Origin of the sequence: Rheinheimera soli, assembly GCF_021290985.1 — a bacterium.
Taxonomy (GTDB): domain Bacteria; phylum Pseudomonadota; class Gammaproteobacteria; order Enterobacterales; family Alteromonadaceae; genus Pararheinheimera; species Pararheinheimera soli.
Genome location: NZ_JAJOYU010000036.1, coordinates 1 through 42,501 on the forward strand (window position 1 = coordinate 1; position 42,501 = coordinate 42,501).

At 46.7% G+C, this 42,501-nt stretch carries 33 protein-coding genes; 14 read left to right on the forward strand and 19 right to left on the reverse strand.

The window, feature by feature from the left end; translation table 11 throughout:
* Positions 1-16: 16 nt before the first annotated feature.
* Positions 17-1,201 carry a Leu/Phe/Val dehydrogenase gene (locus LSG37_RS18370; protein WP_269836661.1) on the reverse strand — a complete coding sequence of 395 codons (1,185 nt, stop codon included), beginning with the start codon at positions 1,199-1,201 and terminating at the stop codon, positions 17-19.
* A gap of 70 nt (positions 1,202-1,271) precedes the next feature.
* Between LSG37_RS18370 and LSG37_RS18375 the strand changes: the two genes are divergently transcribed.
* The gene (locus tag LSG37_RS18375; protein WP_233081295.1) at positions 1,272-1,697 is read left to right on the forward strand and encodes a DUF4826 family protein; all 426 of its coding nucleotides are present in this window, start codon (positions 1,272-1,274) and stop codon (positions 1,695-1,697) included.
* Between the two features lie 123 nt (positions 1,698-1,820).
* On the opposite strand, the gene LSG37_RS18380 is transcribed toward LSG37_RS18375, so the two are convergent.
* The 5 genes from LSG37_RS18380 to LSG37_RS18400 form a co-directional block, all read right to left on the reverse strand.
* Positions 1,821-2,975 (reverse strand): ribosomal protein uL16 3-hydroxylase, encoded by a 1,155-nt coding sequence (locus LSG37_RS18380; RefSeq protein ID WP_233081296.1) that lies wholly within the window; start codon positions 2,973-2,975, stop codon positions 1,821-1,823.
* A 68-nt stretch (positions 2,976-3,043) separates the two neighbouring features.
* On the reverse strand, positions 3,044-4,414 hold the full coding sequence (gene purB / locus LSG37_RS18385) for an adenylosuccinate lyase (RefSeq protein WP_233081297.1): 1,371 nt from the start codon (positions 4,412-4,414) through the stop codon (positions 3,044-3,046).
* A gap of 9 nt (positions 4,415-4,423) precedes the next feature.
* On the reverse strand, positions 4,424-5,062 hold the full coding sequence (gene hflD, locus LSG37_RS18390) for a high frequency lysogenization protein HflD (RefSeq protein WP_233081299.1): 639 nt from the start codon (positions 5,060-5,062) through the stop codon (positions 4,424-4,426).
* 3 nt (positions 5,063-5,065) lie between these two features.
* Positions 5,066-6,166, reverse strand: a complete 1,101-nt coding sequence (gene mnmA, locus LSG37_RS18395) for a tRNA 2-thiouridine(34) synthase MnmA (protein WP_233081301.1) — start codon at positions 6,164-6,166, stop codon at positions 5,066-5,068.
* A 100-nt stretch (positions 6,167-6,266) separates the two neighbouring features.
* On the reverse strand, positions 6,267-6,734 hold the full coding sequence (locus LSG37_RS18400; RefSeq protein ID WP_233081303.1) for an NUDIX domain-containing protein: 468 nt from the start codon (positions 6,732-6,734) through the stop codon (positions 6,267-6,269).
* Between the two features lie 365 nt (positions 6,735-7,099).
* Between LSG37_RS18400 and LSG37_RS18405 the strand changes: the two genes are divergently transcribed.
* Positions 7,100-9,322 carry an NADP-dependent isocitrate dehydrogenase gene (locus LSG37_RS18405; protein WP_233081304.1) on the forward strand — a complete coding sequence of 741 codons (2,223 nt, stop codon included), beginning with the start codon at positions 7,100-7,102 and terminating at the stop codon, positions 9,320-9,322.
* A gap of 394 nt (positions 9,323-9,716) precedes the next feature.
* Here LSG37_RS18405 and cspD read toward each other — a convergent pair whose 3' ends face one another.
* The gene (gene cspD / locus LSG37_RS18410) at positions 9,717-9,938 is read right to left on the reverse strand and encodes a cold shock domain-containing protein CspD (protein ID WP_046518730.1); all 222 of its coding nucleotides are present in this window, start codon (positions 9,936-9,938) and stop codon (positions 9,717-9,719) included.
* A 254-nt stretch (positions 9,939-10,192) separates the two neighbouring features.
* Between cspD and clpS the strand changes: the two genes are divergently transcribed.
* Positions 10,193-10,513 carry an ATP-dependent Clp protease adapter ClpS gene (clpS, locus tag LSG37_RS18415; protein WP_233081306.1) on the forward strand — a complete coding sequence of 107 codons (321 nt, stop codon included), beginning with the start codon at positions 10,193-10,195 and terminating at the stop codon, positions 10,511-10,513.
* Between the two features lie 48 nt (positions 10,514-10,561).
* Positions 10,562-12,817 (forward strand): ATP-dependent Clp protease ATP-binding subunit ClpA, encoded by a 2,256-nt coding sequence (gene clpA / locus LSG37_RS18420; protein WP_233081307.1) that lies wholly within the window; start codon positions 10,562-10,564, stop codon positions 12,815-12,817.
* Positions 12,818-12,914: 97 nt separating this feature from the next.
* On the opposite strand, the gene infA is transcribed toward clpA, so the two are convergent.
* The 4 genes from infA to trxB form a co-directional block, all read right to left on the reverse strand.
* Positions 12,915-13,133 (reverse strand): translation initiation factor IF-1, encoded by a 219-nt coding sequence (infA, locus tag LSG37_RS18425; protein WP_008610216.1) that lies wholly within the window; start codon positions 13,131-13,133, stop codon positions 12,915-12,917.
* A 95-nt stretch (positions 13,134-13,228) separates the two neighbouring features.
* Complete coding sequence (locus LSG37_RS18430; RefSeq protein ID WP_233081309.1) at positions 13,229-13,942, reverse strand: arginyltransferase; 714 nt, start codon at positions 13,940-13,942, stop codon at positions 13,229-13,231.
* Between the two features lies 1 nt (position 13,943).
* A complete protein-coding gene (gene aat, locus LSG37_RS18435) occupies positions 13,944-14,657 on the reverse strand; it encodes a leucyl/phenylalanyl-tRNA--protein transferase (protein ID WP_233081311.1) in 714 nt (237 codons plus the stop codon).
* A gap of 27 nt (positions 14,658-14,684) precedes the next feature.
* The gene (gene trxB / locus LSG37_RS18440) at positions 14,685-15,641 is read right to left on the reverse strand and encodes a thioredoxin-disulfide reductase (protein ID WP_233081313.1); all 957 of its coding nucleotides are present in this window, start codon (positions 15,639-15,641) and stop codon (positions 14,685-14,687) included.
* A gap of 289 nt (positions 15,642-15,930) precedes the next feature.
* Between trxB and LSG37_RS18445 the strand changes: the two genes are divergently transcribed.
* Positions 15,931-19,140 (forward strand): ATP-binding protein, encoded by a 3,210-nt coding sequence (locus tag LSG37_RS18445; protein ID WP_233081315.1) that lies wholly within the window; start codon positions 15,931-15,933, stop codon positions 19,138-19,140.
* On the opposite strand, the gene trhA is transcribed toward LSG37_RS18445, so the two are convergent.
* The gene (gene trhA / locus LSG37_RS18450; protein WP_233081317.1) at positions 19,137-19,790 is read right to left on the reverse strand and encodes a PAQR family membrane homeostasis protein TrhA; all 654 of its coding nucleotides are present in this window, start codon (positions 19,788-19,790) and stop codon (positions 19,137-19,139) included. The two genes, LSG37_RS18445 and trhA, sit on opposite strands and share 4 nt — an antisense overlap.
* A 137-nt stretch (positions 19,791-19,927) precedes the next feature.
* Between trhA and LSG37_RS18455 the strand changes: the two genes are divergently transcribed.
* The 7 genes from LSG37_RS18455 (at position 19,928) to LSG37_RS18485 (ending at position 27,911) form a co-directional block, all read left to right on the forward strand.
* On the forward strand, positions 19,928-21,205 hold the full coding sequence (locus tag LSG37_RS18455; RefSeq protein ID WP_233081319.1) for a glycosyltransferase: 1,278 nt from the start codon (positions 19,928-19,930) through the stop codon (positions 21,203-21,205).
* Positions 21,198-21,962, forward strand: coding sequence for a Nif3-like dinuclear metal center hexameric protein (locus LSG37_RS18460; RefSeq protein WP_233081321.1), 765 nt, complete (start codon positions 21,198-21,200; stop codon positions 21,960-21,962). The genes LSG37_RS18455 and LSG37_RS18460 overlap by 8 nt, the downstream gene beginning before the upstream one ends.
* 26 nt (positions 21,963-21,988) lie before the next feature.
* Positions 21,989-22,762 (forward strand): methyltransferase domain-containing protein, encoded by a 774-nt coding sequence (locus LSG37_RS18465; RefSeq protein ID WP_233081323.1) that lies wholly within the window; start codon positions 21,989-21,991, stop codon positions 22,760-22,762.
* A gap of 714 nt (positions 22,763-23,476) precedes the next feature.
* Entirely contained in the window at positions 23,477-23,860 is a 384-nt protein-coding gene (gene pyp, locus LSG37_RS18470; RefSeq protein WP_233081325.1) for a photoactive yellow protein, read from the forward strand.
* 82 nt (positions 23,861-23,942) lie between these two features.
* Positions 23,943-25,076: an AMP-binding protein gene (locus LSG37_RS18475; protein WP_233081326.1), complete on the forward strand. Its 1,134-nt coding sequence runs from the start codon at positions 23,943-23,945 to the stop codon at positions 25,074-25,076.
* A 20-nt stretch (positions 25,077-25,096) separates the two neighbouring features.
* A complete protein-coding gene (locus LSG37_RS18480; RefSeq protein ID WP_233081327.1) occupies positions 25,097-26,668 on the forward strand; it encodes an HAL/PAL/TAL family ammonia-lyase in 1,572 nt (523 codons plus the stop codon).
* Between the two features lie 460 nt (positions 26,669-27,128).
* Positions 27,129-27,911: a Crp/Fnr family transcriptional regulator gene (locus LSG37_RS18485; protein WP_233081328.1), complete on the forward strand. Its 783-nt coding sequence runs from the start codon at positions 27,129-27,131 to the stop codon at positions 27,909-27,911.
* Positions 27,912-28,025: 114 nt separating this feature from the next.
* On the opposite strand, the gene tamB is transcribed toward LSG37_RS18485, so the two are convergent.
* The 4 genes from tamB to LSG37_RS18505 all read right to left on the reverse strand — a co-directional run bounded on the left by tamB (position 28,026) and on the right by LSG37_RS18505 (position 35,738).
* Positions 28,026-31,787 carry an autotransporter assembly complex protein TamB gene (tamB, locus tag LSG37_RS18490; RefSeq protein WP_233081329.1) on the reverse strand — a complete coding sequence of 1,254 codons (3,762 nt, stop codon included), beginning with the start codon at positions 31,785-31,787 and terminating at the stop codon, positions 28,026-28,028.
* The gene (gene tamA / locus LSG37_RS18495) at positions 31,784-33,493 is read right to left on the reverse strand and encodes an autotransporter assembly complex protein TamA (protein ID WP_233081330.1); all 1,710 of its coding nucleotides are present in this window, start codon (positions 33,491-33,493) and stop codon (positions 31,784-31,786) included. Before tamA ends, tamB begins: the two co-directional genes overlap by 4 nt.
* A gap of 113 nt (positions 33,494-33,606) precedes the next feature.
* Positions 33,607-34,776 carry an ABC transporter permease gene (locus LSG37_RS18500; RefSeq protein WP_233081331.1) on the reverse strand — a complete coding sequence of 390 codons (1,170 nt, stop codon included), beginning with the start codon at positions 34,774-34,776 and terminating at the stop codon, positions 33,607-33,609.
* The gene (locus LSG37_RS18505) at positions 34,773-35,738 is read right to left on the reverse strand and encodes an ABC transporter ATP-binding protein (protein WP_233081332.1); all 966 of its coding nucleotides are present in this window, start codon (positions 35,736-35,738) and stop codon (positions 34,773-34,775) included. The genes LSG37_RS18500 and LSG37_RS18505 overlap by 4 nt, the downstream gene beginning before the upstream one ends.
* 184 nt (positions 35,739-35,922) lie before the next feature.
* Here LSG37_RS18505 and LSG37_RS18510 point away from each other — a divergent pair, with 184 nt between their 5' ends.
* A complete protein-coding gene (locus LSG37_RS18510) occupies positions 35,923-36,657 on the forward strand; it encodes an alpha/beta fold hydrolase (RefSeq protein ID WP_233081333.1) in 735 nt (244 codons plus the stop codon).
* Here the strand turns inward: LSG37_RS18510 and LSG37_RS18515 are convergent.
* The 3 genes from LSG37_RS18515 to LSG37_RS18525 all read right to left on the reverse strand — a co-directional run bounded on the left by LSG37_RS18515 (position 36,646) and on the right by LSG37_RS18525 (position 39,164).
* Complete coding sequence (locus LSG37_RS18515; protein ID WP_233081335.1) at positions 36,646-38,007, reverse strand: sensor histidine kinase; 1,362 nt, start codon at positions 38,005-38,007, stop codon at positions 36,646-36,648. The two genes, LSG37_RS18510 and LSG37_RS18515, sit on opposite strands and share 12 nt — an antisense overlap.
* The gene (locus tag LSG37_RS18520) at positions 37,988-38,662 is read right to left on the reverse strand and encodes a response regulator transcription factor (RefSeq protein WP_233081337.1); all 675 of its coding nucleotides are present in this window, start codon (positions 38,660-38,662) and stop codon (positions 37,988-37,990) included. Before LSG37_RS18520 ends, LSG37_RS18515 begins: the two co-directional genes overlap by 20 nt.
* Before the next feature lie 268 nt (positions 38,663-38,930).
* Positions 38,931-39,164, reverse strand: a complete 234-nt coding sequence (locus LSG37_RS18525) for a hypothetical protein (protein WP_233081339.1) — start codon at positions 39,162-39,164, stop codon at positions 38,931-38,933.
* 297 nt (positions 39,165-39,461) lie between these two features.
* On the opposite strand from LSG37_RS18525, the gene LSG37_RS18530 reads away from it, so the two are divergent.
* Positions 39,462-42,440, forward strand: coding sequence for an ExeM/NucH family extracellular endonuclease (locus LSG37_RS18530; RefSeq protein ID WP_233081341.1), 2,979 nt, complete (start codon positions 39,462-39,464; stop codon positions 42,438-42,440).
* Positions 42,441-42,501: the final 61 nt, after the last annotated feature.

Genomic DNA, 42,501 nt, shown 5'->3' on the forward strand with positions numbered 1-42,501 from the left:
TTTTATGGGCATACAGTTAACGGGCGTTACGGATAATTTCCTGCGCCATTAAATCTGCCACTTCGTTGGTTGGTTTTTGCTGAGTATCAGCGCGTTCGAAGATATTGATCAGCGTATGGTAAATCTGGTTCACCTTAGCTGTAGATTCTTCGGCGTTGTAACCCACTTCACGCATCTCCATCGCTACGTTGATAATGCCACCGGCATTGATCACGTAATCCGGCGCGTACAGAATACCTTTCTGGCGTAACAGTTCACCATGACGGCTTTCTTTCAACTGGTTGTTGGCACAGCCTGCAATGATTTTGCATTTCAGTTGAGGGATGCTGATGTCGTTAATTGTGGCACCTAAAGCACAAGGAGCGTAGATATCAGCGTCAACAGCATAGATTTCATCTAAGCCTACAGCTGTAGCGTTAAACTGCGCTACGGCGCGGCTGACAGCGTCCTGGTTGATATCAGTTACGATCAGTTTGGCACCTTCTTTATGCAGGTATTCACACAGATAAAAACCAACACTGCCTAAACCCTGAACGGCAACAGTCAGCCCATTCAGATTATCAGTACCAAACTTATGCTTGGCCGCAGCTTTAATACCACGGTAAGTTCCTAGAGCCGTAAAAGGACCTGGGTTGCCGCTTAAACCTTCTAAACCAGCCACATAAGGTGTTTCTTTATTGACGATCATTATGTCGCCAGTGGTGATATTCACATCTTCTGCGCTGACATAACGGCCGCTCAACGAATGAACGAACTTGCCAAATTTGCGGAACAAGGCTTCAGATTTGATTTTTTTTGCGTCGCCAATAATAACAGCCTTACCACCACCTAATGGCAAACCTGCCATGGCATTTTTGTACGTCATGCCGCGGGATAAACGTAATACGTCAACTAAGGCATCTTCATCAGCCACATAGTCCCACATGCGGCAGCCACCTGTAGCAGGGCCTAAGGCTGTGCTGTGGATCGCAATAATGGCTTTTAAACCTGTGGTTTCATCACTGCAGAATACGACTTGCTCATGGTTATCAAATTCAGGATGGTTAAATACAGCCACGACTTGTTCTCCGTTGATATAACTCACTGCACCTTGCAGGGCAGGGTAAGGGCTTTTTTGCGCCGCGGAATGTACCACTTCAGCGACACTTTCGCCATCTATCTGTAAAAACATAGTCTGGTAAGACCAGGTGATTGTCGACAATTTGTGTCAACTCTTGATTGTCGGCATTGAGTCACATAAAGTAACGCCACTTCAGGAGAGGAATAACGCAATGACAGATCAGTTAACCCCGGAACAACATGAGCAGGCGCACAATGAGTGGGTGCGTGCTCAGTTCCAAAAAGCAAACCAGTACCTGGCAGAAAAAGGCATATTGCCAGACACTGTTGCAGTGTCAGAATCTCGTTATTTAACACCATTAATGGCTGTGTGGAAGATTACTGCACAGGATCGTAAACAATATTGGGTTGTTAGTGGTGATTTACCTACAGATCACTTGCCTTTGTCTGCGGCAAAAGATGCCAGAGAAGCTGTACGTGCTTTTTCATTAAACTGGCAAATGAAGGCAGAGCAAGTGATGAACTCTGGTGCCATAGACAAAACCAAGGTAGATTTTGCCAATCTATTAGTGAACAGAGCGCACAGTTTGTATGATTTGTTTGATAAAGAAGAGCTATGGAATTCGTCAAACGAATAGGGTGTCGAGTATATAAATCTTTACAAAGCATCAGATGATGCATCTAAGCGAGTAAATCTATTCGCCACACTCAGATAAAGAAACCGCCATTGGCGGTTTCTTTATCTGATGAATAAGCGAAGCTTATTCAGTAAAGTACCAGTAGCCTTTATTAATCAGCAGTGTTATCAGCTGTAAACGGCCATTATCTGCAGAAAAATGCTGGCAATCTTCCTGACTCAGGCCAACCTGATCCGTCAGTTTTTTTACCGTTTCAAGCTCAACAGCAGGCACTAAAAAGCGGTCGCCGTTGATAAAGAGCTGGATATCTTCGGCTGGATTAGCCTGATAATACAAAGTGCGCAGGCCGCCTAATTTAGCCAGTACTGATCCTTCTTCCAGATACTCACTAATTTCATCGGCTTCATAATGTGGATCAGGTTCTGTTGCATCCAATTCATGTTTGGCATGGCTGATATAACTGCCAAACCACTGAGCAGCAAAGTTTTTATCGTCCACCAACTGGCGTAACAAGTCCTGCACCTGGCTTAGATCCTGTTCGCTGATAGCACCGACGGAATCTGGTATTTGACGCTCTGGGTCGGTGAAACGACGACCCGTAATGTCTTGGTCAATCAGATGATCAGCCAAGCCTGTCAGTAGATCTTTTTGGGCTGGCGCACGGAAACCAACAGAATAATTCAGTGACGGGTCCAAAGAGATGCCATCATGTGGACAACCCGGCGGAATATATAAAATATCACCAGGCTCAGTGATCACATCAATGCAGTCGTTAAAAGGCGTGACCTGCAATAAACGAGGGTGAGGGCAGTGCTGTTTTAAGCTGCTATCTGGCATGCCGACACGCCAGTGACGTTTGCCTTGGCCCTGAATAATAAATACATCGTATTGGTCCAGATGCGGGCCTACGCCACCACCAGCTGTGGAGAAGCTCACCATCAAATCATCAATACGCCAGTTCGGAATAAAGCGGAATGGCTCTATCAAGGCAGCAGAGTGCGGATGCCAGTGATCGACGGCCTGCACTAGCAAAGTCCAACCTTCTTCGCCTAAATGGCTGAAATCCTCAAAAGGACCTGTCTCCATATCCCATACTGCATTTTTATTACTGACAATACGGGATTCAATTTCTTCTTCACCGGCAAGGCCTGCCAGTTCGTCAGGGCTGATAGGGTCGATAAAGTTTCTAAAGCCTGCTTTGATCAGTAAAGGCTTTTTCTGCCAGTAGTCCGTTAAAAACTGCTGGGGAGTTAATTCATTTAAAAATAATTGGTACATAGTTCTGGTTCACCATAAAAACAGGGCGATAAAATCGCCCTGTATAAAAACTCTAACTGAAGCTTAGTTTAGTCCAGTAAATCGACCAACTCGATAGCTGCACCTAAGTAGTTATCCGGGCGCAGCGCTTTTAACTCGGTTTTGACTTCCGCAGGCAGTTCTAATTTATCGATAAATACCGCTAAGTCTGCTGGCGTAATACGTTTGCCGCGAGTCAGTTCTTTCAGCTTTTCATACGGCTGTTCAATGCCATATTTACGCATCACTGTTTGTACTGGCTCTGCCAGTAATTCCCAGTTCTGATCCAGTTCGTTCATCAGGTTAGCTTCGTTCACTTCCAGTTTGCTGATGCCTTTGAGGCTCGCATGATAAGCAATGACAGTGTACGCAAAACCTACACCTAAGTTACGCAGCACAGTAGAGTCTGTTAAGTCACGCTGCCAGCGTGATACTGGTAACTTGGAGGATAAATGCTGGAATATGGCGTTAGCCAGACCCAGGTTACCTTCAGAGTTTTCAAAATCGATTGGGTTCACTTTATGCGGCATAGTCGACGAGCCAATTTCACCGGCAATAGTGCGCTGCTTAAAGTGACCTAAGGCAATGTAACCCCAAACGTCACGGTCGAAGTCGAGCAGGATAGTGTTGAAACGCGCGATGGCGTCAAACAGCTCGGCAATATAGTCATGTGGTTCAATCTGCGTGGTGTACGGGTTCCAGCTTAAACCTAAGCTTGTCACGAACTCTTCTGCAAATTGATGCCAGTTCAGGTTAGGGTAAGCGGATAAATGCGCATTGTAGTTACCCACTGCACCGTTGATTTTACCCAGCAGTTCCACCTTGGCAATTTGTTCACGCTGACGCTTTAAACGCATATACACGTTCGCCATCTCTTTACCTAAGGTAGTTGGAGAGGCGGGTTGACCATGAGTACGGGCCATCATAGGAATAGCTTTGTACTTTTGGGCTAAGGTTTTGATTTCGTTTAATAACTGATCGCACAAAGGCAACAACACTTCGTCACGGGCAGCACCTAACATCAAACCATGCGACAGGTTATTGATATCTTCTGAAGTACAGGCAAAGTGAATAAATTCACTAACTGCAGCCAATTCGGCATGATCAGCTACTTTTTCTTTTAATAAGTATTCAACAGCTTTGACGTCGTGGTTGGTGGTGCGCTCAATGTCTTTCACACGCTGCGCATCAGCAAGGCTGAAATTGTCGACAATTCCGTTTAACAATGCATTAGCGCTGTCGGATAAAGCAGGAACTTCAGTGATAGCTGCTGTGGCTGCTAATTTTTGCAACCAACGCACTTCCACAGTCACCCGGAATTTGATTAAACCATATTCACTAAAAAACTCACGCAGCTCGCTGGCTTTTGAGCCATAGCGGCCATCTACAGGGGAGATGGCGGTTAATGCTGATAATTCCATTAGGTGCTCCTATGAATGGGTTGGGGCAATAGTGTGTAAAACGGATTTGGCTTCATTAAGCAAGGCTTTGCGTTTGAAAATAAAATGCAGACGACTGCCACCGGACTGGCGCCATAAAACCACGGCACGAATAGCTGCTAATAACAAAGCACGAACTTTATGCTGTACCAGTTGCTGCTTTAGCAGTTCTGGCTGACCAGCGACCTGAATTCGGGTGCCTAAAGAGCTGATGCATTCGACATAAATGTCGGCCAGATTGGCAATGATGTTTTCATCGGTAATAGCAAAATGCTGCAGTTGCTGCTCTAAACGGGATAAACGTTTACCCAGATTATCCAGATTGTCACGGTTTTTTGTCAGCTTACGCTCCAGCGCAATGACGGACACCACATACCGGGTCAGTTCCACATCTTTGCGTTGATTGTCACCTAGCTGCTCCACCAGACACTGATAACCAGCGCGCAGGTTCGCCACATCTTTGCCATAAATATCCAAAGGTTCAGCCGGGGATAAATTGGCGATACTGGCTAAACACAGCTGTAAATCAGTCAATGCCACATCGTTAGTGCGGGTGACTTGCTGTAAAAGCTTTAGTGCCTGGCACATACCGGCCAGAGCTAAGGTTTGAGTCTGAATACTGTGTTGCATAAGTTACTGTATGGCCGAATTAATAATGCCACCACCCAAACAAATCTCGTCGCTGTAAAACACAGCAGACTGACCCGGGGTAACGGCTTTTTGAGGCTGATCAAATACCACAACCACAGTGCCGTCGGGCATTGGGGTCAGGGTGCATGGAATATCGGTCTGACGATAACGGGTTTTGACAGTGCAGCGAAGCACCTGCTGCGGGCCAGTGCGATCGACCCAGTGCAATTGGTTTGCCACTAAACCTTTGGAGAACATGCTCGGATGGTCATGGCCCTGAGCGACAATAAGACGGTTATTGATCAAATCTTTTGACACCACATACCAAGGCTGATCATCACCATCTTTTAAGCCGCCAATACGTAAACCTTTGCGCTGACCTAAAGTGTGATACATCAGGCCATCGTGCTGGCCGATTTTATCGCCGTCTACTGTGTAAATATCACCAGGCTGAGCCGGCAGATATTTTTGCAGGAAATCTTTAAATTTACGCTCACCGATAAAACAGATGCCAGTGCTGTCTTTTTTATCGTGCGTAATTAAACCTTGCTCTTCAGCAATAGCCCGCACCAGAGGTTTTTCCAGATGACCGACAGGGAACAGGGTTTGCGCCACATGTTCTTCGCCTATGGTGTAGAGGAAATAGCTTTGGTCTTTATTGGTATCCAGACCCCGCAATAACTGCCAATGGCCTTCAACTTCGCGGCGCTGTACATAATGGCCTGTGGCTATGTAGTCCGCACCTAAAGCTTCGGCGGCAAATTCAAGGAAAGCTTTAAACTTAATTTCCTTGTTGCACATAATATCCGGGTTCGGCGTGCGGCCAGCTTTGTATTCTTCAAGGAAATATTCAAACACATTGTCCCAGTATTCAGCGGCAAAATTAACTTTATGCAGCTTGATACCCAGCTTGTCACAGACCGCCTGAGCATCTCTTAAGTCATCAGCAGCAGCGCAGTATTCGCTGTCGTCATCTTCTTCCCAGTTCTTCATAAACAGGCCTTCGACCTGATACCCTTGCTGTATCAGCAGGTAGGCGGACACTGAGGAATCAACACCACCGGACATACCGACAATGACTTTTTTGCTGCTGTTATCTGACATTACACCGCACTTTTTACTGGCTGGATGGGAACGGGCGCGGATTATAGCACCAAATTCTTTGCCAAAAAATGTTAATAAGCCGGAATATGCGACAGTGTTTCTAATCTGACTGAGTGACTACGTTTTTAATCTGATTGAGCGGTAGTAGCTGCTTTTGTTCAAACTGCGTAATGGCATCCAGCACCAGTTGACTGCGCACGGGCAGGGCATGAGTATTGAGCTCGGCCAGACTTAACCAGTGCAGCGCCAGAATATCCTCATCTTGCGGCTGATAAACAACGGGTAATTCGGTGGGGGTAAAGACAAAATTCACCCGCACATAAAAATGCCCATTGGCGGCTTTGAGCTGAGAGATGCCAAGCCAGGCATCAGGTTCTAAGCTCAACCCGGTTTCTTCCTGTAATTCTCTTTTTACAGCACTGATTAAGTCTTCATTTTCTTCGACATGACCCGCTGGCTGATTTAACACCAGGCGGCCAGAGCTTTTATCTTTTTCTTCCACCAATAAATAACGGCCCTGAAAATACAACACGGCTGCCACAGTTAAATGCAATAAAGGACGGGACATAGAAACTCCGGATAAAAGAAAAGTGGCGTAAATAACAGAAACACTGATCTTTATGCCATATATGAACAAAAAAACCGATCTTTTGTTGTAATTGACGCAAAACGCCCATAAATCGTTAAAGTTGCCACAGTGGTCGGGCCGCAGGCTAGTGCTTTTTCGCCTGACAATTAGGTAGGATAAAGCGCGACAGGGCTTGAGCCTCTACTACTTCTGTCGTAAAGCGCTGTCCCTGACTAGGTTCTTGCGAATAGCGCTGTTATACTCGCACACCGCGAGTAACTGTAACGTTTTAAACAGCATAGGCACTTCGACATAGAGGTTTGCCTATCAAACGACTCAATTTTGCTGTAAATCCAGGAAACGATATGACCACCTCAAAAATTATCTACACTATTACGGACGAAGCCCCGGCACTGGCCACTTATTCTTTTTTACCTGTAGTGGAGGCTTTTGCCAAAACTGCCGATATCGAAATTGAAACTCAGGATATTTCTCTGGCTGGCCGTATTGTTGCCTTGTTCCCTGAATTTCTGACTGAAGCACAGCGTCAACCTGATGCCTTAACAGGTTTAGGCGAACTGGCGAATACGCCTGAAGCCAACATCATCAAGTTGCCCAATATCAGTGCTTCTATTCCACAGTTAGTGGCTGCAATTAAAGAACTGCAAGCCAAAGGCTACAAACTGCCTGATTACTCAGAAGATCCAAAAACTGCCGAAGAAAAAGAAGCCCGCAGCCGTTACGACAAAGTGAAAGGCAGCGCGGTAAACCCTGTGCTGCGTGAAGGTAACTCTGACCGTCGTGCTCCTGCTTCTGTTAAACAATATGCCCGTAAAAACCCGCATTCTATGGGCGCATGGAGCAAAGAGTCGAAATCTCATGTGGCTCATATGAGTTCTGGTGATTTCTACGGCAGCGAGAAGTCAGTCACTATTGCTGAAGCAGGCCAAGTGCGTATTGAGCATGTAGCAGCTGATGGCAGCGTAACTGTACTGAAAGAAAAAACTGCGGTGAAAGCTGGTGAAATCATTGATGCTTCTTCCATGAGCAAAAAAGCACTGCGTGATTTTATCGCTGCAGAAATTGCGGATGCAAAAGCCAAAGATGTGCTGCTGTCAGTGCATTTAAAAGCCACCATGATGAAAGTGTCTGACCCTATTATGTTTGGTCATGTGGTGACAGTGTTCTTCAAAGACGTCTTTGAAAAACACGCCGCTACCTTTGCTGAATTAGGTGTAGATGCCAACAACGGTTTAGGTGATGTCTACGCAAAAATCGCCAAGCTGCCAGCCGATAAAAAAGCTGAAATTGAAGCCGATATCAAAGCTGTGTATGCCAAACAACCAGCTCTGGCGATGGTGAACTCAGATAAAGGCATTACGAACCTGCATGTACCAAGCGATGTGATTATCGACGCTTCTATGCCTGCAGCTATCCGCTCTTCTGGCCAGATGTGGGGCCCGGACGGCAAATTAAAAGACACCAAAGCTATTATTCCTGACCGTTGCTACGCCGGTGTGTATCAGGAAACTATCAATTTCTGCCGCGAACACGGTGCTTTTGACCCTCGTACTATGGGCTCAGTGCCAAACGTTGGTTTAATGGCGCAAAAAGCGGAAGAATATGGCTCACACGATAAGACCTTCGAAATCAAAGCTGCGGGTCAGGTGCGTGTCGTTGATGCTGCTGGTACTGTGCTGATTCAACACAATGTTGAGCAAGGCGATATCTGGCGTATGTGTCAGGCCAAAGATGCTCCAATCCAGGATTGGGTGAAACTGGCGGTCAATCGTGCCCGTTTAAGCAAAACGCCTGCTGTATTCTGGTTAGATAAAAACCGTGCTCACGATGCTCAGCTGATTGCTAAAGTAGAACGTTACTTAAAAGATCACGACACCACAGGTTTAGATATTCAGATCATGTCGCCGGAAGACGCCACCCGTCATACCTTAAAGCGCATCAAAGAAGGTCTGGATACTATTTCTGTCACAGGTAACGTATTACGTGACTATTTAACTGATTTATTCCCAATTCTGGAATTAGGCACCAGCGCGAAGATGCTGTCTATTGTGCCTCTGATGAATGGTGGTGGTTTGTTTGAAACGGGTGCTGGTGGTTCTGCGCCTAAGCATGTTGAACAGTTTGTTGAAGAAAACCACTTACGTTGGGATTCGTTAGGTGAATTCCTGGCGCTGGCTGCATCTCTGGAGCATTTAAGTCAGGTCACTGGCAATGCCAAAGCTCAGGTACTGGCTGATGCGTTGGATCAAGCCACAGCCAAGTTCCTGGATAACGATAAATCACCAACCCGTAAACTGGGTCAGCTGGACAACCGTGGCAGCCATTTCTATCTGGCCTTCTACTGGGCTGAAGCTCTGGCAGCACAGAGCAAAGACGCAGCTTTAGCTGCTCAATTTGCTCCACTGGCTAAAGCTTTAGCAGAAAACGAAGCCAAAATTGTGCAGGAATTAAATTCTGTACAAGGCAAAGCAGTGGATATCGGTGGTTACTACAAACCAGACGATGCCTTAGCATCAAAAGCAATGCGCCCAAGCGATACCTTTAACCAGGCCTTAGCTGCACTGTAATTTCGGACAATCATCCTGTGTAAATAAAGGCGCTTTGTGCGCCTTTTTACGTAGATATTCCTCAAAGTAATTGATGTTGCAGCTAGGCGGCAAACGCGCGAGACCCCAGGAGCATAGTTGTCCTATGTGACTGGGGCGAGGAGTGCGGCCAACAACGCTGCAGCTTCAAGTACGAAGGGGAAAAAAACATCGGGAATGTTTTTTAACATTGGAGCGAAGCGACGATGGCCCTCTAGGGTGAGCGCCAGGGATGGCAGCGAATAAAAAAACATCGGGAATGTTTTTTAACAACGCGAAGCGTTGGCCCGAACGGGTGAGCGCCAGGGATGGCAGCGAATAAAGAAAAATGCCGGCTTATGCCGGCATTTCATATAGATATGTGAGCTTCAGGTGGTTATTCAGGTTTGTGACCTTCTGGCAGTGCGATATTTACTGCATGTAAACCTTTTGGGCCCTCAGACAGGTCAAACACCACATCCTGGCCGGCCTTCAGCGTACGGTAGCCATCCATGTTAATGGTCGAATAATGGGCGAAAATGTCTTCGTCACGACCATCTTCACGAATAAACCCAAATCCTTTGGCATTATTGAACCATTTCACTTTACCGGTAGCCATACTACTTCCTTCTCTAAGTTAGCTAAATTCTGTATTCTAAGACGGTGCAACAGGGAGCTGCGGGCAGACTCCACCATTTACTGTAGATAATTTGTGCAACTAGTCAAGTTTTTTACCCACTTGTAAACAGAGGTTGCAGGTACTATCTATAAGGTAGGGATACAAAGTGGCCGCAAAGCCTGTAGTGGCTTTAGGTCCGGCAAAAAAATACATCAATGCAATTTTGATGCTTTGAACAGGCGTGGCTATAGTTTATGAGCGGTTATAAAGAAAACAACGTAATAGATCATGGAGTGGTAGAGAAAACCCGGCAACAGGTGAAACCTCCCTCTATGTATAAAGTGATACTTCACAACGATGATTACACTCCTATGGATTTTGTCATTGATGTGTTAACCCGGTTTTTTAATATGCAATATGAAAAAGCCAGTGAAATTATGTTGCAGGTGCATTACGAGGGGATGGCGGTTTGTGGAGTGTTCACGGCCGAGGTAGCGGAGACCAAAGTTCAGCAAGTGTCCATTTACGCGAAAGAGCACGAGCATCCATTGTTATGCACTATGGAGCGGGCTTAACGCCAAACAACTGCTGTTGTAACTCAGGTGGATTAGGAGTGATGTTGTATGTTGAACAAAGATCTTGAGTTAACCTTAAATCTGGCGTTTCGGTTTGCGCGGGAAAAGCGTCATGAGTACATGACGGTGGAACATTTATTATTGGCTTTATTGGATAACCCGGCAGCTGGTGAGGCATTAAAGTCTTGCGGTGCCAATATAGACCGCCTGCGGCTCGATCTGTCGCATTTTATCGATTCAACCACCCCTTTGTTGCCAGAAGATGACACAGACCGTGATACGCAGCCTACGCTCGGATTTCAGCGTGTACTGCAAAGAGCGGTGTTTCATGTGCAGTCTTCAGGTAAATCGGAAGTCACAGGGGCCAACGTTTTAGTCGCTATTTTCAGTGAGCAGGAATCTCAAGCCGTTTATTTGCTGAAAAAAATCGACATCAGCCGCCTTGATATCGTTAATTACATTTCTCATGGCGTGATTAAAACCGAAAAAATCGAGCAGCAGGACGAGCAGCAAGATGAAAACGGTGATGTGCAGATTGAAGAAAACAAATACTTGGAAAGCTTCACAGCGAACCTGAATATTCTGGCGAAAAATGGCCAGATTGATCCATTGGTTGGCCGCGATATGGAGTTGGAGCGTACGATTCAGGTGTTATGCCGCCGCAAGAAAAATAACCCGCTACTGGTCGGTGAAGCAGGGGTGGGTAAAACCGCTATTGCGGAAGGCCTGGCTTATCGCATCGTCAATAATCAGGTGCCTGAAGTCATTGCCAATGCCACTATTTATTCACTGGATATGGGCTCCTTGCTGGCCGGTACTAAATACCGTGGCGATTTTGAAAAGCGCTTAAAGTCTTTGCTGAAAGAAATCGAAAACGAAAAAGATGCAGTGCTGTTTATTGATGAAATTCATACGGTTATTGGCGCAGGTGCTGCGTCCGGTGGTGTGATGGATGCATCCAATCTGATTAAACCGCTGTTATCCAGTGGTCGTTTACGTTGCATAGGTTCAACCACCTATCAGGAATTCAAAAACATCTTTGAAAAAGACACAGCGCTGGTGCGCCGTTTCCAGAAAATTGATGTGGTTGAACCTAGCGTGGATGACACCACCCAAATTCTGCAAGGCTTAAAAGAGCGTTACGAAGCGCACCATGGTGTGCGTTATACCCAAAAAGCGCTGCGTGCTGCCGCTGAGTTGTCGGCCAAGTACATCAATGAACGGCATTTACCGGATAAAGCCATAGATGTGATTGACGAAGCCGGTGCCAGTCAGCGGTTATTGCCTGTCTCCAAACGTAAAAAAGTGATTAATGTGCCGGAAATTGAGCACATTATTGCCAAGATGGCGCGTATTCCTGAAAAGTCAGTGTCAGCGTCCGATAAAGATACGCTGGCAAACTTAGACCGTAACCTGAAAATGGTGGTCTTTGGTCAGGACGAACCTATTGAAGTCTTAACTTCGGCCATTCGTTTATCCCGCTCTGGTTTGGGCAACGAAGAAAAGCCTATTGGTAACTTCTTATTTGCAGGCCCAACAGGGGTTGGTAAAACAGAAGTGACTAAGCAGTTGGCCAAAATTATGGGCGTAGAGCTGCTGCGCTTTGATATGTCCGAATATATGGAACGCCACGCGGTCAGCCGCCTTATTGGTGCGCCTCCTGGTTATGTTGGTTTTGATCAGGGCGGTTTGCTGACCGATGCGGTATTAAAACATCCGTACTCAGTGGTGCTTTTGGATGAAATCGAAAAAGCACACTCTGACATCTACAATATTTTGTTGCAGGTGATGGACCATGGCACGTTAACCGACAATAGCGGCCGTAAAGTGGATTTCCGTAATGTGATTTTAGTGATGACCACCAACGCTGGTGTGCAGGAGACGGTGCGTAAAACCATAGGCTTTAAACAGCAGGATCACAGCCATGATGCGTTAGCCGAAATTAACCGGACTTTTAGCCCTGAGTTCAGAAACCGTCTGGATGGTATCATCTGGTTTAAACATTTATCCCGCGACATTATTCTGCAAATTGTTGATAAGTTTGTTTGCGACTTGCAGGTGCAGCTGGATAAAAAACAAGTCTCGATGGAGTTAAGTGGTGCAGCCCGTCAATGGCTGGCCGACAAAGGCTACGATCAGGCAATGGGAGCTCGTCCTATGGCTCGGGTGATCCAGGAACAGCTGAAAAAACCTTTGGCCAACGAAATTTTGTTTGGACGACTGGCGCACGGCGGTGATGTGCGGATTGACTTGAAAGGCGACGAGCTGGAGTTTGATTATAACGAAGAAGAAGCTTTAGTGTGATCACAGCTTAGCTAAGCAACTTAATACGAAAAAACCCGGCTTGGCCGGGTTTTTCTTTAAAGCAGATAGCGTTAGCGCTATCTGGTTCCGGCAAATCTTAACGTTGACGGAACACGATGCGACCTTTGGTCAGATCGTAAGGAGTTAATTCAACAGTGACTTTGTCACCTGTCAGAATGCGAATGTAGTTTTTACGCATTTTGCCTGAAATATGGGCAATAACTACGTGGCCGTTTTCTAACTCGACCTTAAACATGGTATTTGGCAGGGTATCTAAGATAGTCCCTTGCATTTCAATTACATCTTCTTTCGCCATTCAGCGTGCCAGCCTCTTATTTAAATTCATTAGTTCAAAAAACTGCCGCAGATTTTGCCGAAAAAGGGCAGATAAGTAAAGCAAGATAGACAGATTTAGCGAAATGAGAGCCATTCTCCGGCTATAAAGCGTTGTTGTGGTAAAAATTTTGCCTTGTAACTCATTTTTTGACAGTGTTGGATGTAATAACCCAGATAGACAAAATGGACGTTTTCTGTTTTGGCTTGTTCAATCAGCGCCAGAATCGCCAGGGTGCCAAAAGCCAAAGCATGGCCAGTCTGATAAAAAGTGTAGACAGCGGAAAAGGCATCGGCAGTGGTGTCGACTACGGTCACAGCCACTAGATCTTCGCCTATGTATTGTTCTAAAAACTGTATTTTCAACCAGTCAGCTTGCCATAAATACGACATTTGCTCTGGACTTGTCGGCGACATCGAGCTGTCGGCATGTTTAGTGTCTATATAGGATTGGTACAAGGCATAGTATTTTTCTGTGCAATCTTCTGTATTGCTGTGTTGTACCAACTGGTATCGCCAGCTCGTGCGTTTGGCTTTATTCCAAAGCCTTCGTTGATTGCTGTTCAATTGAAATGCTGTTGCTTCGAGTCGCACCGACTGACATTGCTGGCAGCCTTCACAGTAGGTGGTATAAATCTGCTCACCGCTGCGTCTGAAATTCAGCGTCAGTAGCTGCTGGTAAAACTGCGCATCCAGAGGCTCGTCCGGCAGAGTAAAAAGCAGACGCTCCTGCCGGTCGGGCAGGTAATTGCATGGCTGTTGCTGACTGACCCCAAGTTTTAAGCCTGACATCCTAAAGCTCCAACAAAATATCCTGCACACGCCAACTATCAACGGGGCAGAGCAAGCTTTTATGATTGGCTAACAAGGTCAGATAGGTTCTGCGCGACAAAGGCTCTGCTCCTAACTGCTGTAAAAAAGGATTCATCATCTGACAATCAATATAGCCTGTTGCAAAGGATGACAGATGCTGTTGCAAGGCCGCCAGCGCAATTTTTGCGGTATTGGGCAAAGTGTTAAACATCGACTCGCCACAAAACAGCTGACCAACCATCACACCATAACAACCACCGACCAGTTCGCCTTCAGACCAGACTTCAACACTGTGAGCATGACCTTGTTGATGCAACGCAATATAGGCCTGTTGAATGTCGGGGACTATCCAGGTGCCTTGTTGCGAAGCGCGGGGTGCACTGCAGGCTCGAATCACCTGCGGAAACGCTTTGTTGATACTGATTTGAAAGCTGGAATGGTGTAATAGCTTACGCAAAGAGCGGTTAGGTTTTAATACGCCGGGTTTAAAAATGGCGCGCTCTGACGGACTCCACCACAGCAGTGGGTCGCCTGGGCTAAACCAGGGGAAAATGCCGCTTTGATAGGCTTTTAGCAAACGCTCTGGCGATAAATCGCCACCCATCGCCAATAAACCATCCGGTTCAGTCAGAGCCTGACTGACCGGAGGAAATTCAAGTGATGCTTTTGATAATTCGGGTAAATAAATCACCACTATTTACCCTTTAAAAGTTCAGGAAACTTATTTAGCCAAAGCGTCTAAATAACGCTCAGCATCTAAAGCGGCCATACAGCCTGTGCCAGCCGAGGTAATAGCCTGACGGTAGATATGATCCGACACATCACCGGCTGCAAATACACCTTCAATACTGGTTTGAGTGGCGTTGCCTTCAGTGCCACTATGCACTTTCAGGTAACCGCCGTTCATTTCCAGCTGACCGGCAAAAATGTCGGTATTTGGTTTATGACCAATAGCGATAAATACACCAGCTACAGCCACATCTTCAGTCGGCTGACCGTTGGTTGATTTTAAGCGCATGCCGTTGACACCCATATCGTCACCCAGAATTTCTTCCAGTTCACGGTGGGTGTGCAGAATAATGTTGCCCGCAGCGACTTTGGCCATTAAGCGGTCAACCAGAATTTTTTCCGCTTTAAAGGTGTCGCGACGGTGTACTAAATGCACCTCTGAGGCGATATTAGCTAAATACAGCGCTTCTTCTACCGCCGTATTACCACCACCTACCACTGCAACTTTTTGATTGCGGTAAAAGAAACCATCACAAGTGGCGCAGGCAGACACGCCACGGCCGTTGTAGGTTTCTTCTGAAGGTAAGCCTAAGTATTTGGCTGAAGCGCCTGTAGCGATAATCAGAGCATCACAGCTGTACTGGCCGTTGTCACCAGTCAGAATAAATGGACGCTGCTGGAAATCTACAGTGTGGATATGATCAAACAAAATTTCAGTGTTGAAGGTTTCAGCATGAGCTTTCATGCGGTCCATCAGCGCAGGGCCTGTTAAACCATGCGGGTCACCCGGCCAGTTTTCTACTTCAGTGGTGGTGGTTAATTGGCCGCCTGCCTGCATACCGGTCAGCAGCACCGGATTTAAATTGGCGCGCGCAGCATAAACAGCCGCAGTGTAGCCCGCTGGGCCTGAACCTAAAATCAATAAACGGCTGTGTTTAATAGTGGACATGCATTACTCCGGCATTTTTCAATGATGTATTCAGTTGAATCGTTAATGGGGCCGATTTTATGGCATTGCAATAGCGAGATAAAGCACAACCGCATTTTTTCCAATTCAGGCTCTGGCAAGGATCCCGTGCTATGGTATTGTTTGTTTACACCTAATTTGCTGCTGGTCCTCCGCAGAGGTTTAAATTGCACTATCTTCTGTGCCGCTTTTTTTACTCAAGAGGTCTGAATTGATGATATTCAGGCAGGTCCATTATGTTCTGTATTTGTGGCTATTGAGCTGCAGCTTTGTGCTGTCCGCTGAAGCTCACTTTACCCGTATTAGTGTGGATGATGGTTTGCCCAATGCCAGCATTTACAAAATAGTGCAGGATGATGATGGCTATATCTGGCTTGGGTCGACCAATACTGGTTTATTACGTTACAACGGCTACGAACTGGAAGCTTTTGATGTGTTGCCAGCCTCCGTCAGCGAAAATATGCTAGTGCCTGATATAGATGCGTTGTTGATTGACCAGAACGATCAACTCTGGGTGGGCAGTTGGGGGATGGGGCTAAGCAAGGTGAATATCCGCACCGGGGAGATCACACATTATTCTGATCAAGCAGACAGTGGCTTGCCTCTTGCCAGCAACTACATTCAAAGTTTATTGATGGACCATTCCGGAGCCTTATGGATAGGCACGAACAAGGGCCTGCAGCGCTTATTACCTGATGGAAAATTACTAACTATAGGTGCCGAAGACAGTGCTCAACCCTTGATCCATCAGCGGATCTGGGCGCTGGAACAAAGCGAAGATGGCACAGTCTGGATTGCGACCAGCAATGGTTTACATCAATGGACAGCAGAAGATGGCCTCAGTGTTGCCTATCAGGCTTTTGGTCCACACAACGTCAACAATGAAATGCGCACCTTGTTTGCTTATGGCGACAAGTTGTGGGTAGGCGGGCGCAGTGCTTTGTTTCAGTTTGATCCTGCGTCGTCGGAGTTTCGTGTCGTGCCTTTTTATAACGATGCCAATGCGCCGATTATCAATGTGTTGGTCAGTGATCAACAAGGGAATATGTTGGTCGGTACTTTTGATGGTGTCTATAAACTATCTTTGGCTTCAGGTCGGTTTGAACCTTTTGGTGATCAGGCTAAATTATTACCTGGTGTTAATGTGCGTTCTTTGTTGGTCGACCGCAGTGGTTTGTTATGGGTCGGCAGCAGAGAGAGAGGCTTGTTCTACGGCCGGCACCAGCCGTCTGCTTTTACTGATTTGACAGAATGGGGCGAACAGGCCGCTGCTTTGGCTACTGAGCAATTCACTGCGGTCAAAGTGGAAGATGATTTTTTATGGTTAGGTACAGCGGATCAGTTTTATCAGCTTAACCGACGCACAGGCGCTGCTGCCTCTTTTGCAACTTCAGCCCGGGTCAATGCAATCACCAGAACCAGTCAGGGAGAATTATACCTAGGCCTGGACAACGGCTTGTGGCAGTTTGATGAGACAAAGCAGCAACTGGTGCAGCTCGATCCCGGGCTAAGGCCCAACAGCTCTCAATTGCAAAATGTGCGGGATCTCATTAGCTTGCCTGATGGCAGTGTATGGCTGGGCTTATGGCAAAATGGGTTGATGCGATGGGATCCAGCTGGAGAGCATCAGCACTGGCTGCAGGACATGGCCCAACAGAAAGTGGGTGATGCTGTGCAGGTGGTACAACAAATCCAGGGGCAAATCTGGTTGGGTACCCGCTATTCGGGTGTATTTGTGCTGGATCCTGGCACAGGACAATTACAGTCACTGACCCAACTGTTACCTGCTGATCAGGCTGCAGATATTCAGTGTCTTGCACTAGGTCCGGAGAATACGGTGTTGATTTGCAGCAGAAGTGGCTTGTTAAGTTTGGATCTGCAAAATCGCATAGTCTCGGTGCTGGTAGAAGCGGTAAAACTTCCGAGCACTGAATTATTGGGGGCTTACACTGATAAACAAAACAATATCTGGCTGTTTTCGGCTTATGGTTTAACCCTAAAACCTTACCAGCAAGAGCGCTTAACGACCTTCACAGAACAAGACGGCCTTAATAGTAAAGAAATGATTTTCAAAGCGTTTTCGGTATCCAAACGCGATAACTTGTATCTGGGCACCGCAGGGGGCCTGGCGATAATGAACGCTGGACGACTCTGGTTGAATCATCACAAAGCCAACACCCGTATTTCAGCCATTTGGATTGATCAAAAAAAGCTTAAAACCGGCATTATGCAAGGGCCATGGTCTCATATCGAATTAAAACCCGGTGAGAGTATTAGTCTGGAGCTGGCCAGCCTCGATTTCCACGACCCCAAACGCAACCAGTTTATTTATCAACTCGAAGGGGTAGATAACAGCTGGCAACACAATACCGGTTATACCAAAGTGAATTACAGTCAGTTGGAGCCAGGCAGCTACCAGTTTAAGGTGTTGGGTTCAAACCAGCATGGCTTATTTGCTGATAAGGCTCAGGTACTGAGTATCGAAGTGCTGCCTTTATGGTGGCAGCGAGGTTGGGTCGTGACAGCTATTGCTCTGGTCTTGTTGCTGTTGCTGTTGGGTGGCCACGCTTACCGGCTGCGGCATATGCGCCAAATTAACAAGCTGCTGCAGCATTCAGTGCAGGAAAAAGCCAATAACCAGACGGTACTGGAGGCGATGGTCGAAGAACGGACCAAAGCGCTGCAGGACAGTACAGCAACTTTGTCTCTGCGCTCACGACAGCTGGAGCTGAGTTTGTCGCAACTGGCCGAAAATAACAGAGAGCTCAAACGGCTGAATAACCTAAAAGATGAGTTTATCTCTACGGTCAGCCATGAACTACGCACACCTTTAACTTCTATTCGTGGTGCGGTCGGATTAATCGCCAGTAAGGCTGTGGACCAGAATTCAGAGCATTACCAGCACTTGCTGCACACTGCTTTGGGCAACAGTGAACGATTATCGCAGCTGATTAACGACTTACTGGATTTGCAAAAGTTTGAGTCTGGTAACTTTAGTTTGTCTTTTGCAACGCTTGACATGAAACAGCTTGTGCTTCAGGCGCTGGATAGTATTGCGCCTTATGCTGCCAAGTATCAGGTGAGTTTTCAGGTGCAGCTGGAAGACTGTCGGCTGGTTGCTGATCAAACCAGATTAAGGCAAGTGGTGGATAATTTATTGTCTAATGCCATTAAGTTTTCCAGTTCAGGCCAGACCGTCATGGTGCAGTTAAGCCAAAACGCCGGTTTTATACGTTTTGCTGTGCAGGATCAAGGCTCTGGTATTCCGGATAATTTCCGCAGCCGTATTTTTGAAAAATTCTCTCAGGCAGATGGCTCCAGCAGCCGCAAAGCTGAAGGCACAGGGTTAGGCTTGAACATTTGCAAAACTATTATTGCGGCTCATCATGGCACTATTGGTTTTGACAGTGAACCAGGCCAAGGTGCGTTGTTTTGGTTCGAATTACCGCTGACGCAAGAGCAGCAGTCAGAGTCGGTTTAAGCCGCCACTGACGGTGGCAACACATAAAAGTACACAGCCAGAAAATGGCAAACACTGCCGGAGAGTACAAATAAGTGCCAGATCAAATGATGCATAAACAAAGTTTTTTGCACATAAAACAGCACGCCACCTGAGTAAAACAAGCCACCCGCCAACAACCACCACATGCCTGCTGCTGGTACATAGGTCAGCATAGGATCGATAGCTACTATCACTATCCAGCCCATCATCAGATACATAGCCAGAGATAATTTCTGATATTTAGCACCGGTAAAGAGTTTTAACAGTACGCCAGCCAGCGCAATACTCCAGACGAGGGCAAATAACCACCAGCCCCAATTGTCTCTTAAACTGACCAGCGTAAAAGGGGTGTAGGTGCCGGCAATTAAAATAAAAATAGCCGAATGATCCAGTTTTCTGAGCCACAGCTTATGCTGCAGATTGCCAATGGCATGATACAACGTAGAGCTGCCGTACAATAAAATTAAACTCAGGCCAAAGACCCAACTGCTTAATTGACGCCAGAAATCAGTATCAGCACTGAGCTGGAGCATCAGATACAAGCCAATGATGCTGGCTAACACCCCCAGACCATGGCTGATGGCATGGCTTAATTCTTCTGATGCACTGTAACTGGTCGCTGCTTTCATCTTCTGTATGGCGTTCTAAGTGGTTGAAAACGCCATGTTAACACTGGCTGGATAAAAGCAACCAGCCTGATTCGTTATTTTCGGCAGATAGGGGTAAACTAACGACCTTTGTTTTTTACACTGAACAGTAGTCTTTTATGTCTGTGCTTCTTGTGGTCGGTTACGTCTGGCCTGAACCTAATTCTTCTGCTGCCGGCAGTCGAATGTTGTCTTTGCTGGCGATGTTCCGCGAGCAGAATTGGACTGTTATTTTTGCAAGTCCGGCCGAAAAAAGCCCACACCGTTTTGATTTAAGTCAGTGGCAAATTGCCGAACAGCAGATCCAGTTAAACGACAGCAGCTTTGATGAGCAATTAAAACAGTGGCAGCCCGATATAGTGATGTTCGACCGTTTTATGCTTGAAGAGCAGTTTGGCTGGCGTGTTGAACAGCAATGCCCTGATGCGCTGCGGTTATTAGATACTGAAGATCTGCACTTCTTACGTTTAGCCCGTCAGCAGGCGTTTAAAGCGGGCAGGGCTGTGACACTGGATGATTTACACAGTGAGCAGGCGCAGCGTGAAATAGCTGCTATTTACCGCTCTGATCTGACGTTGATTATTTCAGAAGCCGAAATGCAGCTGCTGACAGAACACTTTAAGGTACCGGAAGATCTGCTGTGTTACAGCCCGTTTTGGCTTGAAACTCAAACCGAAGCTGAACTCCTTGCTGATTTACCGCTGTTTGAGCAGCGCCAGCATTTTGTCTCCATTGGTAATTTTCGGCATGAACCCAACTGGCAGGCTGTGCTTTGGCTCAAGCAGCAGATCTGGCCTTTGATCCGTAAGCAACTGCCCAAGGCTGAACTGCATATTTATGGCGCTTATCCGCCGCCTAAAGCCACGCAGTTGCATCAGCCTAAAGAGGGGTTTCTGGTCAAAGGCTGGGCTGAAAGTGCAGCTGAAGTGGTTAAAAATGGCCGGGTGTTAGTGGCCCCTTTGGCTTTTGGTGCTGGTCTTAAAGGCAAATTTATTGATGCCATGGTGCAGGGCACACCCAATGTCACCACGGCCATAGGCGCTGAAGGCATGGTGCATCAGGGGGAGTGGGCCGGACTTATTGGTGAAACTGCTGAACAAATCGCAGAAGCCGCTGTGCTTTTGTATCAGGACCAGGCTTTATGGCAGCAAAAGCAGCAACAAGGCTTTCGTATTCTGGCGGAGCGTTTTGCACAAGAGCACCATCAGCCCCGAGTCTGGCAGCAATTGATGGATGTGCAGCAGCAATTGGCACAGCACCGATTAACGAATTTCACTGGGGCTATGCTCAGACATCATCAGCATCGCAGCACACAATTTATGGCGCAGTGGATTGAAGCAAAAGCTAAATTGGCAGAGCTGAAACACAGCCTTGCACAGGAGACAACAGATGAGTGAAATCAGCCGTCAGGCTTTAGTTCAACTCTTGGATCAGGAACTACAAAGTAACCTGATCAAAGACTATTGCCCCAATGGTTTACAGGTGGAAGGGAAAAGCCAGATTAAAAAAATAGTGGCTGGTGTGACGGCTTCTCAGGCTTTGCTGGATGCGGCTGTAGCAGCTGGTGCTGATGCCATTCTGGTGCACCATGGTTATTTTTGGAAAAACGAAGACTATGTGATCACTGGTATCAAAAAACGCCGTTTACAAAGCCTGTTAAAACACGATATCAGCCTGATTGCTTACCATCTGCCGCTGGATGTGCACCCGCTGCTTGGTAACAATGCTCAACTGGCATTAAAGCTGGGCTTAACCCAGTGGCAGGCTGTGCCGGGTGTCAGCCCGGCAGGCGTTTTGATGCGTGGCACTTTAGCTAAGGCGATGACCAGCCAGCAGATAGCGGACAGGCTACATTATGAGCTCAATCGCGCTCCGCTGCTGCATGCAGTGTTGGATAAGCCTGTGACACAACTGGCCTGGTGTACGGGCGGTGGTCAGTCTTATATAGATCAGGCTTATGCTGCAGGCGCAGAAGTTTTTATCAGCGGTGAAGTGTCGGAACAAACTATTCATAGCTCACGCGAACTGGGGATCGACTTTATTGCCGCAGGTCATCATGCCACTGAGCGGTATGGCATCAAAGCTTTGGCTGAATTTGTGCAGCAGAAAACCGGTGTGGTCTGTGAATTTATTGATATCGACAATCCTGCGTAAGGGTTTTACCAAGTGAGTAATAAATAGTGACTAAAAAGCAGCAGGACCGCAATTTTGATGGTATAGCGGGCAAGTTTCAGAAAAATATTTACCAGACCACCAAAGGCCGTGTGCGCCAGGCTGTGCTGTTACGTGACTTTGCTGAATGTGCTGATTTACAAAAGCCCAGCCGAATTCTGGATGTAGGTGCAGGGCAGGGCCAACTGGCGCTGGCTTTAGCAGAGCAAGGCCATCAGGTTACGTTAACTGACTTGTCGCAGGATATGCTGGATATGGCGTTACAGGATGCCAAAGAGCGAGGAATAGAAGCGCAGATCCAATGCCATGCTCTGGCCCTGCAGCAGTTGTCTGAGCAAGAATGGCAGCCGTTTCCTGTGGTGTTATGTCATGCGGTGTTGGAATGGCTGCATGAACCGGCAGAGGCCATCAAGCAACTGCGTGCTTTAGTGCAAAAGGGTGGGCTGGTGTCGCTGATGTTTTACAACAAAGATGCCAAACGCCTGAGCAATATTATTTATGGCAATTTTAACTATGTGCTGCGTGATTTGGCCTTTAAGAAAAAAGTCAGTTTAAGCCCGCAAAATCCGTTGCAACCTGACGACGTCTATCGCTGGTGCAAAGAGGCTGGTTTTGCGATTGAAGGTAAAACCGGAGTGCGTTGTTTCCATGATTATCTGCGTGACCGCTCTGAGCAGGAAACTGAATTTGATAAGTTGCTGCAGGTGGAACTGCAATACAACAGACAAGAACCTTATGCCTCTATAGGGCGTTATCAGCACCTGTTACTCCGGGCTCTGTAACGATCGGAGCTCTGCCTTTGATCGTCAATTTATGGCTTAAAGACTGAAGGGTTTTGCAGCGGCGAATCCAGCTGAAATTAAATGTGAAAAAACAGTTGCAGTGCTGAATAAAGCTGTTATGATTAATTTCGTAATGCGAACGGTTATCATTTGCAAAATATGCAATCAAGTGGGAAGTCTGCACCCTGCCAGGAAGGCAGCTTGATTTCGTAGGCGGATAAACGCTCTGTTACATGTTGTGACCCTATGACAACAACTGTTCTGCTGTTGTTGTCAGACTCCGAAGTCTTTGCCCATCCAAAGACCACGTTCTGGCCCGGCCTTATCAGCCGGGCATTTTTTTCTATTTTGCATCTGCCACCAGAGGTTATTTCAAACAAGTTGCCGCCCTTCAGTCCGGTTTAGTCTTGATAAAAATTGTCCGTTTAGCGTGTAAGGTATCCATCCGAATTCAAATAGGTCTTGCCACTGGAACCACTGTTTTTCAAACAAGAAAGGTCGGGGACCCGGAAAACCTTGCTTTGCCCGATGATCGATATTCTCTGTGTTACGTATTATTCACTGAGTTTAAAAGCAATGTGGACAAGATAAACCTGTTTGTGAGGGGAAGGTTTTACTGATACCTTGGCAAGAGACATAGGTCATTTTGTCGTTTTCATATGCTCTTCATCATTTTTTACGCCGATTTCGGCACAGGTAGCTGAGGAAATAACTATGACGTTGGAAACAGTAAGATTTGGCGGCGACGATATCGAAAACTCGCTCGCTAAAATGGATGATAAAGCTCTTGATAAACTGGCATTTGGTGCCATTCAGCTCGATGGTACCGGCAAAATCATTCATTACAACGCTGCAGAAGGAACGATCACAGGTCGTGATCCTAAAAGTGTGATTGGTAAAAACTTTTTCACTGATGTAGCCCCTTGTACCCAGAGTAAGGAATTTCAGGGGCGTTTTAAAGAGGGGGTTCAGAAAGGTGACCTGAATACTATGTTTGAATATGTGTTCGATTATCAAATGAAGCCGACTAAAGTGAAAGTACATATGAAAAAAGCGATGACAGGCGATAGTTTTTGGATTTTTGTGAAACGCTTGTAAGCTTTAGTTTCGGTCCCTCACAGTGCTGGCCTTTGCCAGCATTTTTATTCGAATTCACCCCCTGAAGGTTAAGGATGTTGAAATGCCCCAGCAACTGACGGTGTCAGATTGCAAACTAGTGCTGCAATCATTATTGAGTGCTGAGTTAAGTGCGTATAGGGGGATAGCTATTCCTTGCTGGCAAGAGCCAACTGATGTTGACTCACTGGAGCTTTTACATCTGGCCAGTTGCGTCAACGAATTTTTCTGTTTACACGAGACAGGCTCAGAAGATCGTTTATTAATGACAAAGAGCCTGGATGACTGGGCAGCCCTGGTTGCTAATGCGACATGCGAAACCTCAGGGCTTATGTTCAGAACCTCTGGAAGCACAGGCAACCCGACGTCGCATCATCATAAATGGGAGCATATAAAAGCCGAAGTGGATTCATTGTCTTTCGTTTTGCTTTCATCCAAGCCCATAAAGCGGGTGGTTAGTTGGTTACCATTACATCATTTGTATGGGTTTATGTTGGGAATGGCGTTCCCTGCTATGGCAACTATTCCACAGTTGGCTGTGACTGATGCTGTGCTGCCAAAACTATCAAGTGGCGACTTACTAGTCACAGTGCCACCACGTTGGGAGTATTTAGCAAGGTCACGCCGGGCATGGGAGCCTGCTATTTATGGAGTCAGCTCCACAGGTGAACTATCAGAGCACACAAGCTCAAGTTTGCTAAGCCAGGGATTATCAGGTCTGTTAGATATTTATGGCAGCACCGAAACTGGTGGTATAGCCGCACGTTGGCTGCCAAAAACCTCGTATCAATTATTAAAGCATTGGCAATCTGGCTGCGATGCTCAGCATATTCAACGTGAGAATGATGGGGCTGAGCTGCCGCTGCTGGACAATGCAGAGTGGTACAACGAACGTCACTTCGTACTCAAAGGGCGCCTTGATGAGTTGATCTCCATAGGTGGCGTCAATGTCAGTGTCACCTATGTAGGGCAGAAGTTGCGTGCCTTGGAAAGTGTCGCTGATTGCACTGTTCGGGTAGCTAAACAAGGAGCTCAGCTTCGTTTAAAAGCCTTTGTGATCCCCAGAACCAGTGAAGATGAGACTGCAACAGAGATAAACAATGCTATTAAACTTTGGCCCGCGGCCGAGCGTCCTGTCCAAATCACTTATGGTACTGCTTTACCCACGAATGAGATGGGTAAGCTCACCGACTGGTAAAATCCTGAAGGAAACTTTTTATGCGCTCTGAGCAGCTAACGCTTGAAGATGTTGAAGCCATCGCGCTTGGACGCCAAACCTTGGCGGTGACCGAAAAACAAATGCATGCTGTAGAAAACGCGCATAAATTCCTCTGCCGTGCTATTTCGGACAGAAAACGAATTTATGGTGTGACTACGGGTTATGGTCCTTTAGCGACCACAGAGGTAGACCCAAGACAATCAGCTCTTTTACAGCAAAATTTAGTTCACCATTTGTGCAGCGGTGTGGGGGAGCCTCTTACTCATCCTCAGGTTCGTGCCATGATGGTTGCTCGTTTAATAAGTTTATTGTCAGGGCACTCAGGTGCTAATCCTTTGCTGATTAAACGAATGCAAGAGTGGCTGAATGCAGATATGGTTCCTTTTATTCCATGTCGAGGTACTGTGGGAGCAAGCGGAGATTTAACCCCGCTGGCACATTTGGCAAGAGCCATGAGTGGAGGGGGAAAAGTAAGCATAAAAGGTGGACTCTGGATAGAAAGTAGGGATGCACATCAGCAACTGGGTTGGCAGCCACTGGTGTTAAAAGGAAAGGATGCTATCTCCCTTGTGAATGGAACTTCAGCAACTGTGGGCATAGCAGCATTAAACGCAACAGCTGCAGAGCGGGCGTTAAAACTTAGTACTTTACTGGTTCTGTTATACGCAGAGTTACTCAATGGGCACAGAGAAGCATTTCACCCTGCTATTGGACAGTTACGGCCTCATCCAGGTCAACAAAAGCTACACAGTTGGTTATGGAGTTTGTCAGCCAGCAGTGATGCTTTAGTCCCATGGTGTGCAGAGTCCAGGAACCTTAATCTGATGGGAGAAGATATCCAGCAAAACCAACCGCTGTTGCAAGATGCGTATACCTTACGTTGCGCTCCACAGGCACTGGGGGCTGCTCTTGATGTGATTAGCCAGCATGCGACAACAGTAAAGATTGAACTGAGTGCTGTGACTGACAATCCGCTGCTGTTTGCTGAAGATGAGCTTATTTTGCATGGGGGCAATTTTTTTGGTCAGCATTTAGCTTTTGCCAGCGATCATTTAAACAATGCACTGATCCAAATGGCGCTATACAGCGAACGCCGTATAGCAAGGATCACTGATCCTTTAAGAAATAAAGGGCTTCCGGCGTTTATGCAGCCTCTTGATACAGGGTTGCATAGTGGTTTTATGGGAGCGCAAGTCTGTGCTACGTCACTGGTCGCTGAGCTACGCAGTCAAGCGATGCCAGCCTCAATTCAATCCATCCCAACCAACGCTGATAATCAGGATATAGTGCCCCTTGGTACTATTGCCGCCAGAAGAGCAAGTACCAGTTTGACTCAGCTTTATCAAATATTGGCCATTGAAGCCCTGGTGTTGGTGCAAGGGGCTGAGCTAAAAAATACCCATTCGTTTAGCCATTCGTTTAGCCATTCGTCACAAGTAGTGTGTGCATGGTTAAGGCAGTATGCATTGCCACTCAAAGAGGACCGCGCTTTGTCAGAGGATATAACCAGAGTCGCAGAGGCCCTTATTGATCCAGACAAGGTGAAGTCGTTGATTGAGCTTTTAGCCTGAGTTTACCCAACTTTGAAACTCTATGTCTGAAGCTCTGCCCTGGAGTTACATCTGTTTTATAAAGTTCTGAATTTAAAAGTAAAAAATGGTTTGATACATAAGCTTGATACCGCTAAGAAAACAAACACAGGGTGAAAAATTAAAAACCAACATCCTGCCATGAACTGTGTTATGGTGGCTCCAGTCTGCCATTTCTAAGCCCGACTCCCACCCGGGGCTTCCTCCATAGACATTGACTGATTTCAGTAAGTTAAAAAACCTGAAATGTTTTTAACTCATTCCCTCTCCAATTCAACCTTTAGACGTTGTGACGTACAGGCTCAGGATCCTTAGCTGCTATTTTTTTGCGCGGCAAGTTTCTTATGTGTGTTACCGCACAGAACTCATATGAATTACACCAGCATGATCTGGCCGTTTTTGCCTTGTTACGCATATTATTCCATTTTATTTGAGGGCTTTAATGTCTACAAAAACCACACCGCAGCCGCAGCAAAATCATTTGCTGGCGGCACTGTCGCCTGAAGTTCAGGCTCGTTTATTTCCACACCTTGAGTTGGTGTCTTTGCAGCTGAATTCAGTGATGTATGAGTCTGGTCGCCCTATGCGTCATGTCTATTTTCCAACAGACGCTATTGTCTCATTGCAGTACATTATGGAAAACGGGGCTGCGACCGCCATTCTGGTGGTAGGAAACGAAGGCTTGTTAGGTATTTCGTTGTTTATGGGCGGGGCGAGTACGCCAAACCGTTCACTGGTGCAAAGTGCTGGTCATGCGTATCGTCTGCCACGGCCTCAGGTCAAGGATGAATTTAACCGGCACGGTCAGTTATTGCAGTTGATGTTGCGTTATACCCAAGCCTTGATCACTCAGGTGGCTCAGACTGCGGTGTGCAACAGGCACCATTCTATTGATCAGCAGCTGTGTCGCTGGCTGCTGCTTTCGATGGATCGTTTAACCCACAATAACTTATCTATGACACAGGAGTTTATGGCCAATATGCTGGGTGTTCGCAGAGAGGGGGTGACTCACGCTGCAATAAAGTTGCAACAACAGGGAGCTATAAGTTATTCGCGTGGCCATATTCAGGTGTTGGAGAGAGATAAACTCGAAGCGCTGAGTTGTGAGTGTTACGAAGTCGTCAAAAAAGAAACAGAACTCTTGTTGCCTTATTTGCCGCAGCGGCAGGTCATCACCAATGTAGCTGCTATTCCAGTGGTGGTTTTGCCAACAACAAAAGCCTGAAGCATAAAGCAGTGGCAGAACACTGCTCCATTAAAACAAAGCCGTTATAAGAAAGCGGCCCCTCTGAATTGTTTCAGAAGGGCCGGAAACTATCCCGGACTCTGCTTAAAAATCCTAATCAAACTCAAACTTGTAAAGCACATCTACGGCACTGTCTATGCCTTGTACTGCTTCCAGGTAGAAGTTTTTCATCAGCTCGTAACGTAAGGTAAATTCGCCCAAAGAGTTAAAAATACCTACACCGTATTTCAGTTGTAGTTTGGGGGATAAATAACCGCTGACTGTCACTTGTGAGTCGTCCCCCGTGCCTGCAGTATCAAGAGTAAATTGTTCAAAACCTAATGCCTGACCTAACTGGCTGACCATGCCGTTGCTGTTGGCAATGCCAAGGCCAATTAAACCGCTGGTCAGTGGGTTACTTTTGCTGTCACCGCTGCCTGACAGATCCCGTCCCATCAACAAGTAAGACAAAGCGTTGGCCTGAGGTTTGGATGGTTCGGAAAAAATCACCACTGAGGCTTGATCGGCAGGGCCGTTGACTCTGATCCCGGCTATCACGTCATCTTCAGTAGAAGAGGGGTTACGAATGGCTTCGATATTTAAAAACGGTTGATCAACAGGGCCGTTAAAGATCAGTTTGCCTTTGCGGATCAGCAAATCCTGACCGTAAGAACGGAAAGTACCGTCCAGAATATTCACTTCGCCACGTAAGCGTTGTTGTTGCTCATTCTGACTAAACAGCAACTGGCCTTTTAACCGGCTTTTTAACCCAAAAGCCTGCAACCTTACTTCATCGCCTAAAATCAAACGCATTTCAGTGACTAATTTAACTGAACTGGTGACAGCTCCGCGGCGCACTTCCAGTTCTTTATTCAGCAAAATTTCGTCATCTGAGATTTGCACAGCGTTTTGTGGTAAATCATCTATGGCCAGTTCAGCACGCGGAATTTGCACTGTGCCTTGCACTGCCACCACCTGATTTTGCGCCAGTACTGTAATTTCAGGATTGATATACACCACGCCTTGCGACAAGTTCAGTGGTAATTCCTGACCACTTAAAGCCAGTCTGGCCTGATAATTTTTTAAATCAAACCAGTCGGCATAACCTGATAATTGGGCTTTGCCTTCGCCGCTTTGAATATCGGCGGTTAATATGGCTTTTTGCTGTAAAAAATCCAGTTGCATACTGCCTTGTTCAATATCCAGTGGCGCATTGGCGCCGTGCAGTTTGACCTCAGTGACAGCGAGCTGACCGGATAACAAAGGTCTGTTCAGCGTACCGCTGGCACGAACCTGACCGTTTAAGGTGGCGACAAATTCGCTTTGTTCAGGCAATAAAGTACGTAAAAAGCTTAAATCCAGCCGACTCAGGGTGAGCTCTGCTTCAAGTTTTTTATCCTCTGCGCTTAAATCCGGCAATGAAGCAGAGCCTTTCAGAGAGCGGTCTTCACTAAACTGCATTTGCCAGTCGCTGGACAGCTTTTTTGGAGTCAACTGCACTGTTGCATTCCAGCTTTGCCATGGCAGTTGCAACGGATTCACATCCGTTTGTCGCCAGCGGCCTGCTGTGCCTGTGAGCTTCACTGATGCATTTAAGCCTTGTTTTTTACCCCAGTTCAGTTGCAGATCTGCGGCCGCTTCACCTGTCAGTTGTTGGGATTCACCAATAAAAGGCTCTAACAGCGCCAATTGAAACTGTTGCAGCTTCACAGATAAGTCGCCCTGACTGCTGCTGATGGTGCTGGGTTTTTCCAGACACAGCTGACCAGGTTCAGAAGTCCAGCAATGCGCTGGTAAAGCCAGTTGTTGTTTGGGCCAATCCAGTGCTATCGGCAGAGTGTCGGCTAAAGCCCAGTGACCTACAGGGGTTTGCAGCTGAGCTTGCTGTACACTGATCTGCCATTGCTGTTTAGGTTTAGCTGTGGCAGTTGCCTGCAGCTGGGCTTTGTAGTCAACAGCATCCAGTTGCAGTACCAGATCGCTGTTGTTTTTATTGCCTGTCATTAAAAGTTGGGCAGAATTTAGCTTTTGACCAGACAGCATGCCTTTACCCAGCGTCAGTTCGAGTTGATGATCCAGATTATTGCTGTTGATTTGTGCATTCAGGCTCATGTTCTGCAAACGCAGTAGTTTTTTATAGCGCAGCTTTTGTGCCTGTAATTTGATATCTACAGCAGGGTAGTGTTGTGGCCCTGTGACTTTTGCTTCAGCGCTCAGGCTGCCCTGAGCGCCAGCAACAGAACTGGCCAGATCTGGTGCTGTGACCAAGAGCTGCATCTGCCATTGATCTGTGACTTCACCTTCGGCTTTGATGCTGTTGTTACCATGTTGCAGTATCAGGGTTTTGCTGCTTAATTTTTCTACATTTAAGGCTTTGCCTTTGGCACTCAGTTGGCCAGACAAAGACAATGGCTGCTGACGCACCTGGCCCTGAATAGCTAAAGCGGGTAATTCCAGTTGCCATTGCTGCTGGTGGTAACTGGCTTTGACTTGAAGATCACCACTTAAGTGGCCTGGGTACTCTTTTAGCAAGGGGTCCAGTTGCAGTTTGTCCAGCGCCAGAGTGGCATCCACTGCTAACTCTTTGGTTAAATCCAGAGTTCCTGCACTGCGGACAGAGCCCAAAGAGGAAGTAAGGGTTAAGGTTGACCAACTGAATAGCGGCGCCTGCCATAAGGCTGTCAGTTGCAGCTGGCTGTCGGGTAGTTGCGGTAATTGCTGCTGGCTTTTTACTGAAAGCTTCAGATCCGCCAATGAGCCTTGTGCATCCACTGTCACAGCCTGTAGTTTGTATAAGGCTTCACCTTGCAGTGGCCATTGTAAACTGCTGGCGTTCAGTTGCAGTGACAGCGGTAATCCTGCGGTCAGCGGGGCAATCTCTATCTGTGCTGTGGCTTGCTGAGTGCCTGTTAACTCCAGCTTGAGTTGTAAGTCCTCAAGTGAACCTGCAATGCTGCTGTTAAGCACCAGTGAGCCACTGTCTGCTTTAATAAAACCCTGCACTGCAAAAGGAGTGGAGTTGGTCAGGCTAAGTTGTGCTTCGGCATTGAGCTGATGGCCTTGTAAATCAGGCAGGCTGGTTTCCAGTCGGGTCAGTTGAAGTGCAGTTAATTCAAATTGATCCGGGTTGGCTTGCAGTGAAAAACTAAGCTGTTCTGCTGAGATTTGCTGAGCACCTGTGATTTCAGGCTGGAGTAAGGTGAGTTTTTTTACACTAAGCCATAAGGGCAATTCAATGCGCTGTAACTCTGGCAGCTGATAATGCCACCAGGCTTCTGCACTGGCTGTTGTGCTTTGTTGTGGAGTACTTTCAGGTAATTGAAGTTGTAATTGCTCCAGCAGCGTCTCGCCCAACTGTATCTGCTGACCACCGAGTTTCAGCTCTGTGCTTAAATTATTCAGGCTCAGTTGCAGCTCGCCTTGTTGCAAGGTCAGATCACTGATGTTCAGCTGGTTAATACTGACTTTGGGTAATTCCAGCAGGGTATTTTCCGATTGAGCTGCAGTTTCAGCGGCTGTACTGAGTACAAGATGCACACCTTGCACTGTGGCTGTATCTATACAAATCTCAAAACGGCCTAAACAATACCAGCCTACTTTTGCTGTCAGGGTGTTGACCCTAAGCTCAATACCCTTTTGTGCAAAGTGCAGATCCGTCAGCGTAAAACCTTCGGCCAAAGTACCGCTGATCTGGCCCAGTTGTACCGGGCTCTGTTCTGGTACCAGTTTGAGCAGGAGTTGCAAAGGTTTGTTGGTGTAAAATAACGCAACAAGACATAACAACAGCCCTAAACCTAAGGCTAAAAAGAATTTTTTAACACTAAAATCTGAACTGATGTTTTTTACATCAGCTCCTGTATTGTTCTCCACGCTCATAACTCTGGCCCCAAACTAAAATGCAACTGCAAGGCCTGGTCGGAGGGCACATCCAGTCCCCAGGCAACATCAATACGAATAGGGCCAACAGGGGAGGCCCAACGCACACCCAAACCTACACCACGATAAATCTCAGCTTTGTCATTCCAGGCGCTGCCTGCGTCAAAAAATGCGGCCGCCCACCAATTGCCTGACACCCTGTATTGGTATTCCAATGCTGCTGTTGCCAGATAACGGGCACCCAACAGCTTGCCATCTGCGTCGACAGGTGAAATGGATTCGTAGGAATAACCACGAATGCTGTTATCACCACCGGCAAAAAAACGTAATGAAGGCGGCAGTTCGGTGATGGCTTCTCTGAATATGGCTCCTGCATCAAAACGCACCAGATAACGATGGTCTTCAGAAAAGGATCCTATCCAGCCGACCCGGCTGCGTATGCGCACAAAACTGCTGTCTGAGCCCCAGGCCGGGTCAGAAATTTCTGTACCAACTAAGTAACGGCTGGCTTCTGATGGCATGCTGCCACCACTGTCCCAGCTGCGGCTAAAACTGACACCAGGCATAATCAGATTCGCGCTGCCTGAGTCCAGCCCTTGTTCATAGTCTTCGTACAGCCAGCGCAAGGATACTGTTCTGTACCAGTCGTCTGCCAGCAACCAGTGCCGCTCCAGAGCTGTGTTGTATTCCTGACTGCGTGTATCTTCTATATCTTTATTTTTTATACCAAAGTTCAGTTTGTAGAAGTCGTTACTGACGTTTTTCTTTGGCCATTTATAACCCGCCTCAACGGTTTGTTCAGGACCAGACAGCGCCATTCTGCTGTTAAAACTATGGCCTCTGTCATTTAACCAGGGCCTGTTCCAGTTCAGCTTAACGCGTGGACCTAAATCTGTGGAGTAACCCACACCAGTTTCCACTGTATTACGAACTTGTGGTTCCACTTTAATAGTGACAGCCAGTTGTTGTTCAGCGTTTTCTGGTTCATCTACAGTGACATCTATGCTGCGAAACCAGTTGCTTTCTGCCAGTCGTTGATTCAGTTCACCCAACTGGCTCGACAGATAAGGTTCACCGGGTTTAAAAGGTAGTAAAGAGCGAAGGCGTTCATCACGAATTTGGCTGCCTTCAAAAGCGACTTCCCCAAAGTGATAACGCGGACCTGAATCAAATTGAATATGAATAAAACCCTGTAACAAGCGGGGAGCCACTGAGAGTTCCTGTTTAACAAATTTCGCCTGAAAATAGCCACGGCGAAGCGCCAAAGAGTTCAGCTGATTTTTGATTTCTTCATAGCGGCCATGATGCACTCTGTGGTTCACTTTAGGGCCAACCTGTTTTACCAGTTTGGCAAATTCAGGGTCTGTCGAGGCTTCACCTAAAATTTCCACTTTGACAGATTTCAGTCGCAAAGCTTCGCCAGGCTTAATGGTTAACCGCAATTTTTGTTTTTTATCTTTACCAACCAGGCTGGGCTCAATATTCATGCGGTAATAACCTACAGCCCGGCCTGCAAGTTTGACATCTTCAATCACTTTGTTTTGAAAACGCCTGGAACCCAGGTTGTTTTTAGCCGGTAGGCGGTCCAGATAAAGTTCAATGTTCTCAGCAAGGGGGCCTGAAACGCCCTTGAGTTCTATTTGGGGATGCGCTGCGGCGGCAGAGGCGGCAAGCAGCGCCAGAATGGCCAGAGTCCTGTACAACAAAATGCGAACTATCCTTTGTGTTAATACCGGACCAGCAAGGTCCGGTTTTGCTCTAAGAGTATAACAGTCACAGAGAGTTCAGTACGTTTTCAAACGCTTAACAGACCAGTTATTTAATCTTTAACCCGCGCAAATAAAAAGGTTTTTAGCAGCTGGGACCATTCGGGTTCTTTGCCATACATCCGGATCCCCAGTTCAAAAACCCTGCTGGCTGCATTTTTTAACCAGAATAAACAAGCAATCAGCAAGACCAGAGATAAAACCCATTCCCACCAGGGCACAGAAACAGAGGCCATACGCATCGGCATAGCGGCAAAAGAGGTTAGCGGAAATAAACTCAATATATGCATCAATGTACCCTCTGCATTATCCATAGCACTGAACACTATGCCCAAAGGTACGGTAGGCAAAAACATGATAATTGAACGGCTGGAGTGGTTTGGGTCGTCAATAGTGGCGGCAAAACCTGCCATAAAGCTGTTGATCAATAACAAACCTAAACTGACAAAAAGTAAAGCACTGGTCAGTTCTAAGGCTGTAATAGGCAAAACAAACATTCCTTTGCCCTTGACCAGCGAAACCGCCTGCAGCATCAGGTATAAAAACAAACCTGTGGTCACCATACTTTTTAAACAAAACAATGAAATACCCAGAATTTTTCCGTCAATCCATTCTTTGGTGCTGATCAGTGTCAGCAGTTGTTCTGTCACTCGTTGCTGTTTTTCTGTGGTAATGGCGGTAAACATAAAACCAAAACCTGAAAACACCCCGATCCCCAGCAATATCAGCAAACCACCACTGACCATTTGCTGCTCTTTGTTTTGTTTAGCAGAGTCTTTTTTCAGAAAAACCAGCTGAGTTTCAGGCAGATTATTCACAATCTCTTTTTGTTCAGCACTCAACGGGAGCTGGCTGATGCGTTGTTTCTGCAGCCAGTTTTTTAGTTCTGGCGTTATTTTATCCTGCCAGCTGGCACTGGACTCTGCTGTCATAACCAGCTTATTGTCCTGTACCTGAACCACTAAATCCCAGATATCACCTATACCTGCAAGCGCCGTTTCTGCTGAATCGGCCGGAATTTGGCTGATGGTAAAGCCACTGATTTTAGGGGCAGAAGCGCTGCTGACCAAGGCAACTTTATAATCATTGTCCAGCCAGGTTTTTACCAGTGGCCAGGCACTCATCAGTACCAAAGACAGCAGCATCAGGCCAATACTGATGATCTCCTGTTTCCATTTGAAATAACGTTGAAACTCAAAAACGGCTATGGTCCATAAATTCATGCTGCATCTCCTTCTGCATTGTTTATCGGGTTAGCTGGTTTTTGCTGATTGTGTTGCTGCACAGCGGTGAGATACAACTGATGCAAACTCGGTTGAATGCGACTGAAATCAGCCAGTTCGGCCACACTGGTCAGTTGCTGCAGCAACTGACTGACGTTATAGCCTTTGGTTAAGGTCAACTGAATTTTGTCTGAGTCGCAGGTTTTGAATTCAGCCACTGCGCTTAATTGCTCCAGCGCTTGTGAGTTGATTTGTTGCTCAAAGCTGACTTCAAACCACTGTTTAGGATCCAATTGCTGGCTGACTTGCGCCAGGCTGCCCTGAGCTACCAGCTCACCTTTATTCAGCAGTAACATCTGATCGGCCAGTCGCTCAACCAACGCCATCTGATGGGCACTTAAAATAACAGTAGTGCCGCTTTGTTTTAATTCAGTCAGGATGGACAGCACATGTTCCTGATTGACCGGATCCAGACCAGAAAAAGGTTCGTCCAGAATCAACAGATCTGGCGTGTGCAACACACAACTAATCAGCTGCACTTTTTGCTGATTGCCTTTGGATAGTTTATTTAAGTTGTCATCCATTTTTTCCAGCAAATCGAGGCGGGTGCACCATAAAATCAATGCTGCTTCAATATCAGCCGCAGCCATACCCCGCAATTTTCCAATATAAGTCAGATTTTGTCGTACCGTTTTATCCTGATACAAGCCTCTGTCTTCCGGCAAATAACCGTAGCAACGCTGGGGTAATGCATTGAGTTCTTCTCCTTTATATTCAATACGGATCGTGCCTGCATCGGGCCGGGTTAATCCCACCAGCATACGGATCAGTGATGATTTCCCTGCGCCGTTCGGGCCAAGCAGAGCGAAAATCTGGCCTGAATGAACGTCAAAACTAATGCCGTTGACGGCTTTGACTGTGCTGTAGCTTTTTTCTATCTGATCTGCAGAAATCCTGAGCATGATGTGTCCTTACAGGCTGATAAAAGGGATGATTGATCCCAAGCATATCAATGCTTCAGCTTTAACAACACTAGAAAAATGTGACAAATTATTAACCTGATATCCTCGGTTACACTAGTGTCAGCGCTTTGTCATCTGTTTTGGTTAGAATGAGTTTTCGACGTGTCGAAGCAGGAATGGATTAATGATCATCAAAAGCCAAATGACCATAGTAGTGCTGCCAGGCCTGGATGGTACCGGCACTTTGTATCAACAATTGGCACAACAACTGGCACCGGACTTTGCTCTTCAGGTGATTGCATATCCTTTGGATCAGCTGTGGGGTTATAGTGAGTTATTGGACTATATCCGGCCCCAATTGCCGCAAAGCCCTTATCTGCTGCTGGCGGAATCATTCTCCGGCCCTTTAGGCATAATGCTGGCAGCAGAAAAACCGCTGCACTTAAAAGCTTTGGTCTTGTGCTGTACTTTTGGCCGGAATCCGTTACCTGCGATTAAAGGTCTGGCAAGTGCTGTGGATAAACTGCCATGGAATGAGCTGGTGCATCACTGGACTGCATTATGGTTGCAAGGGCGTTATGCCAGTCCGCAGTTATCTGCTTTGATGGGAAATGCTCTGACTATAGTGCCTGAGCAAGTGATTAAGCACAGGGCTAAGCAAAGCTTGCAGGTGGATGTACTGGCCGAGTTTGCTACTTTGACTTTACCCTTAATGTATTTGCAAGCGCGGCATGACCGGCTTATCTGGACTTTTAATGCCAAAACCTTAAAGCAACTGCAGCCTGATATGCAGCTTGTCAGATTGGATGCCCCGCATTTTTTACTTCAGGCCATACCAGAGCAGGCGGCATGGCAACTGAAGCAGTATATTGAGCGGTATGTTCCCTCTGAGTTGCAAGGGCAGGCGTTAATTGCCTGATACTGAACTGGTGTCTAATGAAAAACAGGCTCCGGGCGAGCTGTTTGCTGCTTTTAGCTGCCAGCCGTGCGTTGTGGCAATTTCATAACAAATCGCCAGTCCAAGGCCAGCTCCCTGATGACGTCTGTGTGGACCACGCCAGAACTTGGTGAAAAGCCAGGGTAAATGTTCAGTAGCTATGCCTGTGCCATAATCCCTGACTGTAATGCCAGAGTGGGTGGTTGTCACCTCTATCACTGAATGCGCTGGTGCATGGTGAATGGCGTTTTCCAGTAAGTTTTTCAGCAATACAAAGCAGGTACTTCGATCCGCGTGTAATAACTCAGCTTCTGAGTGCCCTGATACAGAAATTTGTACCTGATGACTGACAGCCAATCTGCTTAAATAGGCCACAACCTCTTCTGCCACATCGCTTAAATACAAAGACTGGTACTGATAATTCTGACTTTCTCTGGATTCAGCCCAATGCAGTAACTGGTGAATTAACCGTGCCATCTGGTCAATATCCCTAAGCAACACTTCCCGTTTAGGAAAATACTCAGCCATTTCAATTTCACCCCTGAGCAGTGCCAGCGGGGTTTTTAGTTCGTGTGCTGTGGTAGCCAGCAATTCCTGCTGCACTTTAAAGCCTTTCTCCAGCCGGTCCAGAGTCTGATTAAAAGCATTAATCAGTGGTAATACTTCCTCAGGCAGCTTATGGGTGTTGAGTCGTTGAGTCAGACTATGAGGTTCAATTTGTGCCGCTGTAGCTGAGGCATTTTTTAACGGCCTGAGCATGTAACCTATCGTTAGCCAGACCACCAAACTAATCAACAACAAGCACAACAGAGAAACCAGTACGGCTACGACAGATAAAGGCTTTAGATTGGTCAACTGAAATATACTCATCAGCCGGTCGCTGATCACTACTTGCAGATAATAACCAGGATAGTCAAACAAAGGTGCGTTGTTCACATGATATAACATGCCTTGCGCCTGCACGGCATAGATGCGTTTTTCATCGGAAAACTGCTGATCCACCTGCTGTAGAAATTCTCTGGTTTGAGGCGCAGACTGGACCAGGGCATGGCCTGATTGATCCACAATCTGATAGAAAAGCTCAGTGCTTAAGGTTTGGTATAACCAACTGTATTTTTCATCATGGAACAGCTGAGCGGGTTTACCTTGTGCGTCAGTTACAATTTCTTTTGTTAAATAATGAATCTGTCTGTCGAGAATATGATTCAGCATGGCATTGGGGTTGATCACAAAAACATAAAAGAAGATGCAGGCAAAGGTCAGCACTAAAGCTGCTACAAAAGTGCTAATTAAACGAAACGTCAGATAACGTTTACGCTTGACTGAGAGCATAGCCCAATCCTCTGATGTTATTGATTAATAAAGGAGAACCTATAGCACTGAGTTTTTTTCTTATCCGGTGTACTGCAACGTCCAGTGCATTTGGGGTGACAGCTTCAGTGAGTCCCCAGGCGGTTTGCTCCAGCTTTTGTCTGCGTACTGTTTTTCCTTGTTCCTGCATCAGCGTTTGTAGTATTTGTAGTTCAGCGGGTGCTAAAAGGCTGCTTTGCAAACCATAATGCACAGAAGCCGAATGCAGACATAATCGGGTGCCGCAGTATTCAGGATCATTCAGTTGCAACTTACTGGGGCGACGCAGCAAAGCCCTGACTCTGGCCACCAGTTCGTCCATGGCAAAAGGTTTAGTGAGGTAGTCATCTGCGCCGCTTTCCAGTCCATCAATCCGGTCATGTAAAGCGTTTCGGGCAGTCAATACCAGGCAAGGCAGGTTTTGTTGGTTTACCCTGAGTTGCCGTAGCAGATCCAGTCCATCTCCATCAGGTAAACCTCTGTCCAGAATCAATAATTCATAGGGCTGGATCCGCATCGCTTGCAGCGCGGATCTCGCGTCTGAAAAGGCGTCGACTGCGATGCCAGCTCTTTGTAGCGCTGTGCAGACCAGCTCACTAAGGCGTTCATGATCTTCGACCAGCAGTATTCTGCTCATAGTGTTCCTCAGAGGCCGTACAATTTATTTAAAGCAAAAATAGGGGAAGCTAAACTGCTTTCTGTGTTTGCATCATGCTGTTTAGCGGTAGCTGGGAGAAACGAAAAGATAAAACAAAGCAGTGACACAAGAAGTGCCAACAAAGCTGGGGAACGAAAACTCATCAAGTGACTCCATCTGATTGATTTCTGCAGGTGCAAGCTTAACCGCTGTTTTCTTACGCTTTACTTACCAACAGAGAAGTCACTGGAAATTATGAGTTGCTGCTTTAAAGCTGCGGGTTTTTATCCGACTGAGCTGTCAACAAAAATAGAATTTTATCCATATTCAGCTTTTCATAAGGCATTAAACGCTCAGGTTTACCCTCACGCAAAATAGATAAATGATCAGCGGTGAAGGCCAGCACTGCAGTGGACGTAATGATGGTATTGCCTTCTACTTTGTACTGGCAGTGCGCCAGATCTAAAAAAGCCAGAATACGGGTACGGATACTTGTCATCATGGGTTGAGCTCCGGTGTAGCGCTTTTTAATAATAATCCCTGGTGGTGAACTACTTCTCTCACTCCGGGAGGAGTTCTCATGGTTTTCATGCAATGGCTCTGACAAAAGTTAAGGTGATTTTGTTCCTTTAGTTGGATAAAAAGCAGAAAAATCACGATGAATGCAGCCTGAACTCAGTTTAGCCGCTGGTATTTTGCGATTGATTAAATAAATGTGTTCGTTTATTAATGTGTTTGTAACATTGTTAACTTCTAATGTTTAGCCGTTAAAAATATAAACAACTCAAAAGTGAACTCCATGAGCATAAAAAATCTATGTGCTGTCGCTGTTGCACTGGCGCTTAGTCCACAGCTTCAGGCCGAACTGCTGATCTCCGAATACCTTGAAGGGTCTTCCAATAACAAAGCGATTGAACTGGTAAATCTGGGCACTCAGAGCCTTGATTTGTCGCAGTACAAGCTGCAGATGTTTTTTAATGGCAATACCACAGCAGCAACAACCATTCATTTGACCGGTACTTTGGCTCCAGGCGCTGTCTATGTCATTGCCAACAGTAATTCAGTCGCTGCATTAAAAGACAAAGCTCAATTACTCAATAGTTCATCCTGGTACAACGGTGATGATGCGTTGGTGCTCTCCAAAGGCGAGCAGGTCATTGATTCTTTTGGTCAGGTTGGCTTTGACCCCGGCAGTGCCTGGAACTCAGGTGGCGTCTCTACCATAGATAAAACCTTAAGGCGCAAAGTCTCAGTCACGCAAGGGGATACCAACCCTTCGGACCTGTTTGATCCTTCTATGGAATATGAGCAGTTTGCTCAGGATGATTTCAGCGGCATAGGGTTGTACAACGGCTCAGGCTCTACTGATCCGGAAGATCCCGAGCCGGAAGAACCAGTATACGTACACGGGCAGTGTGGTGATGCTGTCACTTTTATTTCCGCTATTCAGGGCGAGGCAGATGAATCGCCACTGAAAGGTCAGACCGTTTCTGTTGAAGCCGTAGTCACAGCCAGCTATCAGGAGAGCAGTGGCTTAAAAGGCTTTTTTATTCAGGAAGAAATTGCCGATCAGGATCAAAACCCTTTGACCTCTGAAGGGGTCTTTGTTTACGACAACCTGTTCGGTAAATTTGTGTCGGTGGGTGACAAAGTTCGTGTCAGTGCCATGGTCGAAGAGTCTTTTGGTCAGACTCAACTGGCAAAACTGCTGGACTTAACCGACTGTGGTGAAGGCGAAGAAATAGCCGCTATCCCTTTAACTTTACCTGTCAGCAGTTTAAGCCAGCTCGAAGCACTGGAAGGCATGAAAGTTCGCTTAACTGAACGCCTGACGGTCACTGATAACTATGGTTTAGGTCGTTACAACGAGCTGACTTTATCTTCTGAACGTTTGTATCAGCCGACACAAATTGCATTACCAGGAGATGCAGCAAAAGCTGTGATGGCAGCCAATAGCCTGAACAAGCTGGTGCTGGATGACGGCTCTAATTTGCAGAATAAAGATAAGGTGTATCCTGGCCCTGGTTTATCGGCCAGCAATACCTTAAGGGTCGGTGATGAGGTGCTGCCTTTTGATGCAGTGCTTGGTTATGGTTTCAGTAAATACCGTATGCACCCTCTGACCGAACCTGTATTTATCAGCAGCAATCCGCGCACAGAACAACCTGCCATCAGCAAAGGTGATTACCGTATAGCCAGTATTAATGTGCTGAACTATTTTAACGGTGACGGCACTGGTGTCGGCTTCCCAACAGCCCGCGGTGCTTCGTCAGCTGTTGAATTTACCAAACAGCGCAGCAAAATTATCGCTGGTATTTCGGCGATGAATGCCGATTTGGTCGGTTTGCTGGAAATGGAAAACGACGGTTTTAGCGAACAGAGTGCCATTGCAGATTTAGTTCGTGGTTTAAATGAAGAAGCGGGTGCTGATGTCTGGGCTTTTGTTGATTTTGCTATGCCACAGGTAGGAACTGACGCTATTACGTCGGCTATTATCTATCGCAAAGACAAAGTAACTCAGGCTGGTATAGCTGCTGTAACCACAGCAGTGCCTTTTGATTACGGCAACAGGGCGCTGATCAGTCAGAGCTTTAAAGTGCAGCAATCCGCTGAATTATTGAACTTCACTGTGGTGCATTTGCGCTCCAAAGGCAGTTGTCCAAGTAATAAATCTGATCTGGCCAATCTGGACTCCGGCGATGGACAAGGCTGTTGGAATGCGGTGCGTCTGCAGGCTGTACAAGCCATGCACAACTGGTTAGCAGGTTTCCCTACAGGTGTCGAAACTGACAACAGCGTGATAGTAGGTGATTTTAACGCTTATATGCTGGAAGACCCTATCCGGGCTATGAACGATGCAGGTTATGTGCAGTTAAGCCAGCAGGCTCATGGCAACAAAGTCAGCTCTTATCAGTTTAATGGTGAGTCGGGCAGTCTGGATCATGTGTTTGCCGCGGGAGATATCCGAAGCCGGGTGGCCGAAGTGACAGAATGGGCAATCAATGCCGACGAACCTGCCATTCTGGATTACAACGAGGAGTATAAATCTGACCTGGCAAAAGCGAACTTCTATGCGCCAGGCCCGTTCCGCTCCTCTGATCATGACCCTATGGTGATGTCGGTTTATTTTGCTAAACCTGTGGTGCAGGACCAGTTTTTTATGCTGGACGAACAGGCGGCACCAGGCACAGTCGTAGGGCAGATTGTCACCAGTTCTGCTATGGCTATTAGCCGCTATCAATTGTCAGGTGAACAGGCAGCATGGTTTAACATCAGCTCTACAGGTCAATTGATGGTGGCCGCTGGTGCTGATTTAGACTTTGAAAGTCGTCAGGTGCTGCGTTTTGATGTCACAGTACACACTGAAACTGGCTTAGTGTCGGAACCTGCCACTATTGAAGTGCAGCTGAATGATTTACCTGAGTTGCCCGTGGTTACGCTTGAGGGCTTAGCTACAGTGATTTCTGATCAGAGTAAGCCAGGTACTGTGCTGGCAATAGTCATGGCGCAAGCGACAGGTAACAATGCCGTTATTGAAAAAATCCAGCTGGTTGAAGGTGATAAGTATCTGGTGCTGAAAAATGGCCAGTTAACTCTGAAAAAGAAGCTGAATGCCAAACATCAGCCGGAGTTGCGTTTCAGCATTAAAGCAACAGACTCCTTGGGTGTCAGCACCAGTGTTAGTTATGTCATTGAAGTGAAAGATGGCAAAGGCAACACTGTGCTGCAATGGGTGATTTCGGTGATCAACAAAGTGTTAGGCTGGTTATTTGGTTAACTAATTTCTGCCCTGAAGTAAACTAAAGTAACAGCCACCGCCAGGTGGCTGTTTTACATTT

What these genes read in the sequence shown, in the direction of transcription:
- LSG37_RS18405 (WP_233081304.1), top strand. Translation starts at nt 7,100, where the DNA reads ATGACCACCTCAAAAATTATCTACACTATTACGGACGAAGCCCCGGCA.
- LSG37_RS18515 (WP_233081335.1), bottom strand. Translation starts at nt 38,007, where the DNA reads ATGCTCTCAGTCAAGCGTAAACGTTATCTGACGTTTCGTTTAATTAGC.
- hflD (WP_233081299.1), bottom strand. Translation starts at nt 5,062, where the DNA reads ATGCAACACAGTATTCAGACTCAAACCTTAGCTCTGGCCGGTATGTGC.
- trxB (WP_233081313.1), bottom strand. Translation starts at nt 15,641, where the DNA reads ATGTCCACTATTAAACACAGCCGTTTATTGATTTTAGGTTCAGGCCCA.
- clpA (WP_233081307.1), top strand. Translation starts at nt 10,562, where the DNA reads ATGTTGAACAAAGATCTTGAGTTAACCTTAAATCTGGCGTTTCGGTTT.
- LSG37_RS18475 (WP_233081326.1), top strand. Translation starts at nt 23,943, where the DNA reads ATGCCCCAGCAACTGACGGTGTCAGATTGCAAACTAGTGCTGCAATCA.
- LSG37_RS18455 (WP_233081319.1), top strand. Translation starts at nt 19,928, where the DNA reads ATGTCTGTGCTTCTTGTGGTCGGTTACGTCTGGCCTGAACCTAATTCT.
- LSG37_RS18400 (WP_233081303.1), bottom strand. Translation starts at nt 6,734, where the DNA reads ATGTCCCGTCCTTTATTGCATTTAACTGTGGCAGCCGTGTTGTATTTT.
- mnmA (WP_233081301.1), bottom strand. Translation starts at nt 6,166, where the DNA reads ATGTCAGATAACAGCAGCAAAAAAGTCATTGTCGGTATGTCCGGTGGT.
- LSG37_RS18430 (WP_233081309.1), bottom strand. Translation starts at nt 13,942, where the DNA reads ATGTCAGGCTTAAAACTTGGGGTCAGTCAGCAACAGCCATGCAATTAC.
- LSG37_RS18530 (WP_233081341.1), top strand. Translation starts at nt 39,462, where the DNA reads ATGAGCATAAAAAATCTATGTGCTGTCGCTGTTGCACTGGCGCTTAGT.
- clpS (WP_233081306.1), top strand. Translation starts at nt 10,193, where the DNA reads ATGAGCGGTTATAAAGAAAACAACGTAATAGATCATGGAGTGGTAGAG.
- LSG37_RS18480 (WP_233081327.1), top strand. Translation starts at nt 25,097, where the DNA reads ATGCGCTCTGAGCAGCTAACGCTTGAAGATGTTGAAGCCATCGCGCTT.
- LSG37_RS18375 (WP_233081295.1), top strand. Translation starts at nt 1,272, where the DNA reads ATGACAGATCAGTTAACCCCGGAACAACATGAGCAGGCGCACAATGAG.
- cspD (WP_046518730.1), bottom strand. Translation starts at nt 9,938, where the DNA reads ATGGCTACCGGTAAAGTGAAATGGTTCAATAATGCCAAAGGATTTGGG.
- trhA (WP_233081317.1), bottom strand. Translation starts at nt 19,790, where the DNA reads ATGAAAGCAGCGACCAGTTACAGTGCATCAGAAGAATTAAGCCATGCC.
- pyp (WP_233081325.1), top strand. Translation starts at nt 23,477, where the DNA reads ATGACGTTGGAAACAGTAAGATTTGGCGGCGACGATATCGAAAACTCG.
- purB (WP_233081297.1), bottom strand. Translation starts at nt 4,414, where the DNA reads ATGGAATTATCAGCATTAACCGCCATCTCCCCTGTAGATGGCCGCTAT.
- LSG37_RS18460 (WP_233081321.1), top strand. Translation starts at nt 21,198, where the DNA reads ATGAGTGAAATCAGCCGTCAGGCTTTAGTTCAACTCTTGGATCAGGAA.
- tamB (WP_233081329.1), bottom strand. Translation starts at nt 31,787, where the DNA reads ATGAGCGTGGAGAACAATACAGGAGCTGATGTAAAAAACATCAGTTCA.
- LSG37_RS18520 (WP_233081337.1), bottom strand. Translation starts at nt 38,662, where the DNA reads ATGAGCAGAATACTGCTGGTCGAAGATCATGAACGCCTTAGTGAGCTG.
- LSG37_RS18485 (WP_233081328.1), top strand. Translation starts at nt 27,129, where the DNA reads ATGTCTACAAAAACCACACCGCAGCCGCAGCAAAATCATTTGCTGGCG.
- LSG37_RS18505 (WP_233081332.1), bottom strand. Translation starts at nt 35,738, where the DNA reads ATGCTCAGGATTTCTGCAGATCAGATAGAAAAAAGCTACAGCACAGTC.
- infA (WP_008610216.1), bottom strand. Translation starts at nt 13,133, where the DNA reads ATGGCGAAAGAAGATGTAATTGAAATGCAAGGGACTATCTTAGATACC.
- LSG37_RS18525 (WP_233081339.1), bottom strand. Translation starts at nt 39,164, where the DNA reads ATGATGACAAGTATCCGTACCCGTATTCTGGCTTTTTTAGATCTGGCG.
- LSG37_RS18500 (WP_233081331.1), bottom strand. Translation starts at nt 34,776, where the DNA reads ATGAATTTATGGACCATAGCCGTTTTTGAGTTTCAACGTTATTTCAAA.
- LSG37_RS18380 (WP_233081296.1), bottom strand. Translation starts at nt 2,975, where the DNA reads ATGTACCAATTATTTTTAAATGAATTAACTCCCCAGCAGTTTTTAACG.
- LSG37_RS18510 (WP_233081333.1), top strand. Translation starts at nt 35,923, where the DNA reads ATGATCATCAAAAGCCAAATGACCATAGTAGTGCTGCCAGGCCTGGAT.